We start from the raw sequence: 57,671 nt of genomic DNA, 5'->3' as shown, positions 1-57,671 counted from the left end.
TTCTGGAGATCGGCCTCCATGGTGAGAAGCTTTTTGGATTCAGACTGGGCAACACGGTCCACGGGAATACCCGTCATCATGGAGACAACAGAGGTAATGTCGGTATCGGTGACATCGTACACGGTTTCAGCTGCTTCGTCTTCCCACTCCTGCTTGGCATGGTCGAGCGCTTCAAGAAGGTTTTTCTCTTTGTCGCGAAGCTTTGCGGCCTCTTCGAAGTTCTGCATCTTCACGACCTGGTTTTTCTCGGCCTTGACCTCTTCAACAGATTTCTCGAGCTCAAGAATCGCCTTTGGTACATGAATGTTGCTCAGGTGCACGCGCGCACCAGCCTCGTCCATGACATCAATCGCCTTGTCGGGGAGGAAACGGTCGGTAATGTAGCGCTCGGCAAGCTTGACCGCTTTTTCAATGGAGTCTTCCGAGTATCTTACATGGTGGTGCGACTCGTATTTGGACTTGATGTTGTTGAGAATCTGAATGGTTTCGTCAACAGAGGTCGGTTCAACCATGATTTTCTGGAACCGCCTGTCAAGCGCACCATCTTTTTCAATGTACTGGCGATACTCGTCAAGCGTTGTGGCACCAATGCACTGGAGCTCACCACGAGCGAGCGCAGGCTTGAAGATGTTGCTGGCATCAAGCGATCCGGATGCCCCGCCTGCACCAATGATGGTGTGAAGCTCGTCTATGAAGAGGATGACATCACGGCACTTTTCAAGCTCGTTCATGAGAGCTTTCATACGCTCCTCAAACTGGCCGCGGTATTTGGTGCCGGCAACGAGGGCAGCGAGATCAAGCGCAACCACCCGCTTATCAAAGAGAACCCGCGATACCTTGCGCTGCACGATTTTCAGTGCAAGCCCTTCTGCAATGGCTGTTTTACCCACACCAGGTTCACCGATGAGCACCGGGTTGTTCTTTTTGCGACGGCTGAGCACCTGGGCAACCCGCTCAATTTCCTTTTCGCGGCCAATGATGGGGTCAAGCCGGTCCTCTATGGCAAGGCGCGTGATGTCACGCCCGAAATTGTCAAGCACGGGGGTTTTGGTGCGTTCCGCTTTGCGGCTCTCGCCTTTTCTGGCAGGGCGTTCCATTCCACCCGAAGAGAACGACTCTTCCATACCAGTGTCTTCCGGCTCGCCGGGGCCGGTGGTGCCGCTGATGGCCTGAAGTTCATCGCGTGCGAGGTCGTAGGTGACGCCAAACTGCTCAAGTATCTGAGCAGCTATATTGTCTTCGCCTTTCAGAATGGAGAGGAGCAGATGCTCCGTTCCAATAATGCTTGATTTGCAGATTTTGGCTTCGAGATAGGTGATTTTCAGCACTTTTTCAGCCTGCTTGGTGAGCGGCACATTGCCCATCTGCGTTGCAGGCACTTTCGGCCGTGTGCTCTCCTCTATTTTCTGCTTGAGCTTGAAGAGATCTATCTTGAGGTTCTTGAGGATTTTGGCGGCAATCCCCTCACCCTCGCGGATAAGTCCGAGAAGGAGGTGTTCGGTGCCTATATAGTCATGTCCGAGACGAAGAGCCTCTTCGCGGCTGAGACGGATGACATCCTGAACCCTGTTTGAGAAATTTCCTTCCATTATTGTGTGCTGTGCTATAGGGTTTGTACGCAAGAACTGTTGCGTACAAGAATTATATAAAGATAGCGAGTGAAAAACAATCTCCTTCTCTCGGAAAAACAAACTTGACACAGCTCTTCTCATTTCATAAGTCAAGGCCGTTTGTTCGTCCGCGCCGTTCTCCTTATGTTCATTTGACGCTGCAGTGTCTCATTTCTTTCGTTTCATCATTAAAAACCCTGCAACAGAGTAAAAGGTTCTCAATCTGCCGTTCCAATGAAGGTCACCTATATTCTAATTGACGATGCCGACCCCCGGCACCGGGAGCTCTCCATCTACAGGCAGGGCACCATCAATCGCGTGATGCTGGAAGACAGCGGCTACAGTGTCTACAGCTCCATTGCAATTGACGCACATAACTACGCGGCCCTTTTCCATTACGGGCTGGCGGACGCGCTCGGCAGCCTTCCGTTCATGTCGGAAAGCGGCAACGGGCTCGACAGCTGGGACGAGGCGTTCCTGCACTGCAGCAGCCTGAAAGCGATGCTCAACATCATTGCCGGGGAGAGGAAAAAGATTGATCCCCAAAACCCTGAGACCATTCTTCTTGGATGGCAGGAGGAGCCGCCTGCCGCCTTTCTTCGAGAAATTGACCCGAACCGTTTTCTCTCGTTTCTCAATGAGCTCAGCCTGTTTGTCCGCGCTACCATCAAGGAGGAGGCGGACCTGGAGTTTATTCTCTAAAGAGACTGTAGCGGATCGGGGTGAATAAACCGGTAATTGAGAGCCCCTTCGAGTTTACTGCTGCTGATGATCTTGAAAGGAGACGGCTCACCCCCTTCATTGACAGGAGGCAGTTCGATTCCGCCAATTTCGGCCGCCTTCGAGTAATAGTCGATACGGGATGGATGGCCGGGGCTGCAGGCGTTGAAGACCTCTCCCCACTGACCGAGACGGATTATTTCGGTGATGATATTGATGCAGTCATCCCGATGGATCAGGTTCATCGGCTGGCCGGGATCCGAAATTTCAGCCATCCTGCCAAGATAGTTTGCAGGTGAGCGGTCATAACCAACAAGACCGCAGAACCTTACCACTGTAGTCTGGAAGGAGCGCTCCTGCATCAGCATCTCTTCAACAAGCAGGAGAGCCTCTCCGGCCGCTGAACCGGCACTGCCCGAGTCGGTATCTTCTTCAGTCACCTCACGGTTCAGCATGGGGTATACCGAGGTAGAGCTGACCAAGAGGACGGTGCGCACCGGGGAGAGCTGAAGTGCATCGATCAGCGATGAGAACTGCTGGACATGGTACTCCGCTATATCGCTTCGGCGCTCGGGCGGAAAGTTGACAATAAGAGTTTCACTTTCAAGGAACTCTGCCGGCTCATCTCCTTCGAGCTCAGGGCTGAGGTTGAGAATATAGGGCTCAATTCCCTCCGTACGGAGCTGCTCCAAATGCTCTTCGGCGGTGGTGGAGCCTTTGACGATGAAGCCCTTTTTGATGAGAGCTTTGGCAAGGGGAAGACCGAGCCAGCCGCACCCGAGAATACTGACAGTTTGGTTCTGCATTGAAACACAGGGAAAATTGTTTGGGAAGGAATCTTCATGAGTTGCGATTCTCCACAAATATACACAGCTTTCATTCTACTGAAAACTGCTGACACTCCAACGAACGCAACCATGATGAAACCCGAAGAGATCCGCATCACCGTTATTGTTGACAACACCCCACTTTCAGACTTCAGCTCCGAGCACGGATTTTCCCTCTGGATAGAGGCTGGAGGCTCTACGCTGCTGTTTGACACGGGAAGATCAACAGCATTTTCGGCCAACCTCCACAAGCTGGAAATTGAGCTGTCGCGTGCCGACATGCTGGTGCTCAGCCACGGCCATTACGACCATACAGGAGGGGTGGCTCAGGTGCTCCGGGAGGTTCCGGCAATGAAGGTATGCATGCATCCGGGCGCACTCACACAGCGGTGGAGCATCCGTGAGGGGGTGGCAAAACCGACCGACATGCCCAATGAGGGAAAAGAGGCCATCCGGGCTCTCAACCCATCACAAATTCTCAATGCAACCGGGCCGATGGAAATTCTTCCAGGTATTCGTGTCACTGGCCCTGTGCCGAGAGTAATCGAATTTGAAGACCCCGGCGGCCCGTTTTTCCTCGACACCAAAGGCGCCGTCCCTGACCCGATTGAGGACGATCTGTCGCTCTGGATAGAGACCACGGAAGGGCTGGTCATTATTGCCGGGTGCTGCCATTCTGGGCTTGTGAACACCATCAACCATATCAGAGCCGTAAGCGGAGAGGAACGGATAGCCTCGGTTGTCGGTGGGCTGCACTTATCATCAGCCAATGAGGAGAGGCTGGAAAAAACGGCTCTGGCGCTGGCAAAATTCCCGATTGGAAGAATCCACACCAGCCACTGCACGGGAAACAAAGCGACAGAACTGTTCAGTCACAGGCTTGAATGCCCGGTATCAGCTACGGCGGCAGGGCTTCGGTTCACCCCTTAAGGAAGCTTCCCTGCAGCACCATGAATTTCGCCGGCCATGCCCTCGGCACGCTCTTTCATGGCCAGAAGTATTCCCGGCAGGTCTTTTTTCTGAACCGCCCGCACAAAAAAGTCAGGAGCAAAAAAATCAGGTTTGAGGTGGGCGCGGAATGTCAGTACCCTGCCGGGAACACCCTCAAGCCTGGTAATGGTCCACTCCCCCCTATACAGCTTGAAGTCCCCCTTCGTCTGTCGGAAGGAGAGGCGTTTGGGATAGTCGCCTTTGAGAAGAAGCTGGATGGTGACTGTCTTTTTAAAAAAAAGCACCCCGGTCCGGCCGACTGAAAACATCTCCTGCTCAGTGCCGTTGTCCGAAATCAGCCCGCTCTCCCTTACCTTCGGCACAAAATTCTTCTGGTTGTCGTAATCGGTCAGGGCCCGCCAGATGGAAGCTGCCGGTGCATCAACACGAATCATGCCCCTCACACTGGTGACGCCATCGTCAAGATCCGAGGTAGACACAACAGTTTCGCCATCTGCCAGAGAGCTCCGCTCCGCGGAAGTCGTCGCTGGTGCGGACTCCGGAAAAACCGGCAGCGCAAGCAACGGAACATGCAGGAAGAGCGGGCATGCCGCAATCAGCAGTGTCATGCGCACCATTCCCATCAAGCCATCTGTCTTCATCAGGTCGCTCCTCATGTGTAATCCATGAAAAAAAGGGGAAAGCGTCAGAGTCTGGACGCCGGCAGTACGCTTGTAAAATATAAGGACTTCCTCAGGGGAAACCAATCAGCCGGCCGTATGCTCCGCCCTCAGGCGATCCAGGCATGCAGGGCAAATGCAGGTGGTATAACGACGGGAGAGCTCCTCAAGCAAGGCCGCCGGCACAGTGCGCGATGCACACCAACAGTCAAGAGAACCTTCGCAGGTGAAGGAGTTGCCACAGATCGGGCAGGAAATTATTTTCGGATGGGGTTCCTGTTCGCTGGAATGTGTCATGGCAACTGACCGAATGCGAATATTTTCACTCTGTCGGCGTAGCGGGATTTGAACCCACGACCCCTTCCACCCCAAGGAAGTGCGCTACCAGGCTGCGCTATACGCCGATGTGCCGTTTCGGAGTGTAAGTATAAAAAAATCCGGCAACTTAATGGAATATTTTTTTCATCGGACAAATGTTGTCAACAATCAACCCTCATTCCGTCAGATAAAATCAGAAACCCCGCAACTATTCCACAATGACACACACAAAAAGCGAACAAACAAATAAAACACAATAATAAAACGACTTAAAGAAAACTACCATACTGTATCATCCGTCTCTTCCCCTGTCCCGCCATGAGACACAGCCAAATCCTTCGACAAGTTATCCACATTCCCTCAACATCAGCAGGCAACGGAAACCGAGAGCTACGGCTGGAGCCGGCGGTGCTTGATATACTCAACAATCGGAGGAAGAATGGAGAGGATGATGATGGCAAGAATAAGCAGCTTGAAGTTCTCCTGAACAAAGGGGAGCTGGCCGAAAAAGTACCCGCTGTAGCAGAACAGGCCAACCCAGAGAAGAGCGCCGGAAATATTGAAAAAAATGAAACGATGATATGTCATGGCACCGATACCGGCAACAAATGGGGCAAATGTCCTGACAATGGGAACGAAACGGGCGATGATGATGGTTTTGCCTCCGTATTTCTCGAAAAAATGGTTTGTTTTGATGAGGTGTGACGGGTTGAAAATGAATGATTTCTCGTAGTCAAACACCCGTGGCCCCACTTTGTGGCCTATGGCATAATTGAGGGTATCTCCCAGAACAGCGGCTGAGAAAAACACCAGAAAGAGCAGATTTGCATCGAGGGCTGAACCGGCAAGTGAGGCCAGCGATCCTGCTGCGAAGATGAGAGAGTCACCGGGCAGGAAGGGGGTAACAACCAGACCGGTTTCGGCAAAGACGATGAGAAAGAGAATGAGGTAGAGCCAGACACCATAGTCTGCAGCAAGCACCTGGAGATGGATGTCGATATGCATGATGAAATCGACAAGTGGCGCAACAAAGGCGATGGGCGAAAAGTCCATAGGAAGAGTTGGACGGTGTAAAAAAGTTATGGGAGGGCTTTCTGCCCTTTCGTATTATAAGTTATATATTAAACTTTTCTTTTTGTCAAACGACACCCTCCTCTACGCATGAGCTATTTCGCCACCGACCGATGCAGGATGTATTACGAGGACACTGCGGAAACGGACCCGTCAGCAACAACCAAACCGGCGGTACTGTTCGTCAATGGCTGGGCAATATCGGCCCGCTACTGGAAGCCGGTGGTAGAGCTGCTTTCGCCAAACTACCGCTGCATCACATACGACCAGAGCGGCACAGGAAGAACCCTCATCAAAGGGCACACCCCTTCGCTCACCATTGGCGGATTCGCCGATGAAGCTGGAGCACTCATTGAGCATCTCGGACTTGACCGTTCCCGGAACCTGCATATTGTGGGCCACTCCATGGGAGGAATGGTGGCCACCGAGCTTGCTCTGCGTTATCAGGATGCTCTGCTTTCAGCAACAATCATTGCCTGCGGCATTTTTGAGGAGTCGATGGGCAACGCAGTCGGACTCTTCATCCTGGGAGGACTGATTGACATCTCGCTCCATTTCAGGAACATTTTTCTGGTGGATCCGATGAAAAGCATGTTCATCAAACGGGCAACAGCAAAAGATATAGGAGAGGAGTACAGCAACATCATTGTTGAGGACTTTGCCGGCTCCGACCGCGAAGCCACCAATGCGGTGGGCCGTTTTTCGATAGATCCGGAAGCACTGAGGAAGTACACCAGAAGCGTCGTCAGCATACCCTCGCCCGTGCTCTGCTGCGTTGGCATGGCCGACCAGACCATCCCCCCCGAAGGAACTGTGACGCTCTATCATGAACGCAAAAAGAGAACTCAGGCTCCTACAGAACTGGCGCAGTTCATGGACCTCGGCCACCTCCCGATGCTTGAGGACACCCTCCGGTTTACTGCGGCCCTGAAAAAACATTTTGAATTTGCCGGGCAATTGTATAAAAAGAGCTCTTGATACCCGATTGTTATGAAAACCGCACCGAAACTGATGACTAATTTCAAGACTGACTGCTGAACGATGATACGACCTCGTTATTCTTTCCTGCCGGCGGCCCCTATGAGGGCACTTTTTCTGGCCCTTGTCATCAGCGCCCTGTCCCTCACAGCGGCTCCCTCTGCCGCAGTTGCAAAATCGAACCTGTTCGGCCTTCCGAGCATTGAGGAGCTTGAGAACCCCAACCCCGATCTGGCCTCACTGGTTTATTCGGAGGATGGCGTCATCCTCCATAAATTTTTCCTCAAAAACCGGACCTTTGTGCCTCTGAAATCCATTCCGATGTCAGTCCAGAAGGCACTGATTGCTACTGAAGATGTAGAATTCTACCGCCACTGGGGGGTCGATCTCCGCCGTCTGGTAATTGCCATGGGAGAGAATGTTGTACGGGGCAGAAGCCGGTGGCACGGGGCGAGCACCATTACCCAGCAGCTTGCAAAGAACCTGTTTCTGACGCAGGAGAGGACCGTCACGCGAAAAATGAAGGAGTTCGTGACGGCAGTTGAGCTGGAGAAAACCTATACCAAAGACGAAATTCTGGCCCTCTACCTGAACACCGTCTATTACGGTTCCGGGGCATACGGAATTGAAGCGGCGGCAATCACCTATTTCGGCAAAAAGGCCAGTGAACTGACACTGCCCGAAAGCGCAACCCTGATTGCGACACTGAAGAACCCGACAGCCTACAACCCGGAAAAAAACCCGGAAGGCTCACTGGGCAGGAGAAATCTCGTGCTCTCCCTGATGGAAAAGGAGAAATTCATCACTCCGGCCGTAGCGGCAAAAGCAAAAAAGACTCCGCTCACAATCAACTACACTCCGGTCAGCCACCACGGAGCAGCCCCTTATTTCACCGAGTATATCCGCCAGACAGTCAAGCCCGCAGCCAGACTTGGCGACATCAATCTCCATCGGGACGGCCTGACCATTCAGACCACACTCGACAGCCGTATGCAGAACTACGCCGAAGAGGCGGCATCCGAGCATCTCGCCAGCCTTCAGGCCAAGTTCGACCGTTACTGGACATGGACCGAGCCACTGAAAAACCAGATGATCAGGGAGAGTGCCCGATACCGTGAAATGCGCGACGAAGACGGGCTTTCGGACGCCCGTGCAATGGCGAAACTCAAGGCCGACAAAGTATGGCTGAAAGGGCTTCTTCACGACAAAACACGCATTCAGGTGGCTCTGGTAGCCATAGACCCTTCCAACGGCCATGTAAAGGCATGGGTAGGCGGCAACAAATTCGCACCCGAGGACTACAAGTACCAGTTCGACCATGTGTGGCAGGCACGGCGCCAGCCGGGCTCCACCTTCAAGCCCTTTGTGTACAGCGCTGCCATCGACAAGGGAATCCCCGCCAACTTCCAGGTGCTCGACCAGCCCCTTGAGCTCAAAAGCGGTGACAAGATCTGGTCTCCAAGAAACTCCGACAACTCTTCAGGGGGATGGACCACCCTCCGCTCGGCCATAACCCGTTCACTGAACCAGGTGACGGTACGGCTTGCCTATGAGAACCTCACCACTTCCGAAATAATCAGCTATGCGAGAAGAATGGGGATCTCTTCACCCATACCCTCGAACCTCTCAATTGCACTGGGAACTGCTGAAGTGTCACCGCTTGAACTTGCCGGAGCATTTTCAACCTTTGCCAACAATGGTGTCTGGAACGAACCGGTCTCCATTCTGAAAGTGGAGGACAAGAACCACCACACCCTGTCGGAATATGTCCCCAACAGCCGCTTCGCCATTGACTCAACCAGCAATTTCGTCATGGTCTCAATGATGAAGGATGTCATCAACAAGGGTACCGGCATAGCCGTTCGAGCCCGTTACGGGCTCGACATTGAGGCCGGAGGCAAAACAGGTACCACCCAGAGCCTTCGCGACGCATGGTTTGCGGGGTTCACTCCGCAGCTGGTTGCCGTGGTATGGACCGGCTTCGACGATGAGCGAATCAAATTCACCTCCATGGAATACGGCCAGGGCGCCCGCGCCTCTCTGCCAATATGGGCAGGGTTCATGAAACGCTGTTACGCCGACCCCGCACTCGGCCTTGAAAACAGGTATTTCCATATACCCGACAATGTCATTGCCGTACCAATTTCCTCAACGACCAACAGGCCCTCGAACCTCTATGACCCTGAGGTCTACATTGAATATTTCACCCCGAAAGGGTTCCAGTATTACCAGAATCAGCCAGATCACTCTGAAGAAGCAGTACCCGACCCCTCAATGGATCCGTCGGCAGTCCCCGAAAAAGACTGGAAGAGCGAATGGGGATTCTGATGCCTGCATTTCACTAAACCAACAACCGTCCTCCCATGCAATCTGTCCTGGTACTGGATTTCGGATCACAATACACACAGCTGATAGCCCGCCGCATACGCGAACTCGGCATCTATTCCGAAATCCTCCCCTACAGCACCACACCTGAAACCATTCGCGAGCACAACCCGAGAGCAATCATCCTTTCGGGAGGACCCACAAGCGTCTATGGTGATTCAGCCATTCTACCCCACCCCGGAATCTTCTCTCTCGGCCTCCCTATCCTCGGTATCTGCTACGGCCTGCAGGCCATCGCAAACCATTTCGGCGGTGCAGTTGAAAGCTCCTCCAAGCAGGAGTTCGGCAGGGCTAAAATTCTGGTGGACCGTAGCGCAGATCATGAAAGCCTGCTCTTTGAGGGCTTTCCGGATTCCGATGTATGGATGAGCCACGGCGACAAGGTAACCCGCATGCCCGAAGGATTCCGCGTCACCGCAAGCAGCGGAAACTCTGAAATGTGCGCCATCGAGAGCTATGGAAGCAAAGCCGCCCTTAAAATATACGGACTCCAGTTCCACCCCGAGGTACAGCACTCCCTGTACGGAAAACAGCTGCTCGGGAACTTCCTGTTGAACATTGCCGGAATCACTCCCGACTGGTCGTCAAAAAGCTTTATCGACCACCAGATAGAGGATATTCGCGAACGGGCAGGAAACAATACGGTCATCTGCGGCATCAGCGGCGGGGTCGACTCTACCGTGGCCGCAGTTCTCGTCAGTAAAGCCATCGGCAAACAGCTGCACTGCGTTTTTGTTGATAACGGCCTCCTCCGCAAGAATGAAGCAGAAAAAGTCATGCAGTTCCTCAAGCCGCTGGGCCTGAAAGTGACCCTTGCCGATTCGCGCGACCTTTTCCTCACGCGGCTGAAAGGTGTAGCCTCCCCTGAAAAAAAACGCAAAATCATAGGCCGCACTTTCATCCGTGTCTTTGAAGAGCACATCCACGAAGAGAAGTTTCTCGTGCAGGGCACCCTCTACCCCGATGTGATTGAGAGCGTCAGCGTCAAAGGGCCGTCGGAAACAATCAAATCGCACCACAATGTTGGCGGACTGCCCAAGCGCATGAAGCTGAAGCTCATTGAGCCGCTGCGCGAACTGTTCAAAGACGAGGTCCGCGCTGTAGGCCGCGAACTTGGCATAGCTGAAGATATTCTCATGCGCCACCCTTTCCCCGGCCCCGGCCTTGCGGTCAGGGTGCTCGGATCGGTGAACCCCGAACGGGTTGAAATTCTGCAGAACGCTGACGAAATTTTTATTGAAGAGCTGAAGTCAAGCGGCCTCTACCAGCAGGTATGGCAGGCCTTCTCAGTGCTTCTTCCTGTGCAGTCGGTTGGAGTGATGGGCGACAAACGCACCTATGAGAATGTGCTTGCGCTCCGCGCTGTGGAATCAACAGACGGCATGACTGCCGACTGGGCCCACCTGCCGCACGACTTCCTTGCGAAGGTATCGAACCGCATCATCAACGAAGTCCGCGGCATCAACCGTGTTGCCTACGACATATCATCAAAGCCACCGGCTACTATAGAGTGGGAATAGCTCACATGCAGGGGGAAAAACTCACTTACGCTTTTTTTACCGGTATCCTCATAGGCACATTGGGAGGTCTTATCGGACTGGGCGGAGCTGAGTTCCGACTACCCCTTCTGATCGGCTTCTTCGGTTTTCCGGCACTGGAAGCGGTAATTCTGAACAAGGCGATGAGTCTGGTTGTCGTAGCATCAGCGTTGCCGTTCAGGGCTGGTGCCGTCTCATGGGACCTGCTGGCCGACAACTGGCAGATCGTCATAAATCTGCTGGCCGGAAGCCTGCTGGGAGCATGGATGGGTGCCGGATGGGCAACAAAGCTTCAGTCTAAAGGGTTATACAAAATCATTGCAACCCTGCTTGTCGTCATCGCGGGCTTTATGATCAGCGGCCATCTGGTGGAGGATGCCGGCAGTCCTTTGCTGGAAAACTCCCTTCAGCTGGCACTCAGCGGCGCGGCAGCTGGCTTTGCTATCGGCGTTGTCGCCGCCCTGCTTGGAGTTGCAGGAGGAGAACTGCTTATACCGACCCTGGTAATTCTGTTCGGCGTCGACATCAAGCTGGCCGGCAGCCTTTCCCTTGCTGTCAGCCTGCCAACAATGCTGGTCAGCTTTACTCGTTACAGCCGTGACCGGAGTTTTTCAGTACTGGGAGCTAATAAACCTTTTCTCTTCATCATGGCAGCGGGGTCCCTCGGCGGCACATGGATTGGTGGCCGGTTACTCGGGGTTGTTTCTGAAACTGTACTGATTCCTATGCTTGTCCTGCTTCTGCTTCTGTCTGCATTCAAGGTTTGGAAACACCAGTAAACACCTGCACCAAGAACCGCCATCGCAAGTGAACGCATGAAAGAGCTGCTCCTTTTAAATATCTCAGGCCCGGACCGTCCGGGCCTCACCGCATCCATCACCGGGGTGCTCTCCAGCCACCTGATTCCGGTACTCGACATCGGTCAGGCGGTCATCCACGACCACCTCGCACTCGGTATGCTGGTGGAAATCCCCAGCGGCTCGGACTCGGCCGCCATCATGAAGGACCTCCTCTTTAAAGCGCACACCCTCGGCCTCCAGCTCACCTTCACGCCGGTCACGGAGACCGAGTACGCCAGGTGGGTCGACGAGCAGGGTAAAACCCGCCACCTGCTCTCGCTGCTCGGACGCAGGATCACTGCCGAACACCTCGGACAGGTGACTGCCATAGTCGCAGCACACGGCCTGAACATCGACACCATAAACCGCCTCTCCGGTCGAGTTCCCCTTGAAAACGGGACAGAGAGCGACATAACGAAGGCCTGCGTTGAGTTTTCGGTGCGCGGCACCCTCCAGAATGAAGCGAAGTTCCGCGAAGAACTGCTCATAGTCACCGACACCCTCGGCATCGACATAGCATTCCAGGAAGACAACATCTTCCGCCGCAACCGCCGTCTCGTAGTGTTCGACATGGACTCAACCGTCATCACCTCCGAGGTGATTGACGAACTGGCCCTTGAAGCGGGTGCGGGAGCCGAAGTTGCCGCCGTCACGGAGCGGGCGATGCGCGGTGAGCTTGATTTTTCCGAAAGCCTGCGCCTGCGGGTCTCAAAGCTTGCCGGGCTTGATGAGTCGGTTCTTGAACGGGTGGCAAAGCGTCTGCAGCTTACTGAAGGAGCGGAAACCCTCTTCGGCAGACTGCACAATCTCGGCTTCAAGACAGCAATCCTTTCAGGCGGCTTTACCTACTTCGGCCGGTATCTGCAGAAAAAGCTGAATGTTGACTATGTGTACGCCAACGAACTGGAAATTGAAAATGGAAAGCTCACGGGGAGAGTTATCGGAGAGGTTGTTGATGGAAAGCGAAAAGCTGAACTGCTGGAACATATTGCCACAAAAGAAAACATTCGCCTTGAGCAGACCATTGCTGTGGGTGACGGAGCAAACGACCTTCCCATGCTCGCGAAAGCCGGGCTCGGCATCGCCTTCCGAGCTAAACCCATTGTGCGCGAAAGTGCCCGTCAAGCCATTTCTACCCTCGGCCTTGACGCAATACTCTATCTGATGGGATTTCGCGACCGCGACTCAGTCTAAGTATTCCACGAACCCTTCAAACTCCTCCCGGGGCGGAAGCGTAATGGCTCCTGAAGTGCAGATGGGTACGCAACGCGTGCAGAGCACAAGGCACTTATAGGGATGGGCAACAACCAGCTTCGGACGCTGGACGCCGGTAGGATCAGGCGGACCGAGCTCAAACACTCCGGGTTTGCAGAGCACCTTGCAGTCGCCGCAACCGTTACAGAGGTCGGGGTTGATTGTAGGATACCAGGGGATATCTTCCCTTGGCACAAGCAGCCGCTTCTTCCTTTTCAGCGGAGCCTTTCCCTCTACCTGCCCGGGAGGTGGAGCTTCATTGGTTTTTTCCTGTGCCTTCTGCGGCAAAGGAAGAGGGATCTGTGGCGCTTCAGAGAGAGTTGCCTCAGCCTGCTCGTCATCAAACCCCTCCATTCTGCGCGATTTGAGTAGACGGCGCAGTGAGCGAACAGGTCTGAAAGGGCACCCCTCACATGAGAGCTTTTCACATCGTCCAAAAAAACAGTCAAGAATCAGCATAAGCTTAATCGTGAATTGTGACCGGGAATCCAGGGAGCCCTCTACTTGATGATTTCCACAAAGTGCCGGAAGTCTTCGACAGGAGGAAGGCTTATGGCTCCCGACGGACATTGCGCCACACAACGGGTACAAAGCACAACGCAGCTGTACGGGTTCGTAACCATCATCTTCGGGCGGCCCACACCCTCAACCGGACCCGGCTGAAATACCCCCGGCCGGCAGAGGTCATGGCACTCACCGCATCCGTTACAGAGATCGGCGTTGATTGTGGGATACCAGGCAATCTCCTCCCGGGGAGCAGTAAGACGCTTCTTCTGTTTAGGTGCAGGTGTACTCATAGGTAATGATATCCTCTGTTACAGTGAGAAAGAACGATGCCCTGCGCCGGTCGTGCACTTTGGGCGCACATTATGCCGCAGGATTGCTGGCGGTATTCTCCTGCCCTGCCTTTCTTCAGCCCGCTTTTTCGGGGGCGCCGCAGACGCAGCGGTCAAGATGGCGGAGCTTTATTTCCACAGCTTCTGCTGCCTTAAGGAGCGGATAGCCGGTGGGAGGTCCGGTGAGGAGCGGATGGGTACCAAACTGCATGGTGAGCAGTTCATTGATGGTCATTTTGCTCTCGATGATGACCCCGATAACATTGATAAGTTCACCTGCACTGACACCTCCGGTAACTGCGCCGCCGAGCACAAGGCCGCTTTCGCGGTTGACAATGAGCTTGACGAACTGTGCGGCTGTTCCGGGCATGGTTTTAGGATGTTTGTCAATGCCTTCAAATCCGGCAGAGACCACATCAAATCCGCGCTCACGGGCAAGGTCTTCAGTAACGCCTGCCGCAGCAAAGGTGATCCCGCCGATTGCGGTGGAGAAAATGGCAATAGTGCCGCCAAAGGTGCGAAGCCGTGAAAGGCCAAAGAGGTTCATGCCGGCGATGCGAGCTTCTGAAACAGCGGTTGAGGCAAGCATAAGCCCCTTGACAATACGGGTAATGAAAGAAAACTTCTCAGCACAGTCGCCCACAGCGAACACATCCTTATCGGCAGTACGCATGTATTCGTCAACCTTGATGGCACCGAGTTCATTGAGCTTCATGCCGGCCTTTTCAGCAAGAGCAACATTGGGAGCGTACCCCATTGCAAGAATGACTGCATCGGCCTGAAGAGTATCGCCACCCTCAAGCATGACCCGCCGGACAGCTCCACCCTCGCCTTCCAGTGCAAGAACCTTCTCATTGGTTCTGAGGGTAACGCCGCGTTCTTTGAGAATCCCTTCCGCCTTAAGCGAGAGATCGCTGTCGAAAGCGAGGCTGAGCACATGGGGCAGGACCTCGACAAGGGTAATCTGTTTGCCTTTTTTGATGAGCTCGTCGGCCATTTCAACACCAATGAATCCGCCACCGATGATGACAATCTTTTCGCACGGCTCAATCCTTTCGCGCACATCGGCAAGATAGTTGCGGTCTTTGGGAATGGTGAAAACATTCTGGAGGTCGCGTCCTTTGAGCCATCCGGGAACGCGGGGCTGGGAGCCGGTTGCAATGACAACCTTGTCAAAGGAAATCTCAAGGCCGTTTGCCGTAAGGGCAGTTTTCGTTTCGCGGTCAAGCGAGACCACCTCATCAATGACGAGCTCAACACCTGCTCCCTCAATGTGGGCGTTCGGAATGACATTCTGCTCAACACCTTTCAGTGTGCCGAAAATATAGGGAATGCCGCAGGGCACAACAGCCTCCCGTTCCTTGCGCACAACCATAAAGCTTTTATCGGCATAAAACGCCTTGCCGGTTGTTGCTGCGGCTATACCTGCAGCGCTTCCGCCAATCACCAATACATCAACACTCTTCTTCATTTTTGAACCTTTTTTATCCTATTAATTGAAAACACATATAAGACACTTCGCTATGCCTTTACGATACAGCGTACTGCCTCTCTGAACACTCTGCAGGCATCTTCCATTCCCTCGGGATTTTTACCGCCGGCCGTAGCAAATTCTGCCTTGCCGCCACCCCCGCCCTTCACAGCTGCAGCCGCCTGACGAATAAGTTTTCCGGCATCAATGCCAAGCTCCTTGACCGCCCTGTCGGAGGCGAAAGCTGCAAGGGAGACTTTTCCTTCGGCAGAACTGCAGAGCAGTCCAGCCGAAAGGGGAAACTGCTGGCGAAGCATCTGGGCTGCATAACGGAGCCCTTCAGCATCGGCCCCATCAACCACTCTGGCCACAATGCGGCAGCCACACACATCTTCCAAAGCGGAGGCATCGCCCTGAAGCTTTGCAAGCAGAACATCTGCCTTGAGCTCCGCAAGCTGTTTTTCCAGAGCCCGACGCTCCTCAAGAATTGCCGCCACTTTTTCCGCAGGCGGCTCTTCGGCTTTCATTTTGAGCAGCTGGCGTACATCGTGCAGTTCCCGATACTCGTGCCACATCAGCTCTTCGGCCGCACGGCCGGTCAGAGCCTCTATACGCCTCACACCAGCGGCCACGGAAGATTCGCCCACAATCTTGAAAAGCCCAATCTGCCCCACATTATCAACATGAGTTCCACCACAGAGTTCAACGGAAATCCCGGGAATTTCAACAACCCGTACGAGGTCGGCATATTTGTCTCCAAAAAATGCCAGCGCCCCTTTGGCTATGGCGTCGTCGTAAGGAACATCGGCATGCTTCAGGGTTGCTTCAGCCTGACGGATACAGTCGTTCACTGCCGACTCGACAGCATCTATCTCTTCCGGGGTGAGTTTTGAGAAATGGCTGAAGTCAAACCTGAGACGCTCCGGATTGACAAGGGAGCCTTTCTGCTGGACATGCGCCCCAAGAGTATGACGAAGTACAGCGTGAAGCAGATGAGTCGCTGTATGGTTCCGTTCGGTTGCCTGACGGAGCTTTCTGTCAACAGAGGCATGCACTCTCCCCGGGCCAACAGCAATATCGGCCGGGTCGGCCTCGCTGTCGCGGACATTGTCGAACGCACGGGTAACCACATGAACAAATGAGTCACCATCTTTCTGCGTGTCGGTCACTTCAAGCCTGTATTCTCCAGTTTCAATCCACCCACGGTCACCCGTCTGCCCGCCGCTCTCGGCATAAAAAGGAGTCCGGTCGAGCACGAGCAGAAGGTTCTTTTTACTCCTGGAAATACCAATGATGGATGCATCAGCTTCCAGCCCGTCGTATCCGGTGAACTCTGTGGCGTGTAGATCGGAGAACCACTCCCACGAACCCTCTTCGGCCCCGCCCCGCTGTTTTTCACGGCGGTCCTGACGGGCCCGGGTTTTCTGCTCCTGCATACAGCGTTCAAACCCTTCGCCATCAACCTGCAGGCCGGCAGATGAGGCCATGAGGCGGGTAAGATCAAAAGGAAATCCGTAGGTGTCATAGAGCTTGAATGCGTCTTCTCCCTCAAGAGTTGAGCTGCCCTCGCCCCGGACCTTTCCAACCAATCCGTTGAAAATTTCAATCCCGCGGTCAAGCGTCACAAGAAAACTCTCTTCTTCAGCTTTAACAATACGAGCTACGGCATCCTGGCGGTCGCGAAGCTCAGGGAAAACATCGCCCATCGAGTCGGCAACCGTAGCCACAAGGCGATGAAGAATCGGCTTATTGTATCCAAGATCTTTTGCATAACGAAGGGCACGGCGAAGAATGCGGCGAAGGACATACCCACGCCCTTCGTTTGAGGGCATGGCGCCATCAGAGAGAGCGAACGAGAGGGTTCTTGCGTGATCGGCAATCACCCTCATGGCAATGTCCTGAGGGTCGTGCATTGAGGCGCCATACTCAACTCCGGTCAACTCTGTTATGGTGTCGAAGAGAGGACGGAAAACATCAGTATCATAATTGGAAGACTTTCCCTGCATGACGGCACAAACTCTTTCAAACCCCATACCGGTGTCAACATGTCTTTGGGGAAGGGGCTCCAGACGGCCATCGACTTGACGATCGTACTGTATGAACACTAAATTCCAGAGCTCAATGGCTTGGGGGTCGTCCGCATTCACGAGTGCTCTGCCGGAGCCGTCGGGAGTCAGGTCTATATGAATTTCCGAACAGGGACCACACGGACCGGTCTCACCCATCTCCCAGAAATTATCCTTGTCGCCGAAACGAAGAATATGGTCGGGGCGTATGGAGGTTTTCTCTTCCCATATCCTGAAACTCTCGTCATCATCATGATAGACGGTTGCGTAAAGGCGCTCTTCAGGGAGTTTCCAGACAACGGTCAGAAGCTCCCATGCCCAGGTGATGGCCTCCTCCTTGTAATAATCACCGAACGACCAGTTACCGAGCATCTCGAAAAAGGTGTGGTGATAGGTATCGCGGCCCACATCTTCAAGGTCGTTGTGCTTGCCGGAAGCGCGGATGCATTTCTGTGTATCGGCAGCGCGGCTGTATGGCCTCGTCCCCTTGGCGAGAAACACATCCTTGAACTGGTTCATCCCTGCATTGGTAAAGAGCAGGGTAGGATCATCGGCCGGAATGACCGGCGCGGAACGGACAATGGTATGGGACTTGCCAACAAAAAAGTCCAGAAAGGACTGTCTGATATCACTGGATTTCATAACACAGGTAAAGTCTTGTTGCATGGCCGCGGAAACTCACCAAGGCGGCGGCATTCGCGCGAAAGTTACCCATTTGCGCTCGTGTTGCCAACTATATTCCATTGTTATTTCACTTCTGCAACCGTTCATTGAAACCATGCACGGAACAGTTGGGGGGAGGAACCGGGCTATCTTGAGGGAAAAAGATTTATATTGCAGCAAGCAATAGTACACCGCATGTCAAAAAGAGACACCGAACCTGCAACACAAGACGGAGAGAGCGAATGAGCTGGGGAGTGGAAGATGACGGCCGCCGCAAGGGGGTCAAAAAGCTGATGGAGCTTTCCGAAAAGATCATGCGGGATAACCCGAACCATGTCAATGAGGTCTCCAAAAGCGACAGCGGATGCTGGATGGAGCAGATGTACGGCATGCAGCGCTGCGATTTCTGCGACCTTGCCGCCGACTGCCCCATCCGTGAAGAGCAGGAGTGGCAGGAATACCTGAAAACCAACAACATCGTTGTTGAGAAAAGCAGCGAAGGGGAGAGCAGAGCCGAGAGATGAATTTGGTTTCCCCGCAATAATCCTCTATATTTATTGTTTGCCTGCAGACTAAAATCCGATCATACGGTCTGCACTGTTTTCCCGCCTTAGCGCATCTATTATCATGACAACAACCCAGGTGGCCGCCCGCAAAGAGACGGGTCACTCAGGGTGGGATGTTGTTGTTTATTAACCTTGAAAAGTAATGACAGGGACTATGACCGACATAACAACGACAAACAAAGGGGTCAATGTAACGCCTAAAACCAGTGTAACCGTGCTTTTTGCCGGTGACTCAGGTGACGGCATGCAGCTGACCGGCACGCAGTTCGCCAACACGGTGGCTGTATACGGATCCGACCTTAACACCTTCCCGAACTTTCCCTCCGAGATCCGTGCTCCAGCAGGCACCATTTCAGGAGTATCGGGCTTCCAGATGCAGTTTGGAAGTCAGTCGGTCTATACACCCGGCGCAAAGTTCGATGTGCTCATTGCCATGAATGCAGCGGCGCTTAAAGCAAACCTCAACAAACTTCATCATGGAGGAATCATCATTGCCGACACAGACGGCTTTGACGACAAAAACCTCAGGCTGTCGGGATATGGTGAAGGAAACAATCCGCTTGAAGACGGTACGGTTGCCGACTACACGGTATTCAGCGTACCAGTTGTTTCCCTGACCCGGAAAGCTCTTGCCGACACCGGACTCAGCGTGAAAAATATCGACCGCTGCAAGAACATGTTCATTCTGGGCATTCTCTACTGGCTCTACAGCCTGCCCATCGACACCACAATCAAAACCCTGCAGACCAAATTCAAGAACAAAGCCGACATCGCTGCTGCCAACATCAAAGCGGTCACCGCAGGTTATAATTTTGGCGACGAAACTGACATGTTTGCCCAGTTCGGCCGTTTCTCGGTTGCTCCGGCAGGCAAACAGCCGGGAACATACCGCCGTGTCACCGGCAACGAAGCGGCAGCCATAGGCCTTGCCGCAGCATCAAAAAAAGCGGGCCTGAAACTCTTTCTCGGTTCCTACCCCATTACTCCGGCAACAGAAATTCTCCAGACACTGGCCAACCTGAAACAATGGGGCGTCAAAACCTTTCAGGCTGAAGATGAAATTGCCGGTGTTCTCAGCAGCATCGGCGCCTCATACGGCGGCGCGCTTGCGGCAACCAGCACCTCAGGTCCCGGTCTTGCCCTCAAGAGCGAAGCACTCGGCCTCGCCGTCATCATGGAAATCCCTCTCGTCGTCGTCAATGTACAGCGTGGCGGTCCCTCAACCGGCCTGCCGACAAAGCCGGAACAGTCCGACCTCTTCATCTCCATGTACGGCCGTCATGGCGAAGCACCGATGCCCATCATCTCTGCACATTCGCCTGTTGACTGTTTCTATGCCGCCTATGAAGCAGCGAAGCTCTCCGTTGAGCACATGACGCCCGTCATCTGCCTGACCGACGGCTATCTGGCCTTCAGCTCAGAGCCGATGCTGATTCCCTCACCCGCAGAGCTCAGCGAAATCAAACCGGTGTTTGCCAAACCAAGAGCAGCGGATGACGAGCCCTACCTTCCCTACAAGCGCAACAACATGGGCGTCAGGGATTGGGCTGTTCCCGGAACCAAAGGACTCGAACACCGTATCGGAGGTCTTGAAAAGGCGAACGAAACAGGCAATGTGTCGCACGACCCGGCAAACCACGCCCTGATGACAAAGCTCCGCGCCGAAAAGGTGGAGAAGATTGCGGACTGTATCCCGCTCCAGACGCTCGACAATGGAGCCGAGAAGGGGGATCTCCTGGTTCTTGGATGGGGCTCGACCTACGGCGCAATCAAAATCGCAGTTGACCGCGCAATCAAAGCCGGGCACAGTGTCTCCCACGCACATGTCCGCTACCTGAACCCTTTCCCGAAAAACCTCGGGACAATGCTCGGCAACTACAAAAAGGTCCTCATTCCTGAAAACAACTGCGGCCAGTTGCTGATGATGATCAGGGACCGTTTCCTTATTGAGCCGGTTGCGTTCAACAAGGTTGAGGGTCTGCCGTTCAATGAGATGGAAATTGAAGCAAAAATCACCGATATCGTAAAGGAGCTGTAAACCATGACCGACACACTGACCAAACTGACGGCAAAAGATTTCACTTCGAACCAGGAACCGAAATGGTGTGCTGGCTGCGGTGACCACGCCGTCCTCCAACAGCTGAAAAGCGCCATGGCCGACCTCGCACTCAAAACCGAAGAGGTTGTGGTTGTATCCGGCATCGGATGCTCCTCACGCCTGCCTTACTATGTAGCGACCTATGGCATCCACGGAATTCACGGCAGAGCGCTGCCGGTGGCAAGCGGCCTGAAAGCCGCCCGCCCCGAACTCAGCGTCTGGGTAGCTACGGGTGACGGAGATGCACTCTCCATTGGCGGAAACCATTACATCCACACCATCCGCAGAAACCCCGACCTGAATGTCCTGCTCCTGAACAATGAGATTTATGGTCTCACCAAAGGGCAGTACTCTCCGACATCAAAAATCGGACAGCGCACCGTCACCTCACCAAACGGCGTGGTTGATTACCCGATGAACACCGTTGCACTGACTCTTGGAGCAGGCGGAACATTTGTGGCCCGGGTTATGGACCGCGACGGCAAGTTCATGCGTGAAATTTTCAAGCGTGCCGCTGAGCACAGGGGAACATCACTGGTGGAAATCTACCAGAACTGCCCGATCTTCAATGATGGCGCCTTCACCGCGTTCACAGACCGTGAGCGCAAGGCCGACACCACCATTTATCTGGAGCACGGCAAACCCCTCATCTTCGGCAAAGAGAGCGACAAGGGAATCAAGCTTGACGGGTTCACCCCTGTTGTGGTTGACCTCAATGATCCCAAGGTATCGCGAGATGACCTTTGGATTCATGATGAAAATGATTTCATCAAGGCCAACATGCTCTCCCGCTTCTTTGACGACCCGGATGCAGAGGGCGATTATCTTCCGCGTCCTTTCGGCATCTTTTATGCTGAGGACCGGTTCACCTACGAAGACGCCCTGACCGCTCAGGTGGAAAAAGCTCAGGAAGATGGTGAAGGAACCCTTGAGTCACTGCTTACAGGAAAAAGCACCTGGACCATCAAGTAAGTCCGACTCTCAAATCCAGTGAACAGGAAAAGCCGGCTCAGGGAGCCGGCTTTTCTCTGTAGATCAAAAACAGTTTCAAGTATTCCCCTACCCTCTCTTATCCCTCCTCGTTCCAGACTCCCATGGAGGAAAATTTCTCGATTCGACTGTTGACCAGCTCTTCGGATGAAAGGGGAAGAAGGGCTGAAAGCTCTTCTATAAGAATGCCTTTGAGTGTTCCGGCCATGGCTTCAGGAGCGGTATGAGCACCACCCATGGGCTCGGGCACAATCCTGTCGATAATTCCCTGACTGAGAAGGTCGGGAGCTGTCAGCTGCAGCGCCTCAGCGGCCTGCTCCTTGTAGTTCCAGCTTCTCCAGAGAATGGATGAGCAGCTTTCCGGGGATATGACTGAGTACCAGCTGTTTTCAGCCATGAGAATGCGATCACCCACACCAAGGCCGATGGCGCCACCACTTGCCCCTTCGCCTATGATGACACAGATGACAGGAACAGTCAACTTCGCCATTTCATAAAGGTTGCGGGCAATGGCCTCAGCCTGGCCACGCTCTTCAGCCTCAATGCCGGGAAAAGCGCCAGGTGTGTCAATAAGGGTAATGATGGGCTTACGGAACTTCTCGGCAAGCTTCATGAGACGCAGAGCCTTGCGGTACCCCTCAGGCTGCGCCATACCGAAATTGCGATAGAGATTGGACTTGGTATCGCGCCCTTTCTGGTGGCCAATGACCATGACCGGCTGGGAAAATCCCGATACGCGGTCCTCAATGCGCGCAAAGCCGCCAACAATCGCCTTGTCATCGCTGAAGTGGCGGTCACCGGCGAGCTCTACAAAGTCGCAGGTGATCATATAAATATAATCGAGCGTATATGGGCGCTCCGGATGGCGGGCAAGCTGCACCTTCTGCCACCGGGTCAGGTTTTTATAGATAGACTGACGCAGTGCCTCAACTTTTTTCTCCAGAGTTCCGATCTCGTTCTGCAGAGCCTCGGCTTCATTTGGAGCCTGTTCGCGCGAACTGCTTCTCAGGCAGTGGCGCATCTCGCCAAGCTTCGCTTCAAGCTCAACAAGCGGTTTTTCAAAATCCAGGACGACTTTCGTAGCCATAGGTAATAATCAGATGAATAAGTCTTCCGGGCGGACAGGCAATGCCCGTATACCCAAGATAAAAAAAAGTCCACCAGGCTGAAGCCTGAATGGACTTTTTACATGAAGAGAGAAAGCATTAACGGAAAAAGCTGAAGCTCTTATCCGGCAACTTCGTCTTTCAGGGCTTTTCCCGGCTTGAACTTCACAACTTTCTTGGCGGGAATGGTGATGGTTTTTCCTGTCTGGGGGTTACGGCCCTGGCGTTCGGCTCTGTCGCCCGTGGTAAATGTACCGAAACCAACAAGAGTCACATCGTCGCCGGCTTTCAGCGAAGAGGTCACAACATTGATAAAGGCATTGACGGATTTCTCTGCGTCAACTTTGGTCAGATTTGCCTGGGCGGCAATTTTTTCTACAAGTTCTGCTTTGGACATAGCACATGTTTTTTTATTGGACTGAAACTTATTCTATAGAAAGGTACTAATGGAATGAATTTAAACAGTACTTCTTAAAGATGCAATCCTTTTTTCTCCATAAAACCTCACAGGACGGGGATTTGAATTGGTCAGGAGCTATGTTATATTCAATTTTTACACGATTATACCAAAAATAAGTCCATGACTTCCATAAGCAATGTCTCCAAAGGCGCCATCATCCGCTTCAAGGGAGAGCCCCATATCGTAGAAAGTCTTGTCCACCGTACACCCGGCAACCTCAGAGCCTTCTACCAGGCAAACATGAGAAACCTGAAAAGCGGCCGCAATGTGGAATACCGGTTCAGCGCCACGGAATCAGTTGATGTCATCATAACCGAACGCAAAGAGTACCAGTACCTTTATATGGACGGGGCAGACTATGTCATGATGGACTCAACCACATTTGACCAGATCAATGTATCGGAAGCCGCCATCGGCAGTGGATCGCGTTTCATCAAGGACGGCATCACGCTCACTATTGTCTTTTCTGACGATGGTGCCATTCTCAGTGTTGAACTTCCTACCTTTGTAGAAGTAGAGGTAACTGAAACCAGCCCGGCATCAAAAGATGACAGGGCAACCAGCGGAACCAAACCAGCCATTGTGGAAACCGGAGCCGAGGTCAATGTACCGATGTTCGTCCAGAACGGAAGCGTCATACGGGTCGACACCCGCAGCGGCGACTACATTGAACGAGTAAAAAAGTAACATCCCCGCACAAGCGGAACGCAAACGAATGTAACCCTAAGTCCCATTTATCATGAATCTTAACGAAATCAAGCAGCTTATTGACCTTGTCAATAGTTCTGATCTTCAAGAAACCATCATTGAAGAGGGAGAATTCAAAATCACCCTGCGCCGCTCACTCCCGCATGAAGCAGTTGCTGTTGCCTGTGCCCCCGCATCGCCAGCTCCAGCCGTTCCGCAGGTCGCCGCACCTGCTGCTGCAGCAGAAACAGTTGTAACAGCTCAGGCTTCAGGCCTGACCGATGTCTGCTCGCCGATTGTCGGCACCTTCTATCAGGCATCATCCCCGGATACCGCACCGTTTGTGAGCGTTGGCGACAGTGTCAAAAAAGGTGATATCCTCTGCATCATTGAAGCCATGAAACTCATGAATGAAATTGAGGCAGAAATCAGCGGCACCGTTGCTGAAGTACTGGTAGAGAACGGTCAGCCGATTGAATATGATCAGCCGCTGTTCCGCATCAAACCATAAACAATTTCACATACCACGACCTTGTTCAAGAAAATACTCGTTGCAAACCGGGGTGAAATAGCCCTGCGCATCATGCAGACATGCCGGGAAATGGGCATCAGCACAGTTGCAGTCTATTCAACAGTCGATGCCGAATCCATTCATGTCCGCTACGCAGATGAAGCCGTCTGCATAGGACCGGCCCTCTCACGGGAGAGCTATCTCAATATCCCCCGGCTGATTGCGGCTGCAGAGGTCACCAATGCCGATGCAATTCATCCGGGCTACGGATTTCTTGCTGAAAACGCCGAATTTGCGGATGTCTGCGCGTCCGCCAATATCAAGTTCATCGGACCTACGGCTGAAATGATCAACCGTATGGGCGACAAGAATACCGCCAAGTCCACCATGATAGCGGCCGGCGTACCGGTTGTTCCCGGAAGCCCCGGTCTGGTGACCGATCTGAAAGAGGCAGTCGAGACAGCAAAAAAAACCGGCTACCCCGTCATCATCAAACCAACTGCCGGTGGCGGCGGAAAAGGGATGCGCGTAGTGCATGAAGAGAGCCAGATTGAAAAGGCCCTCAATACCGCCCGAAGTGAGGCTGAACAGGCTTTCGGCAACAGCGGCGTCTATATTGAAAAGTTTCTGGAAAACCCCCGTCATGTTGAAATTCAGATCATGTCTGACCAGCACGGCAACACCATCCATCTGGGTGAACGCGACTGCACGGTGCAGCGTCGCCACCAGAAACTCATAGAAGAGACCCCCTCACCAGCTGTCAATGATGCCTTGAGAAAGAAAATGGGTGACGCTGCTGTTGCTGCAGCATCGGCAATCAACTATGAAGGAGCCGGGACCATAGAGTTTCTCCTTGACCGCCATCAGAACTTCTACTTCATGGAGATGAACACCCGCATACAGGTGGAGCATCCCGTGACCGAGGAGCGCTATGATGTTGACATCGTCAAGGAGCAGATTCTGGCTGCATCAGGAGAATCACTTGAAGGCCGCCAGTTTACCCCGAGAGGCCACTCAATCGAGTGCCGCATCAATGCTGAGGATCCGGAGCACATGTTCCGCCCCTCACCGGGGAAACTGCAGGTATTCCACACACCAGGTGGTCACGGCGTTCGGGTAGACTCGCACTGCTATGCAAGTTATGTAGTACCATCAAACTACGACTCCATGATTGCCAAGCTGATTGTAACCGCACACACCCGGGAGGAAGCAATCGCCCGTATGTCGCGCGCTCTTGACGAATTCATTGTTGTTGGCATCAAAACCACCATCCCCTTCCAGAAACAGGTAATGCACGATACAGTCTTCCAGAGCGGAGAGTTCGACACCAGCTTCCTTGACACATTCCGGTTCGAGAAATAATCGGCAAATCAAAGACTCTGGATCAAAGAGAACCCACAACAGAAAAGGGCTGCCTCAAAAAGGCAGCCTTTTCTGTTTGCCATCATCCCTCGTCATGCGCCGTACAAAGAAAGTAAGAGTTGGGGACACTCATGACTGAGTGTACTAGAGAAGTACACTCAGTCATGAGTGTCCCCAACTCTTCCCAACTCTTACAACTCTAAGGGAAACAAAAAGAGGCCCTTAGGGGGCCTCTTTTGTGGTGTTCGTGTTGCTCGTTGGTGCTGAAATCCTTAGGCGTCTTCTTTTGCCGGGGCCTCTGCTTCAGGCTCTCCTATGAGTCGGAGAGTCTTGTATTTTTTGAGGCCGGTTCCTGCCGGAATCAGCTTGCCGACAATAACATTCTCCTTGAGACCTGCCAGATGGTCGACCTTGCCGGCTACTGCGGCGTCGGTAAGCACCTTGGTTGTCTCCTGGAATGATGCAGCGGAAATAACGCTTTCGGTCTGCAGTGCGGCACTGGTTATGCCGAGCAGCACAGGGTGCGATGTTCCCTGCAGCGCAGGTTCGTATGCGATCATGACTTTACCGTTCTTGCGAAGTTCGCGGTTGAGCTTGGTGATGTCGCGCAGTTTCTGCAACTCCTCGTCCTGCATTCTGGCAGGTGCATCTCCTCTTTCCGTGATGCGGACTTTCTCGGCAACGCTTTCGTTGGCTTCAAGGAATGCACTGCGGTCAATGAGGTCACCGGGAAGCATCTCTGTATCACCAGGCTCTTCAACGCGAACTTTCTGAAGCATCTGACGAACAATGACTTCAAGATGCTTGTCGTTGATTTCAACACCGGCGTTGATCTGGTATACTTTCTGGATTTCGTTGACCAGATACTGCTGCACCGCATTGGGGCCCTGAATACGGAGAATGTCCTGAGGGGAAACGGCGCCATCGGTCAGCGGATCGCCTGCCTTGACTTCGTCACCTTCGTTGGCGAGCACATGCTTTCCAACCTGGACATAGTATACCTTCTCTTCTCCGAAGTCGTTCTTCACCTTGATCTCCTTGCTGCTCCGACGCTGTGAACCGAAGCTGACATAGCCGTCAATTTCAGTGACAATTGCAGGGTCGGAAGGAATACGGGCTTCAAACAGCTCGGTAACCTTCGGCAGACCGGCGGTAATATCGCCACCACTGCGGTCAAGGTTGCGTGGCACCTTTGCCATAATATCACCGGGAACAACTTTCTGACCGTCTTCGACATAGAGGTTCGACTTGATCGGCACGGGATAGGTCTTGCGGACCTCTCCTGTTTCATCCACAATCATCAGACGGGGCTCGCGGGTTTCGGTTGCCCGAAGCTTGGAACGCCAGTTGATGATGGTGTGCTGGGCAAATCCTGTCTGAGGATCAACCTCCTCTTTGTAGGTGACACCTTTTTCAATGTCGGCGAATTTGATGGTACCGTTGATTTCAGCGATAATCTGCGTGCTGTTGGGCTCGCTGCTGAACAATACCTGGTCTTTGCGGACAAGGTCACCGGCCTTGCATGCGAGATGCGCACCGTGAGGAACAACATAGCGCTTGAGAACCTTGCCGCTGTCGGAATCAACAAGGTTGATTTTGCCGTTCTTCTGAATGACAATGACGCTGTCCTCCTCGACACCATCTTCATTGATGGCTGAGTGGTCTACTGTTTTAATATCCTCAAACTGAACGGTTCCATCATTCACAGCCTTTGTTTCAGTTTCGGAGATCCCACCCTGTGCGGTACCGCCCTGATGGAAGGTACGAAGGGTCAGCTGCGTGCCCGGTTCACCGATTGACTGGGCAGCAATAACGCCGACAGCCTCACCGATTTCAACCGGCTTGTGAACCGAGAGGTTGGTACCGTAACATTTCGAGCATATACCCTGTTTGGCTTCACAGGTCAGCACCGAGCGGATTTCAGCCTCTTCAACTCCGGGAGTGTCTTGAATGAGTTCGGCATGAGCGTCCGTAATGGTTTCACCGGCAGGGACAATGACATTTCCGGTTATGGTATCAACAATGTCGCGGGCGGTAACGCGGCCACGAATTTTTTCACGGAACTTGATCTGACCGCTGGTCTCTTCTTCAATGTTGCGATAAATGAGGAGGCCGCGGGTCGTGCCGCAGTCTTCCATGGTCACAATCACATCCTGTGCCACATCGTGCAGTCTTCTGGTAAGGTAACCGGCATCGGCTGTTTTCAGCGATGTATCGGACAGACCTTTTCTGGCACCGTGGGTGGAGATGAAGTACTCAAGAACGGTAAGCCCCTCCTTGAGGTTTGAAATAATCGGGTTCTCAATAATCTCGCCCGGCTGTCCCGACATGGACTTCTGCGGACGGGCGATAAGCCCCCTCATGCCTGTAAGCTGACGAACCTGCTCGCGGGAACCACGGGCACCGGAGTCAAGCATCATGTAGAGTGGATTGAATCCCGCACGATCCTTCTTGAGAATCTGGTATGACTCCTCAGCAACAATGTTGGAGGTTTTCTGCCATACATCAACAATCTGGTTGTAGCGCTCGTTGTCGGTAAGAGTACCACGGTTGTACTCTTTGACAACCCTGGTGCTGTCGCGCTGAGCTCCCTTGATGTGCTTCGCCTTGGTTTCCGGAACAATGGCGTCAGACAGACTGACTGAAAGACCGCCCTTCATTGCGTAGAAGAACCCAACCTGCTTGATGTTATCGAGGAAGCGGGCGGTTTCAACATTACCGACCTCGCTGGAGAGGCGGCCGATAAGCTCTTTGGCGCCCTTTTTATCAATAACGCGGTTGATGAACCCTATCTCGTCAGGCACACTTTCGTTGAATATGACCCTTCCTACTGTTGTAAGAATCAGCTTCTTCTGTTCAAGCTGTGATTTCAGCCATGTGTGCTTTTCGGTGCCGGGCTCTACGACAAGATCAAGTACGCGCAGTGGATCAAACTTCTGGTCTATGCGGCCTGTGTGCTGAATGAAGATCTGCGTATGAAGACCAACGCGCTCTTCATTATGGGCAATCAGTACATCCTCACGGCTGTAGAACACAGAACCTTCACCAACACCGCCTGAGCGGGATTTCGTCAGGTAGTACATGCCGAGTACCATGTCCTGGGAAGGAACGGTAACGGGCTTTCCGGACTGGGGAAGAATCAGGTTGTGTGACGAGAGCATAAGGAGTGATGCCTCAAGCTGCGCCTCCTGCGACAGAGGTACATGCACAGCCATCTGGTCACCGTCAAAGTCAGCGTTGAAGGCTGTACAGACAAGCGGGTGAAGCTGGATTGCCTTTCCTTCTATCAGCGTTGGCTGGAAGGCCTGGATACCGAGACGGTGAAGGGTCGGAGCACGGTTAAGGAGCACCGGACGACCGTCGATTACCTTTTCAAGAACATCCCAAACAACTGGATCCTTCTTATCAATAAGCTTTTTGGCTGATTTCACCGATTTAGCAATACCACGCTCAACAAGCCTCCTGATGACAAAGGGCTGGAAGAGCTCAATGGCCATGCTTTTCGGCAGACCACACTGGTGCAGTTTGAGTTCCGGGCCAACCACAATAACTGAACGGCCGGAGTAATCAACGCGCTTACCCAGGAGGTTCTGGCGGAAGCGTCCCTGTTTTCCCTTGAGGGAGTCAGAAAGCGATTTGAGGGGCCTGTTCGATTCACCGGTCTTGACAGCGTTGGCCTTACGGGAGTTGTCGAACAAAGCATCAACGGCTTCCTGCAGCATCCGCTTTTCGTTGCGGAGAATAACCTCCGGGGCGCGGATGTCTATCAGTTTTTTAAGCCTGTTGTTGCGGATGATCACACGACGGTAAAGGTCGTTGAGATCTGAAGTGGCAAAACGCCCGCCTTCGAGCGGAACAAGGGGACGAAGTTCGGGAGGAATGACCGGTATGGCCTCCATTACCATATACTCAGGCTTGTTGCCTTCGTAGATGTAGGGCTCGGGCATTTCATCCTCAGGGAAAAGCCCTGTTGACTTTTTGCGTACTTTGCGATGCGGCTCGTAGCTCTTACGGAAAGCCTCAACAACTTTAAGGCGTTTAAGCGCATCGGCGCGTTTCTGCTCGGAGCTGCTCTCTTTGAGAATGGTCCGAAGATGTACGGCTGATGCGTCGAGATCCAGGTTGCGGAGGAGCAGGTGAATAGCCTCACCGCCCATTTTAGCAACAAACTTCGCAGGATCAGAATCGTCCAGGTCCTGGTTGTCTTCAAACTCGGTAATGATCTGGAAGTACTGCTCCTCAGTCAGGCGGTCAAGCTTTTTAATCCCCTGCTTTTCGCCCGGCTCACCGGGATTGATGACCACATAGACTTCGTAATAGATGATCCTCTCAAGTTCTTTTGTTGAGAGGTCGAGCAGGGCACCGATTTTACTTGGCACTGAACGGAAGAACCATGTGTGCACAACCGGAACGGCCAGGGCAATATGCCCCATGCGCTCGCGCCGCACGCTCTTGGTTGTCACCTCCACGCCGCAGCGGTCACAGATAATTCCTTTATAGCGGACCCTCTTGTACTTTCCGCAGTAGCACTCCCAGTCCTTCGTGGGACCGAATATTTTTTCGCACATCAGACCGTCCCGTTCAGGCTTGAAGGTACGGTAGTTGATGGTTTCAGGTTTCAATACCTCTCCGCGCGAGTGTGCAAGAATGCTTTCAGGCGAAGCGATGCTGAACTTAATCCTTGAAAAATCACCTTTAAGCGGCGATGCTCCCTGTGAGAAAATCATAGTCAATATCCTGGTTAAACGACTCGTTTCAACTTTCGTTACTGCTGCAAAAGGCCACCGTGGCTCTTAAGGGTCTAAGGGACACGGTCGTCGATACGGACCTCAAGACCAAGGCCCTGCAGCTCTCTGATAAGCACATTGAAGGATTCAGGAATTCCCGGATCGGGTAGATTCTGACCCTTGACAATTGCCTCATATGTTTTGTTGCGGCCAATGACATCATCACTTTTGACTGTCAGCATCTCCCGGAGAATATTGGCTGCACCGTATGCCTCAAGTGCCCAGACCTCCATTTCACCGAACCTCTGACCACCAAACTGAGCCTTTCCGCCCAGTGGCTGCTGGGTTATAAGGGAGTATGGACCGGTTGAACGGGCGTGAATCTTGTCGTCAACAAGGTGGCTCAGTTTGAGCATATAAATGTAGCCTACAGTCACCTCGTCATCGAACCGCTCGCCTGTACGGCCGTCGTAAAGACTGACCTTGCCGTGGGCAGGAAGTCCGGCGCGTTCAAGTTCTGCCTGAACCTCTTCGTAAGTGGCACCGTTGAAAATCGGGGTCTTGAATTTGACACCGAGCGTTTTGGCTGCCCATCCGAGCGAAGTTTCATAGAGCTGACCGATGTTCATACGACTCGGCACACCGAGAGGATTAAGCACAATGTCAACCGGCTTTCCGTCGGCCATGAACGGCATATCCTCAATAGGCAGAATTTTACCGACAACACCTTTGTTTCCGTGACGGCCGGCCATTTTGTCGCCAACCTGAATCTTGCGTTTCTGAGCAATGTAGACTTTTGCCAGCTCCTCGATTCCGGGAGGCAGTTCGTCGCCCACATTGACCTTGTATTTTTCATTCTCTCTCTCGTCTGCAAGGTCCTTCAGCTTGAAGCGGAACTCCTTGACAAGACGGATGACGCTGTCATCAACCTTCTTTGTTCCGGTAATTCCATTGGAGAAATCAACCGTCTCAAGGAATGAGAGGCCTGCAAATTTCGAGATGAGTGCAGCGTCAAACTTTGCACCCGCAGCAGCAAGTGTTTTTCCTTTGTCGCTCTGAAGACCGGTGGTCTCTTTGCCCTGAAGAATCTTGTGAAGCCATTTTTCAAAGCTGATACGCAGATCCTGCTCACGGCGTTCGAAACGGCTGTCTATAAGCTCAAGCTTTTCTTTAACATCCATCCCAACCTTTTTCTTGCGGCTGAAGAGCTTTGTCTTGATGACAATGCCTTTCATACCGGCGGGCACATGCATGGAGGCATCTTTCACATCGCTCGACTTATCGCCGAATATTGCCCGAAGAAGCTTTTCTTCAGGAGTAGGATCGCTCTCGCCTTTCGGGGTGATTTTACCCACAAGGATATCGCGCTCCTTGACTTCAGCTCCAATGCGCACGATACCGTTCTCGTCAAGGTTACGAAGTGCTTCGTCACTGACATTGTAGATGTCACGGGTAAACTGCTCTTCGCCCCGTTTGGTGTCACGGACATTTGCCTCGAACTCATGAACATGGATGGAGGTGAACACATCGTCATACACGAGGCGCTCGCTGAGAATGATTGCATCCTCAAAGTTATATCCACGCCACGGCATGAAAGCAACCAGCACATTCTTTCCAAGGGCAAGTTCGCCATTCTCGGTAGAGGAACTGTCGGCCAGCACGGTTCCTTTTTCGACCTTCTGACCATTGTGCACAAGCGGCTTCTGCGAAATGCAGGTATCCTGGTTGGAACGCTTGAACTTGATCATCCGGTAGGTCTTCAGCCCCTCATCAGGATCGAGCAGCGAAAGCTCTTCATTGCTGTCGGGGTTGATGTCGTAACGGACCTTGATATATTCGGCCGTCACCTCTTCAACCACACCTGAACCCTCACCAAGGCAGACAGAACGGGAATCGCGCGCAACCTTTTCCTCCATACCGGTTCCCACCACAGGGGCCTCTGAGGTCAAAAGAGGCACGGCCTGGCGCTGCATGTTCGCACCCATCAGGGCGCGGTTACCGTCATCATGCTCAAGGAAGGGAATCAGTGCCGCCGCCGCGCTGACAATCTGCACGGGAGAAACATCCATATAATTGACATCCTCTGAAGGCACAAGAGGGTAATCGCCCTTTGTCCTTGCCTGCACGGATTCGTCAACAATGGTGTTTTTATCATCAAGTTTAATGCTGACAGGTACGGTAATCTTGTTCTCTTCATCCTCAGCAGAAAGCATGAGGACCTCATCCGTCACATGGCCCTTGTTGACCACGCGGTAAGGTGTCTGGATGAATCCCTTATCGTTGATTTCTGCATAGACGGAGAGCGAGGAAATCAGACCGATGTTTGGGCCCTCAGGAGTCTCAATCGGGCAGAGCCTGCCATAGTGGGTATAGTGGACATCGCGAACCTCGAAACCTGCACGCTCGCGTGTAAGACCGCCGGGTCCGAGAGCCGATACCCTCCGCTTGTTGGTCATTTCGGCCAGCGGATTGGTCTGGTCCATGAACTGTGAAAGCTGGCTGGTGGCAAAAAAGCTCGACACCACGCTCGACACTGTCCTGGCGTTGATGAGATCACTGGGGGCAATTTTGTCGGAGTCGCGCGAGTTGAGTTTTTCGCGGACATTTTTGCCCATCCGGGCAAGCCCGATAACAAACTGTGCGGCAAGCTGCTCACCAACAGAGCGGACTCGACGGTTTGCCAGATGGTCCACATCATCAACCTCAGCCTGGCCGTTGACCAGCTTGATGAGATAGTTGATGACAGAGATGATGTCATAGTGGGTCAGAACCAGCGTGTCTTCACCGACCGGTTCGTCCGAGAATGACTGAATAGTCTGATTGATTTTTGCACTGATGGCATCAGAGAGTTCCTTAAGCTCTCCCTTTCCGGCAAGATAGCTCTCAAGCTCAGAAAACTCATTGCTGAGCTTTTTGCGGATCCTGTAACGACCGACCTCACCAAGGTCATACTTCTTCTGATTGAAGAATGTGCGCTCAAGGAAGCTGCGCGCCGCATCAATATCGGGAGCCTCATTGGCCCTCAGTTCTTCATAGACAATCTCAAGCGCCTCCTCTTCGGTAGCGGAACTGTCGTTGAGGATGGTATTGCTCACAATGGACTTATCCTGTCCCTTGTCTCCACCATTGAAGGTTTTCATCACCTTCACGCTTTTCTGTCCGGCGGCTATGATCTGCTCCAGCACCTCTTCGGTAATTGCCGTTCTTGCGCTGACAACCTCACCGGTGTTCATGTCAACAATGTCGGCTGCAAGATACTGGCCGATAAGGCGATCTTTTTTGACACCTTTGAGCTGAACCTCTTCAACAAGGTCAAACAGGCCAAGAATGTCTTCATCACGGGCAAACCCGATTGCGCGAAGCAATGCTGTGACCAGAAAGTTTTTCTTCTGATCTATATAGACAAAGATCTGGTTGTTGATGTCGGTCTGGAACTCAATCCACGATCCACGGGTCGGGACGATTTTAGCCGAATACATTTTCTTGCCGTTCGGGTGAACGGCTTCACTGAACACGACGCCGGGAGAACGGTGAAGCTGGGCGACAACAACGCGCTCTGCGCCATTGACGATGAAGGTACCCCGTTCGGTCATATAAGGAATCCGGCCGAGGTATACCTCCTGCTGGAGCGTCCCCTTCCAGTCGGTCTCGTCCGCCTCATCCTTGTAGGAAAGTTTCAGTTTTACCTTCAGGGAAACATCATAGGTAAGTCCTCGTTCAATACAGTCTTCCACCGTATACTTCGGCTTATCAAAGCTGTATGAGATATATTCCAGAAGGTACAGACCGCGAGTATCGGTAATGGGGAAAGCGCTCCGCAGAACCCGCTCAAGACCCTGATCGCGCCTTTTGGCAAGCGGCACACTGTCCTGAATGAAATTATGGAACGAATCAAGCTGGACTTTTAAAAGGTCGGGAGCTTTTATGACGCTTTGTATTTTCGAAAAATCAATACACGGTGTTGGTGTTGCATCAACCACTTTCACATGCACCTCGCTTTTATCAATTGCATGAAATCTATAGAGAGTAAGTCACAACAAAGAGCCGTTCAAACCCAACCGGCCACACTGGCACGGATGAAGCTCAGTCGCATCATCAAAGGACTACATTAAAACCACTACTTACACAAACAGACAAAGCTCCACCTCAATGTGAAGCGGAGCTTGCTGCATGAATTCGGCTAGGCAGAAATCACTTCAGCTCTACTGATGCGCCTGCATCCTTGAGCTCCTTAACGATCTTCTCTGCATCCTCTTTGGAAACAGCTTCCTTTACTGCCTTAGGTGCGCCATCAACAAGATCCTTCGCCTCTTTCAGGCCAAGACCAGTGATTGCGCGAACAACCTTGATGACATTGATTTTGCTGTCGCCGGCGGCGGTCAGCACAACATCAAACTCAGTCTGCTCTTCAGCTGCAGCTGCAGCAGGAGCTGCTGCGGCAACACCTGCAACCATTGCGGGGGCAGCGCTGACACCGAACTTCTCTTCAAGCGCCTTGACAAGTGCCGCTGCATCGGTAAGGGTAAGACCGCCAATTTCTTCTACAAGTGTTTCGATAGACATTATTTCCTCTCTCCTGTTTAATTGACTGATGTAAAAAATTGAGTGCGTAATAGACTTTGTGTGAACCTACTGCTTCTGCTTGCCGACCTGGTCGACCACAGAAACAAGATCCCTCATAACCGCGTTCATGACCATAGGAACGCTGGCAATAACATTGTTGATGATGCCCGCTGCCCGACCGATGTTTTCAGTTTTGGTCAGCATTTCAGACAGTACGCCAAGCTGATCAGCCTCAAAAACGACCCCATCAATGGCGGCCATCTTGAACTTGAGGGATTCATTATCCTTGCTGAACTTTTTAATTACCCGTGCCGGTGCAATCGGATCGTCATAACCGAACGCCACCCCTGTTGTGTTTTTCAGCGCGCCCGCAAGCCTGTCGGCCCCGGCAAGATCGCCGAGAGCTTTTTTGACCAGCGTGTTCTTGACAACACGATACTCTACCCCCGCTTTGCGAAACTCATTGCGCAACTCCGACATTCTGGAAACGCTCAACCCCTGAAATTCGGTAAGATATATCCCCTGTGACCGGCTCACCTTTTCGGTAACGCTCTGGACCACCTGTTCTTTTTTCTCTCGCTTCATCGTAATAAACCCGGTTTTTGTTAGGCGACAACTTTGTCCATTTTAACCCTCACGCTCGGAGACATGGTGCTCGACAGGGCTATTCCCTGTACATACAACCCCTTTGCCGCAGAGGGCTTCAGGCGAACAACCTCGCGGAGGAAGCTGGAAATGTTTGCCACCAGCTGATCGGCATCGAAAGAGACTTTACCAACAGGGGCGTGCACATTGCCTGCCTTGTCAACGCGGAACTCGATTTTGCCCGCCTTGACCTCTTTGACCGCCTTTGCTACATCCATGGTAACCGTTCCCGATTTCGGGTTCGGCATCAGACCGCGTGGTCCGAGGATCTTGGCAACTTTGCCAAGCTGCCCCATAACATCGGGGGTAGCAACGATCACATCAACACCGGTCCATCCGTTCTGGATTTTCTCGACATACTCTTCAAAGCCGACAAAATCAGCGCCAGCCTCTTCTGCCTCAGCCACTTTAGCCTCTTTGCAGACAACAAGCACCGAAACCGTTTTACCTGTGCCATGCGGAAGCATGACTGTCCCGCGGACCACCTGGTCGGCGTGACGAGGGTCAACACCAAGTTTCACCGCCACATCAACCGTAGCGTCAAACTTCGTTTTTGTAATTTCCCTGATTTTCGCAACAGCATCAGCGAGATCATACTCCTGATTCCGGTCGACCTGCGACGCTGCATCCCTGTAATTTTTTCCTGCCATCGATATATTTATGCAAGTGGTTAAAAAAGCGGCCGCGAAGCCTCCCACGATCTGTCAACTAAAAAAGCGTACTACTACCCTAACGAACTCTTCACTCCTCAATAACAATACCCATACTCCGGGCCGTACCCATAATCATCTCTTCAGCGCCGCGAAGATCAAAAGCATTGAGATCAGGCTTTTTCAGTTCGGCAATTTTCTTCACCTGCTCACGGGTAACGGTGCCAACCTTGTTACGGTTCGGCTCACCGGAACCTTTCTGCAAGCCAGCTTCCTTGAGAAGGAGTACAGCGGCAGGCGGAGTCTTGGTGATGAATGTGAACGACTTGTCAGTATAGACGGTGATGACCACAGGAATGATCATACCAGCCTCAGACTGGGTCTTTGCGTTGAACTGCTTGCAGAACTCCATAATATTCACGCCTTTCTGGCCAAGGGCCGGACCGACGGGAGGAGCCGGATTTGCACCACCGGCAGGAATCTGGAGCTTGATGAAACCGATTACTTTTTTTGCCATGTCCTCTTTCTGTTCAGAAGCTTACCAGAGCGGCAAGCCAATTGTTTTTATTGGGAAACTGATTTCACCTGCGAAAAGTCTAGCTCCGTCGGCGTGCTGCGCCCGAAGAAACTGATCATCACCTTCACTTTCATTCTTTCCGGGCAGACCTCATGAACAACGCCCGCCAGTGAACTGAACGGCCCATCAATAACCTTCACGGAATCGCCCACATTATATGGAGCCTCAACAACCGTCCTTTCAGTAACAGCATTCTCCGGCTGAAGAAGCTTTTCCACCTCGTCAGGACGAAGCGGGATCGGATTGTCATCAACGCCAAGGAAGCCCATGATTGAAGGAATATCCAGAATCAGGTTGCGGGTCTGCTTATCGAGCACCGCCTCAATAAGAACATATCCAGGAAACGCATTCTTGGTCATCGCGCGCTTCTTGCCGTTCTTTACCTCGATAAAACGCTCGTAAGGCACATAGACCTGCAGAATCTTGTCACCAAGACCACTGCGCTCCACCTCAGCCTCAATACCCTCCTTAACCTTCCGTTCATGTCCGGAATAGATTCTCAGAGCATACCAGCGCGCCACCGGAGCACCTTCCACTACACTGTCCTTATTTTTTGCGCCCATCAAACGACTTCCCGTTTTCTTACAGTAACTTCCCCATCGCAGAGCCAATCACCCAGTCAACAACAAAGGTGAAAAGCGCCAGAAGCCCCGACACAGTCAGGACAACAACGGTCAAATCTTTTATCTCTTCTTTGCCGGGCCACACAACCTTCCGCATCTCGTTGACGACATCACGGTAGTACTGAGAAGCCTTTGCGATATACTTATTCATGTATTCAGAGCCCGTAATAAACTTTGCGACAGAATCTCCAGCCTGCACGTCAGGAGGGACTCGAACCCCCAACCTGCGGTTTTGGAGACCGCTGCTCTACCAATTAAGCTACTGACGTGTACAAATAACAGTCATCCAGAAACCTGAGCTGATGATCGGACTTGAACCGATGACCTCTTCCTTACCAAGGAAGTGCTCTACCGACTGAGCTACATCAGCCTGACAATACAGGAAATAAAACCGTGGGTAGGGGAGGATTCGAACCTCCGAAGACATATGTCGACAGATTTACAGTCTGTTGCGTTTGACCGCTTCGCTACCTACCCATCAATCGTTCAGAGCTGGTGATGGGACTCGAACCCGCAACCTGCTGATTACAAATCAGCTGCTCTACCAATTGAGCTACACCAGCAGCTCAGTCAAAAAACAGGGCAGGTAATATACAGAGATGATTTACAAATACAAAAAAAAAGAGAGGGTTTTTAATTCGCCCGTGCACCCGACAAAAAACCTGCAAGACGCACGGCTGTATCGCGAGGAACAAGCCGTCCGGAAAAGGCAAGAATGGTGTCGAGCATGGTCGGGTATACCCGCATGCGGTTTTTCATCAGCCCCTTAAGGGCCGCCCTGACCACCACTTCGGGGGAGGATAGAGGGAGAATTTCGTTGGTCCGTTCATGACCGGCGGTCTGAAAAAAACCGGTATCAATAAATCCGGGGCAGACAGCACTGACCTTGACCCCATGCTCTTTAAGCTCTTCGTGCATTGATTCGGTGAGGCTGAGAACAAAAGCCTTTGTGGCGGCATAGAGCCCCAGACCCGGCACACCCTGCAGTCCGGTAATTGAGGCAATGTTGATGATCCCCCCTTTTTTTTCAGCTGCCATGTCGGCAGCAAAGAGGCGCGACAAGCGTGCAAGCGCCAACATGTTGACAGACATCAGCTCCTCTGCCTTTTCAGGGGGGATGGCCGAAAAATCGGAAGCGTGGGAGAGGCCTGCGCAATTGACAAGAATATCAACACTGATGCTGTGAGCAAGGCAGAACTCATGAACGCGGCCGGGCGCATCGGGACAGCAGAGATCCTGACGGCAGACGAGAACCTCGACTTTGCGTGAGCGGAGTTCTTCTGCGAGTGCCGCAAGGCGCTCTCCGGAGCGGGCAACCAGTACAAGGCTATTGCCCCGCCGTGCGAACTCGCGGGCAAATGCCTCGCCGATGCCCATGGAAGCACCGGTTATCAGTGTGGCGCGCATGAGACCTCAGCCCTCCACCTTGTCAACCCATCTGCCTCTCTCCCGAATGAGGCCAATGAGGCGCTCAACCGCTTCGTCCTCAGGCAGATTTTCTTCAACACACTCTCTTCCCACATAGAGGCTGATGCGGTTTTTCCCGGCGCCAACATATCCGAAGTCAGCATCGGCCATCTCTCCCGGACCATTGACAATACAGCCCATAATGCCGATTTTGAGCCCTTTGAGATGAGCCATCCGTCCTTTGATGGAAGCAGCGGCTTTTTCAAGATCAAAATAGGTTCTCCCGCAGCCCGGGCATGAGATGAACTCCGTTTTTGACATTCTTATGCGTGCCCCCTGCAGAATATTCAGGGCAAGATTGATTTCATCTGCCGGCTCGAGCACGCTCTCAAGCGAAATCATGTCGCCGATACCATCCGAAAACAGAGAGCCGGCCTGAACTGCGCTCTGAATGAGCACTGAAAGCCGATCCCGTTCAGTACTGCGGAATCGTACAACAACGGGCAGGGAGATACCAAGGCGAAGGCACTCTGAAACGAGTTTTCTGGTGGCGAAGAGGCCTGTATCGGAGAGGACTGAAAGAAACACCCGATCAACAGACAGCGAGCGGGCTTTTTGGGCAAGCATTCCAAGCACAGCGGCAGGAGCGGCAATGCCTGCGGCGTTGTGGATGAATGAAAACTCAACCGCCGGACGACCTGACAGGGCAAGACTGCTGACAAGCTCTTTAGGAAGCAGTTCCTCTTCTGCAATATCGAGCCGTACTTTGGCAACTTCTCTCTTGAGCAGCTCGGTAAACACACCTGTGTCGGCCGTAGAAGCATTCACCCTGCCGGCGGCATCTCCCAGGCGGGCAAGAAGAGCGTCAAAGGCCTGAAGATCCTCCCTGCTCCCTACAGGAACCGACACAAACTCTGAGCGGATGGCCTGTTCACCAAGATCGGGACGAAGCCGTTGAAGAGCCTCAGCCGTAGCGCCCTCAAGGTCGGAAAGCGGCACATGCAGAGCAGTTTCAACAGCGGGAGGTGCGTCGCCGCCAACCGGAATTCCGGCAAGCTCAACAGGTGAGGAAAGACGACGGGCATAACTGAATGGGCTGAAGGGTGCAAAGAGCGCGTCAGTCCCGCTGTTTTTCCCTTTCCAGTCTGCTTCCAGCAGATGCTTGAGGGGCAAATGTGCCCGCTCGCCTTTTATCAGATAAAAATCGTTGTATTTTTTCACAATGGCGAAGCCGACAGGAACCTCATTGACGGGATCTTCAGTCAGCGAGACCCTGATGGTGTCGCCCAGACCGTCTTCCAGAAGCGCCCCGATTCCCATGGCCGACTTGATGCGCCCTTCATCACCATCTCCCGCCTCGGTCACTCCCAGATGGAGGGGATACGCGTAACGAAGTTCACTGTCGGCCCTCTCCACAAGCAGCCTGTATGCCTGTATCATCACCCGCACATTTGACGACTTCATCGAAAAGAGGATATCATGGTAGCCGGCCTCTTCAGCCATCCGGGCAAATTCGAGCGCAGCCTCCACCATGCCGTCAGGCGAGTTCCCCCTGCGGCTGACAATCCGGTCGGAAAGGGAGCCATGGTTGGTACCGATACGCATGGAAACCCCGAGCCTCCGGGCCTTTTCCACAAGAGGGAGAAACTCACCTCTCACATACTCCAGTTCCGCACGATACTCCTCGTCCGTATAGTCTTCTCCAGGCGAACGCTTTGGGCGTGATGCATAGTTTCCCGGATTGATGCGGATGTTCTCAACAAACTCCACCGCCTTCATGGCAGCGCGGGCTGAAAAATGGATATCAGCAACAAGCGGAGTATCAATGCCTTCCCCGCGGAGCCGGTCACGAATAAGGCGAAGGCTGTCGGCATCTTTTTCGGTCGGAACAGTCAGCCGTATGATTTCGCAACCGGCATCCCGGAGACGGCGGCACTGCGCCACCGTAGCATCAACATCCGCCGTATGGGTGTTTGTCATCGACTCAACCCTGATGGGCTGGTACCCCCCTAACGAAATGGGGCCGAATGAAACTTCGCGGGTCAGGCGACGGCGGTACTGGTACATATCACTTGCTGGTTTTTCCGGAGCTGCCCCGGTTGAGGCAGGTCCGTTATTTTTTGATAATGTAGAGTCTCTCCCCCTCACGCCGGAAATTATAGCGCTCCCGGGCAGCTTTCTCGACACTGTCGGGGTTTCCGGCATTGCGGATGCGAAGTTCATTCTCAACCATCCGCCGCTCTGCATCCGACTGAATCTCAAGGAGGCGGCGATTTTCCGCCTCCATTGACACCCGCTTCCAGAGACCATAATCGTCAAAAAGCATGAAGGCTACCACCATCACGGCAATAGCAATTGCCATCAGCTTTTTTGGATTGGAGCGGACATACTCCCAAACCCATCGGATGAATGCATTCAAAGTGCGTTCTCCCTGAAACCGCTCAGACCCTGAAGGCTTTTGCTGCCGGATAGACGGCCTGCGCACCAAGCTCCTCTTCAATGCGGAGCAGCTCATTGTACTTGGCCATACGGTCGCTGCGCGACATGCTGCCGGTCTTGATCTGGCCTGCATTGGTAGCCACCGCTATCTGGGCAATGGTGCTGTCTTCAGTCTCACCGCTGCGGTGACTGATGACGGCTGTATATCCGTTGCGTTTTGCAAGATCGATGGCCTCAAGCGTTTCGGTGAGAGTGCCGATCTGGTTGACTTTCACAAGAATGGAGTTTCCAACCTTCTTTTCAATTCCCTCGGCAAGGCGCACACTGTTGGTAACGAAAAGATCATCGCCGACAAGCTGAACGCGTGAACCGATCCGGTCAGTCAGCATCTTCCAGCCAGCCCAGTCATCCTCGGCCATGCCGTCCTCAATGGAAATGATGGGATAGTCGTTGGACCATTTCTCCCAGTATGCCGCCATCTCCTCCGAGGAGAGCTCACGCTTGTCGGATTTCTTGAAGACATATTTTTTCTTGTCGGCATCATAAAACTCGGAGCTTGCCGGATCAAGGGCAATCATCACCTGACCCTCACCCAGGCCGCCTTTCGAAGCAGGGTAACCGGCTTTGTAGCCTGCCTTGCCAATAGCCTCCACAACAAGCTCAATCGCCTCTTCGTTGGAGGTGAGATTGGGAGCGAACCCGCCTTCATCACCAACTGCAGTTGAAAGGCCGCGGCTTTTGAGAAGAGCTTTGAGGGCATGGAAAATTTCAGCGCCACAGCGAAGAGCGTCAGAATATGAGGTGAAGCCGATCGGCATGATCATGAATTCCTGGAAGTCGACGGTGTTATCGGCATGCGCACCACCGTTGATCACATTCATCATTGGAACGGGAAGCGTATTGGCCATGGTGCCGCCAATGTAGCGGTAGAGCGACATGCCGGAATATTCGGCGCCAGCCTTGGCGCATGCCAGAGAAACGCCAAGCAGCGCATTTGCGCCAAGCTTCGATTTGTTCGGGGTGCCATCAAGCTCGAGAAGCATGCGGTCAATCTCCTCCTGCTCCGTTACCAGCATCCCTCTCAGTCCTTCATCGACAATGGTATTGACATTTTCCACAGCCTTGAGCACACCCTTGCCAAGATAGACTGAAGCATCACCATCACGAAGCTCCACAGCCTCATGCACGCCGGTAGAGGCTCCACTGGGTACCGCAGCGCGGCCAAAAGAGCTTTCAGTGTAGACATCGACTTCAACGGTCGGATTGCCTCGTGAATCAAGAATCTGGCGGGCATGTATCTTGCGGATAATAGGCATAGCGGCGTGATTTAATGGTTTGGAGGGCCGTTTTTCAAAACAAAAATATATCCTTTTTCCGGAGCAATTCACCCCCGGAGGCGAAGCAAAAAGCTCTTTTTTTCGTTAATTATCAACCAGGACTTTTTTATCTGAGCAAAAATGCGACAACACACCATTCTCTAACAAGGAGTACGCCATGCAGCCAGCACAGCCCACTGAGATACGGAACATCGTCATCACCGGCCACGCCGGATGCGGAAAAACAATCCTTACCGAGTCGCTCGCCCTCACCATGGGGCTCATCACCAGGGCAGGAAACATTGAAGACGGCTCCACACTCTCGGACTACACATCGGACGAAATAGCAAGGAAGCACAGCCTGAACAGCAGCCTGGTCAACGGAAAATGGAATGGCTGCAAAATCAATATCATCGACACTCCCGGCCTTCTCGACTTCCATGGCGATGTCAAAGCCTCCATGCGCGTGGCAGACACTGTTCTTGTTGCAGTCAACGCATCAAACGGAGTTGAGGTCGGAACTGACGCAATCTGGGACTATACGAAAGAGTATTACAAACCAACCGCCTTTGTCATCACCAAACTTGATGCCGACCGGACAGCATTCAGCGACACGATTGGCGAGCTGCAGGAACATTTCGGCCATCTGGTCACCCCGATCCAGTTTCCGGCTGAAGAGGGCCCCGGGCACCACATCCTCATTGATGTGCTGCTCATGAAACAGCTTGAGTTCAACCCTGACAGCCCGGGAAGCATGAGTGTGTCGGCGATTCCCGACCTCTATCTGAAACGCGCCGAATCACTCCACCAGCAACTGGTTGAGGCGGTAGCAGAGACAGATGAAGAACTGATGGAACGCTTTTTTGAAGAGGGGACGCTCACGGAAGACGAACTCCGGACGGGCATCAAAACCGCGCTGGTATCGAGAACCTTTTTCCCTGTTTTCTGCACATCACCGCTCCATCTCATCGGAACGGAACGGCTTCTGAATGCGGTGGTGAACCTCTTCCCCTCCCCGATTGAACGAGGCCCCGAACACTCGCTGTGCCGGTCGGACGACAGCGAACAACTGCTTGAGCCCGACCCGAAAGGGGCGACCGTGGCCTTCATTTTCAAGACAATGAGTGAGCCCAGAGTTGGCGAGATATCCTACCTGCGGGTCTATTCAGGCCACCTTGAATCCGGCCATGAGCTTCAGGATGTTCAGACAGGACAGACAGAAAAACCCGGACAGATTTTCACCATGGTTGGCGAGAAACGGCAGCCTGTCGAGAGCCTCCTTGCCGGCGACATCGGAATGGTGGTAAAACTGAAGGATGCGCATACCAATGATACCCTTTCAGACAAGGGAACGAACTGCAGGATAAGCCCCATCGTCTTTCCCGAACCTGTACTGGCTACGGCAATCGTTCCGGTGGCTCAGGGAGACGAAGAAAAGATTTCTTCAGGACTGCACCACCTGCATGAAGAGGATCCCAGCTTCAGTATCGGTCATTCGGTCGAGTTCAACCAGACAATCCTGAAAACTCAGGGGGAGACCCATCTTGAAATCATCCTGAGCCGCCTGCACGAAAAATTCAATGTTCAAGTTGAAACCGCCCCGCTTCGAGTGCCTTACCGGGAAACCATCCGCGTCTCGGCCTCCGCACAGGGACGCCACAAGAAACAGTCGGGCGGAAGGGGCCAGTATGGCGATGTCTGGCTTCGCCTCGACCCGTTGGCACGCAACAGCGGTTTTGAGTTTTCCAGCGAAGTCGTAGGAGGCGTTGTGCCTACCCGCTATCTTCCGGCAATTGAGAAAGGTCTTCGCGAAGCCATCGTGTCGGGGCCACTGTCAGGCTATCCCGTCGTTGACCTCAAAGCAGCGGTATACGACGGTTCGCACCACCCTGTAGACAGCTCCGAAGTCGCCTTCAAAATTGCCGCAGGTTTGGCCTTCAGGGCTGCAATCGAGAAAGCCAAACCAATGGTGCTTGAACCGGTTGTGAGTGTCGAAGTCCATGCGCCCGATCAGTATACCGGCGAAATTGTAGGGGACATTTCCTCAAGACGGGGGAAAATCATCGGAATGGCAGCCGATGTTCGGATGCAGATTATCAAGGCCCAGATGCCCGAAGCCGCAATGCATGACTTCCATCACTCACTCACACGACTGACACAGAGCCGGGCCCGATATTCCTACAATTTCAGCCATTATGAAGAGGCACCGATGGAGGTGGTTCAGCAGCTTATTGCAGACAAAGAGGGCTGAGGGATTCAAAGCGCTCCCAGAAGGGAGCGCAGCTTCAGCCACCAGACAATCCATACCGCCTCGCGGATGTTCTGGCGCGTCATTTTAGACTCTCCGACGGTCCTGTCAACAAAAACGATGGGGATTTCACGAAGAATCAATCCCTGTTTCCAGGCCCTGAAATTCATCTCAATCTGAAACGAGTAGCCCTGGGAACTGACGCGCCGGAGATCAATCGCTTCAAGGGTCTCCCGACGAAAACACTTGAACCCCCCGGTAGGGTCGGCAACAGGAAGACCGGTAACAAGCTGAGTATATATGCTTGCCATTCGTGAGAGCACCAGCCGCCCAAGAGGCCAGTTGACCACATTGACGGTATTGTTCACATAACGGGAACCGATGACCAGATCGGCCGACTCAGCCTCCCTGAGAAGAGCAGATATCATTGCAGGGTCATGAGAGAAGTCGGCATCCATTTCAAGAATGAACCGATAGTCCCTCTCAAGGGCGTATCGGAAGCCCGCCAGATAGGCAGTGCCAAGACCCATTTTTCCTGAACGCTCAATAAGCGCTATGGAAGCATTGCCCTGCTGTCTCTGGCGCACCACATCAGCGGTTCCATCGGGTGAACTGTCATCAATCACCAGCACATCAAGTTCGTCAGGGTACAGGGCGAGCAGAGCATCAAGCATGCGCCCGATATTCCTCGCTTCACAGTAAGTCGGAATGATGACAAGCGACTGGTTCATGGAGTGTTTTGGTGGATTGTGGTCTGAATGCAAAAAAAAAGCATTGCCCCTTTATGACAATGCTTTTTCATGAACAGTTGAGCCGTTCTGCCTGCTTCAGCGTACCTCGCGGTGAAAACGGTGAAGAAAACGAAGGTCAAAATCAATCCTCTCCGGAGGAGTATAGGTAAAGTCAAGCGTCTCACCATCAGGAAGAATTTCAAGGAGGGCACCCGATGGACACTCATCAGCAGAGAAACACGCCGAACATGAGATACATGCATCCTGATCAATGTAACAGCGGAAGCCACCCTCCTGCACATCACCATAGAACTTGTATCCAATTGCATTGACCTTCGGCGGGCATTTGTCAAGACAGAGGCCGCATCCAACGCAGAGGTTTTCCAGAATAAAATAATGCTTTTTCGGCCTTGGTGCGGCTTTTTTCAGCGGCGGCTTTCCTGATGCAACAGGGGCAGCCTTGGCAACCGGCGGGGCTGCTTTTGCAGCGGCACCGCCTGCAGCGGGTTTCGCTCCAGGTACCGGCTTTGCACCCGCAACGGGCTTCGCTCCAGGTACCGGCTTTGCGCCGGGCGCGGGTTTTGGAGCAACTTTTGCTGCCGGCTTTTTATAGGGAAGGGCCGACTCCTGAGCCACCCCACAACGACCGATATTGACATTCAGCGGCTCAAGCCTGGCTTTTCCCGCCTGCTTCGGCGCTACCGTTTTCGGGGCTGCAGCTTTCGGTGCTGCGGCCTTCGGAGCACCCTCTGCGGGCGCAGGCGCCTTTGGCGCAACAGCCGTCGGATCTGCCGGCGTTGGTGCCGGTTTGACTGCAGGCGGCTTAGGTGTTCCCGTCTGTTTTACAGGATCGGCCATCAGAAAACCCTCCTCTTGATTTGCATAATAATCTTATTGCCTTTCAGTGCATCCGGCCGGAGCGCGATTGTGGCACTCCGGCCGGATGTTCATGCACTTCAGGCTATCAGTTTCATCAGATAGTCGACAACCTGAGTCAACAGGGCCTGTCCACTGACGGCAGCATCGCTCACAGTCGGGGGCAGAGGCGAATCAGTCTGGTAGAATCCGTTGGCAAGAAAGAGGAATACCAGCATGAATGTTCCTCCAAAGTACAGGAATGTACCTGCAAGCTTTGAGTCGGATATGGTCAGAACCGGGAAGCGGAACTGGACATCCCTGCCGAGGAATTTCTTGCCAAGCCAGCGGATGGTACGGGTCTGGATATCTGCACCTTCAAGACGGGAACCGCGATCCTCAAACCATACCGCAAAGCTGATGAACCATACAAGGTGTCCTATCATCAGGATAGTGGAGAGGTGCGAGCTGGAGAAAATCGTCACGGTCTCTGTCCAGAAGTAATAGAAGATACCTGAAGTATAGTGGTGCGCCAGACCTGCCACTGAATCCCATGCTTTGGCATCCGCAGCCGGTACGCCGTACATCATCGATGCAATCCAGGCGCCGTCAATGTACCAGCAGACTGCTGAAAGACCTTTCACTCCCCAGAGCATTGCAAACCAGAGCTGATCCTGAATGGACACGCCGCAGGTTCCGCCGTACACAGGGCCGAGACACGGGAAGGAATAGGAGTTCTTCTTGAGCCCGAGGTCGTCCCAGAGAGGCGAAGTGTGGGCAAAGAATGCTATACGGACAAGCGCGATAAGCGAAAAGAGCGAACCCGCAACGATGACATGCACCATAACCCAGTCATTGATGCTCGGATCGGCAAACATCCACTGGAACATCGGCAACGGCTTCAGCCAGTAGAACGACATCATGATGTTGGTGCCGAAAATGTTCAGCTCGCAGATCGTGTTCCATACGATGACCGCATAGACGGAAAGCATGGTGGCAAAGCAGAGCGCCATGACGGTTCCGAGAATCTTGACCTGAACCTCCTGATCGCGGCCCTTGGTGATCCAGATGGACTTGATCTGGTTGTAGAGACCGTTGAGCTGAATTTTAAGGAGATACTGTCCACCATGGTAGACGCCGGCAAAAACATAGAGCACACCGCAGATGATGTGGTTGAAGGATATCAGATTGATGACAACCCTCGACATCCCGAACGACTGCCCGTTCTTCGGAAGAATTGCGAAAGGAGCGAATTCTGCGAATTCCTTGCTTCCAGAAACAATTCTGCCTCCCTCCTGGACGAAGTCATAGCTGACCCGGTTGAAGGGTTCACCGTAAAGGTAAAAAACAAGGTTGTCAAGCTCCTGGTAGTACGGAGCAAAGGACGGCTGCTGGAAAGCCACAAAAGCTATGACACCAATGGCAATATTGATGTAGCCGATGGCTGTCAGGTGGACGGAGAAAGCCGCTTTCATGTCGTCATTGAGGTGGATGGCCGCATTCGGAGGGTTGTTCCACCAGTAGAGTCCAAGAGCAAAGAAAACCGCAAACCACACAAAAGACATGAAGGTCTCTGAATTGATGGTCTGGAAATCAGGAACAGGAGCATAACCAAGGACAAGCCACATCAACAGGCCCCAGCCGAGGAAGAGCAGCGACATGTAGACCGCGTGTGGTCCAAGTGCGTCCTTGTAGGTTTTTGCGCTTGTGCCATTGAAAACTGCATCACCGAACTTGCCGAGGAAGCGGAAATCGCGGAAGTTCCCCGCACGGCCGGTAAACGGATTGGTCAGATTGTGGGTCCAGTGACGCCATCCGCCAAACAGAAGAATGGAGCCGGAAAGAAAATGGAATGCCGCCCAGCCAAGAAGATTGGTGGCCGCCTGCTGAAGGTCAGCGGTGTTGGTGCTGTAGGTATCAATACCGAGCGACACCATACGGGGCTTGATAGTCAGATAGAACCAGTTGTCATGGAAGCCGGGACCACCACCAAGAAAGGCGGGAAAGACCTGTATGCCGGAGATATAATAAATGGCCATAAGGAAGCCCAGAACGCCGAGAAGGGCCAGATGACCACCAACGACCTGTTCGTCGTCAATCTTGTCGGTATCAAAAATCTGATACCACTTGGTCGTTCTGGTTTCAGTGCGCTGGAAAAGAAAGCGCCTCATTTTGGCGGCATCCTGCTCCTTGATGACGGAGGGAGCTCCGGAAGTCCCGTCACCTTTAGGAGATGGAGCGTTCCCCTTAGGAGGCGGAACCTTCGCTTTTGGCACGGCTCCGGCCGGATTCACTTGTTCAGCCATTGTATTTCTCTCCTTTTTTTGAACATATTTCAGGTTGAAGAAACCAAAAAATAAACCCGTTACCGTCCCGACTGCCCTTCACCTCCGGACTACGCGATAACAATGAAGCAAGTCAGTGATACCTCACTACCAGCCCACGGCAATACCGTGAACCGTACTTCCAGTGCTGTGGCTGCAGAACACCTGACTCGCACTGCCGGGCAGTGCTATTACAACAAACAGGCATGTCTGGCGCATTAGGAAATAAAATAAGAAAAAAAGTTTAATAATAAATATTTTTGCCCCGCCATTGCCGGGCTATTGTTTTATTATAAAGCACGAAAGCTACTGTTTCAGATGTGGCACGAAAATTCAGGGCATCAGGAAGAGGCCCGATGTGAACTAACCTGAGGAGAAACATTTCATGACAGCGGAGATTCCATTCAGCAAGCTTTCAGGAGCAGGCAACGACTTTGTGGTCATTGACAACCGCAACCTCACCATCTCTCTCAGCCAGCAGGAAATTGCCGGAATGTGCCGGAGAAGGACCGGTATCGGGGCGGATGGGCTGATTCTCATTGAGCCATCGGCCTCGGCAGACTTCATGATGAAGTATCACAATGCCGATGGGCATCCGGGAAGCATGTGCGGCAATGGCGGCCGGGCGGCCGTATGGTTTGCCCACAGCATCGGCATTCCTTTTGAACAGGATGGAGGATGCCGGTTTGAGGCGGGAGGCAATCCCTACCGGGCCTGGATTACCGCGTCAGAAACTGTCCGTCTCCAGATGCTTGAGCCCAAAGGGTTCCGTGACAACATAGAAACGGGCGGTGGAGCCTGCCATTTTGTTGATACCGGCTCACCGCACGCCATTTTTTACACAACCGGACTTGACGGTGTTGATGTAGTGGGACGGGGGGGCGAGGTGCGCCACAGGACAGATCTCTTCCCGGGAGGTACCAATGTCAACTTCATTGAGGTCACCGCTCCCGACAGCATCAGCCTCCGGACTTTTGAGCGGGGAGTCGAGGATGAAACCCTGGCCTGCGGGACGGGCGCAGTTGCATCCGCCCTCATGAGCCACCGCCTCGGGATGACTCCCGCCACCACAATACAGGTACGGGTACAGAGCGGCGACACGCTTGAGGTGCGTTTCAGCAGTGACATGAAAGAGATCTTTCTCACAGGGCCGGCGCGGATCGTTTACCGCGGAACGACAACTTCCAGCTGAGGAGCGCACAAACGGAAGAAGGCGAATGAACTGGTTTGTGAACTTTTTACACTCGATTTTTATTTATCTTCTCTGCAGCGACCCAAGGCGGTCAGCTCACTATCTCAATACAACGCTCTAAACGGAGAACATGATTATGGAAAAATGGGTCTGTGTACCATGCGGTTATGTGTATGATCCCGAAGTCGGCGATCCCGACAGCGGCGTTGCACCCGGAACTGCCTTTGAAGATATTCCCGATGACTGGGTATGCCCGGTGTGCGGCGTTGACAAAACTCTCTTCGAGCCCTACAGCGGCGAATAGCGATACCGGCTGAACAGGCACTGCCAGTAAAAGCGAAACGCAATACTCAGTATGGCGTTTCGCTTTTTTCGTACTGAAACAGGGAAGAAAACAAAACTCATGGGGCCTTGCGCTCAGGCCAGAGCGCCTGGTCAATAAGGAACTCAGGAACTCCGCGCTTCAGGGTATCGACACTCACCGCATCAGGCTCCCGGCCCGTCATCTCCCGATACCCCGGCAGCACAATTCCGCGGCGGACCATGACCCTGTATATGATGGCTGATCGGTTTCGGACATAGCGGGTGCCGCCGGTAGGCGACCAGCGGATCGGATTGGGAAGAACGGCGGCAAGACGGGAGGCCTGAACCGCAGTAAGGCCGGCAGCGCTAGTGCCATAGTAATGACGGGCGGCTGCTTCAATACCAAAAATACCGTCCCCCCACTCTGCCACATTGAGATAGATCTCAAGAATCCGCTTCTTGCTCAGCGCTTGCTCGATGCGCCAGGTAAGGATGGCCTCCTTTAGTTTGCGGATCGGGTTTTTCGAGGGGGAAAGCCACAGGTTTTTTGCGAGCTGCTGGCTGATGGTGCTTCCTCCCATCGTGATTTTTCGCTCTTTCAGGTTTTTTTCAAGAGCTCTCTCCATCGCCTCGTAGTCAAATCCATCATGCTGCCAGAACTTGTCGTCTTCGGCAATCAGCACTGCCTTGAGGAGGTTGCCGGAAATTTTTTGGAGCGGCACCCACTCATAACTCACTCGACGGTCAGCCCATCCGGCATTTTTCCATGCTTTCTGGCGGTACTCCATGAAGGCGGTCTTTTCAGGATTGGTACCTTCAAGTGACGAAACATCAGGAAGGATGAAGTATCGCAGAATGTCGAGAAGAAAGAAAAGAACAACAAGAACGGCACTATTTCGGATGAACTTCATTGGTCAATGGGTTTTTTGGACTACATTTTTTATGAAGGGGCTGAATGGAAATGTATGACATAATTCACCAAAACGGAGGAGTCTTCAGTCATGAAACACACACTTCTGCTCGCCATGGCGGGCCTGCTGTCGGCCTCACTTCTGCAGAACGCCGATGCTGCCGAACCCGATGGACGGGCCGTATTCACAAGAAACTGCAGCGTCTGCCACACCATCAATCCCCCTCCTAAAACCGCTCCTCCCATCGGGCCGATAGCGGGAAGGTACCGCCAGAAATTCAGTTCAAAAACCTCGGGAGTTGCATCTATGGTGAATTTTCTCAAAGCACCGTCCAGAGAAAAATCCGTTGTTGACCCAGACGCCATAGAGCGCTTCGGCCTCATGCCGCCAATGCCCGGCCTGAGTGATACAGAGCTGAATGCTGTTGCGGAATGGATATGGGATCAACCCTGGGGAGGGAGAAGTCAGGGCGGAGGCAAAGGGAAAAAGCAGCAGGGAAACGCTGATTGCCAGTAGCCAGTGCTGCGCCAGGCATAAGTTGAATGCAAAAAGCCCGGAGAGCATTCCGGGCTCTTGCTGGCTGGTACCCTTGGGCAGACTCGAACTGCCGACCCACAGTTTAGGAAACTGTTGCTCTATCCACTGAGCTACAAGGGTGTAACCTTCAGGCGTGAATTTAGCACCTTTGCCATAAAGAAACAAGAACGCCCCGGAGCTACTTGCGGCCAAACATGTGGTCAAGCTGGCCAAGAGTCATTTTGATGATGACCGGACGGCCATGCGGACAGCAGTAGGGATCACGGGTTGCAAAAAGACTGTCTATCAGAGAACGCATTTCCTGGAGCGACAGCTTCTGCCCGGTCATGATGGCATTGCGGCAGGAATATGACTTTGCAAGATTGTCGCGCTTTTCCAGCTTGAGCTTTGATGCGTTTTCACTGTATTCGGCAATCATATCCTGCAGTATGCTCACTTCGCTCCCGGGCCGGACATCCTGGGGAACCCCCTCAATCATGACCGTGCGGCTGCCAAACAGGCTGAGGTTGAAACCGAGCCGGTAGAGATCGTCCCTGATCTCCTCGAAAATCTCCCAGTCCCACGGCCGCAACTCCACCTTCTGGGGGAAAAGCAGCTGCTGGGAATTCGGAACACTTGTTTCCATGACATCGACAGCCCGCTCATAGAGCACCCGCTCGTGGGCAACATGCTGGTCGATAATCATCAGTCCGGTCTTGATCTGGCAGATCAGGTATTTGTTGTGGAGCTGCCAGATTTTCACCTCGGCAACCGCATCCCCAAGTGGGACCTCATCTTCATTACCGCCTGAGCCTGCAAGTGAAGCGGTTCCCACAAAACCGGCCGGAGGCTCGGGCGGCGAAAAAAGCTGCTCCTGAAACCCTTCAGGAAGATTGGCTGGAGGACGCGAAGTACTGAAAGCCCCTTCACGATAATTGCGATACAGCTCACCCTTGGTCACCGCCGGCTCCGCCACATCCTGAAATGCAATGGGGCTGGGGGAAGGGTACCGGGTCGACAGAGGCGGCAATTCACCCGATGCAAGGTCCGGAGAAAAGTCATAGGAGCGTACCGCTCGTTTGATGACGGGATAGAACATGTTGCGGACACTTCGTTCATCCTCAAAGCGCACCTCAAGCTTTGCCGGATGTACATTCACATCAATACGGGAGGGGTCCATCTCAAAAAACAGCAGAGCAAACGGGGCCTGCCGTTCAACAAGCAGTTCACCGTAGGCCTGCTGCAATGCCTGCGAAAGCATCCTGTTCTGCACCAATCGGCGGTTGATAAAGAAATACTGGTCGAGACGACGGCGTTTCTGCAGTGCCGGCCGGCCGATAAATCCCCGAATGGAGATGTAGTCATTCTCTTCGGTAACCGGAACAAGGCTCTCGGCAAAGCCGCTTCCATAAAAGAAATCCAACCTTTCATTGAGGTCAGGAGTCCTGAAATTGAAGAGTTCTTCGCCATCATTGACCATCTGCCATGAAATCTCGGGGCAGGCAAGAACAAACGAGCGGACCAGTTCATAGATATGACCGTACTCGGTGGCGTTCGATTTCAGAAACTTGCGCCGTGCGGGCACATTGTAAAATAAGTTACGGACGCTGATAGAGGTTCCCCGCTCCCCCTGTACCCGGGCTTCCTCAACAAGCACGCCCCCCTCATACCGGAAACTGAGGGCGAGAGGGCTCCCCTCGACAGCAGTTCTGAGTTCAAAATGCGATACCGAGGAAATGCTGGCAAGCGCCTCTCCCCTGAAACCGAGGGAGGAGAGATCTTCAAGGTCTTCAACGCCCCGGATTTTGCTTGTCGCAAACCGCTCCACACTCAGCAATGCGTCGTCACGCTCCATACCGCAGCCATTGTCAACAATCCGGACAAGCTCTTTGCCCGCATCGCTGATGATGACGCTTATTCTATCGGCACCGGCGTCAATAGCGTTCTCCAACAGCTCCTTGACAACAGAAACCGGCCTCTGTACCACCTCACCGGCGGAAATCTTGTTGGCTACACTCTCGGGCAACCGGGCAATACCTGCCATTCTCCTTTCTCCTGAATGAATCAAATGTACTCCAACTTATCAATAACCTGCTCTTTTCCCCCGAAGAAATCCACCATATTTTCTCATTCCGACGAAGAGCCGGATCGCCGGAGCGCTTCCCAGAGCATCCGGAGCGCTGCCTGACTGAAACGGAGCTTGTTCTGATGCCTGTCGCCATGCATGTAGAGAACGGATGACTCAACATGCGGCCCTTGACTGCCGGCAGTCCGGCGGGCAAGCCCGAGAGCAAGCATACCAACAGGCTTATCGGGGGTTGCGCCTCCGGGACCAGCAATGCCAGTAGTAGCAATGGCAATGGTGGCCCCGCTCCGTCTCAGGCAGCCCAACGCCATGGCCCTGGCAACCTCCTGGCTGACCGCGCCAAACGCATCAAGCAGGCCCGGGCTGACGCCAAGCTGCACCTCCTTGGCTATGTTGCTGTACACAACAAAACCTCCAGTAAAGACCCCGGAGGAACCTGCCACATCGGTTATCCGGCTGGCCACCAGCCCGCCGGTGCACGACTCGGCAATGGCAAGGGTTTCCTGCTGCCCGCGGAGCATATCAAGAATGGTCTCTTCAAGACTCCGGTTACCGACGGCATAGACAAACTCTGCTGCAAGCCGGCTTATGGCTCCTGCAACGGCAGCGTTGTCCTCTTCAGCCCTCTCTCTGGCCTCCGCAATGGTGCTGACCATCACATCCACTCCTGCGCCATGGGGAAGGTAGGCAACGGTGGTTCCTTCAGGGAGGGCATCCTCCACAGACACTATCATTTCCGCAAGCGTTGCTTCACCCACACCTATCGTCTTGACGGGGGTATGAATGATAGTAGTGCCGGAGCGCTCCCTTACCCATGGCAGTACAGTACCCTCCATCATCGCCTGCATCTCCACAGGAACACCGGGCATAAGCACCAGATGGCGCTCACTGAAGCGGGGGCCACAGTTGAGGATCATGCCTGCCGCAGTCCCCTTTGTATTCGGTATAGCAAGAGACCCCTCAACCACCATCGCCTGACTGCGCATCAGCTCCGTCATCTCCCGCCCACGGGCGAAGACTCTCGACTCAACTTCGCGAAGGGATCCCGGGTCCAGAGTGAGCCCCCGGTTGAGCAGCTTCAAAACGGCATTGCGGGTCCGGTCGTCTCGCGTCGGACCCAGCCCACCGGTCACAAGCACCAGCTCACTGCGACCGAGTGCCTCGGAAAACACCTCCTGCATCTCCTCCTCACGGTCGGAACAGGCCGTAATTCTTCGGACGGGAACGCCCTCAAGCGAAAGCATCGCGGCAATTGACGCCGCATTGGTGTTAACCCGCTGCCCCTTGAGCAGCTCGTCGCCTATCGAAACAATTTCCGCATGCATCATGTGGGCCCGCATCCCGCTAAACAAGATAGCCGGCAAGGCGAAGGATGTCGGCAAACACGCCACCCGCAGTCACCTCTCCCCCGGCACCGGGTCCTTTCACGACAAGCGGAGTCTCGAGATACCGATCGGTAGTAAAGACTACCATATTTTCGGAGCCATTGAGGCCGGCAATCGGGCTTGTGAGAGGAACCTGCCTGACGCCGATAGTGGCTTTTCCGTCCCGGATTTCCCCGGTATAGGAAATGGTCATACCCTCCAGGGAGGCCTTTTCCATTGCCTCAGCATATCCTCCATCAACCTCCCCGAGACGCTGAAGGAACTCGTCGGTCGACATCTCTCCCCGAAGCCCCTCCGGAACAAGGCTTTCGCAAACCACATCACTGTATTCAAGCTCAAAGCCGAGCTCCCGGCCAAGAATCAGAAACTTGCGGGCAAAATCCGCTCCGGAAAGATCATCGCGCGGATCGGGCTCAGTGTAACCCGCCTCTTTCGCCTTCCGTACAATGTCACTAAAGCGTCCGCCTCTGCGCAATTCATTGAAAATGAAGCTCAAGGTTCCCGACAGGACCCCCTCGATGCTTCGTATCCGGTCTCCACTGTTTTTCAGGTCATTCAGGGTATTGATGATCGGCAGCCCTGCGCCCACATTGGTCTCATAAAGGAAGCGCGCCGTGCTTTCCCGCTCAGCCTCCCTGATGGAGGAGTAAAGCGGCCACGAGCCGGCCATGCCGAGCTTGTTGGCCGTGGCAACTGAGATGCTTGAATTGAGCAGCTCGGGATAGAGGGCAGCAACATCAGCCGAAGCGGTACAGTCAACAAAAATTGTGTTGTGAAGGTTCTTCTCCCTTATAAAGTCAAGGTACCCCCCGATACCCTCAAAGCCTTCCCGGGGACGCATCGCATCCTGCCAATGCTCAAGATCTATTCCCTCTTCGGCGTATGCGATACTTCGGGTATTGGCCATGCCGGCCACAACCACATCCAGATTCTGCGCATCACGGAGCGTCATCCGGTGGGCACCTATCTGGCCGATCAGGCTCTTGGCAATGGTACCGGTCCCGGCAAGAAAGAGATGAACCTTTCGGCGGGAAAGAAAGAACGACTCATGAATGCAGTTGAGTGCCTTGTCTTCATTGTGGCTTTCAACAACCGTGGAGATGTTCATCTCGTTGGCTCCCTGGGCAACGGCGATGACATTGATGCCGTTTTTACCGAGTGTCTCGAACAGTTTTGCTGAAACACCGGGGTGCCCCGACATATTGTTGCCAACAACGGCAATCATACAGAGATTTCTGCGGACCGAAATGGAATCTATCTGGCGTGCGGTGATTTCCGAACGAAACTCCTCTTGAAGAACCGACCGTGCACCTGCAGCCTGCGACGGGCTGATGGCAAGGCTGATGGACTGCTCACTGGAAGCCTGCGAAATGAAAATAATGTTGATCCGGTGGCGTGCAAGACAGGTAAAGAGGCGCGAAGCTATGCCGGGCACGCCAACCATGCCGCTGCCCGACAGGTTCAGCAGTGCCACCTTGTTGATTGAGGTCAGCCCCGTTACCTGCCGACGGCGCGCCTGATCGTCCTTCACCTCCCCCTCAACCCGTGTGCCGGGTGCGGCGGGATTGAAGGCGTTTTTGATGACAAGAGGTATGCCCGCCTTCATGGCAGGCTGGACTGCAAGCGGATGAAGAATTCTGGCGCCGGCATGGGAGAGCTCCATTGCCTCCGTATAGCTGATATAGGGGAGAGGGCATGCATCAGGAACCCTCTTGGGATCAGCACTGAAAAATCCGTCAACATCAGTCCAGATCCAGACCTCGTCAGCACCCAGCGATGCGGCAAGAAGAGTTGCCGTATAGTCGGAGCCGCCACGGCCAAGAGTGGTGAGCAGGCCATCCGGGGAAGCGGCAATAAAGCCGGTCACAACAGCAAGGGGACCGCCATGCGGAAGGCGGGCATTGATTTTCTCCTTTGTCATGGCCGTATCAACTCTGGCATCAAGAGATGCTCCGTCGGTCACAATCAGTTCACGGCCGTCAACCCTCTGGGCGGCAATGCCGCAGAAATTGAGCCAGGAGGAGACAATCAGCGCAGAGAAGCGCTCTCCGAAGCTCTGCACCATTGCCGAACTCCTGTCGGAAAGTTCACGGAGCAGAAAAATCCCATGAAGAATGTCGTGAAGCTCGTCAAGCTCACGCCTCATGGCCTCCGAAAGTTCTCGGGATGGTGCCGCCGAAAACAACTCATCAACAATACCGAGATGA

Annotated in this window: 47 protein-coding genes and 6 tRNA genes (2 of these 53 running past the window's edge); 17 read left to right on the top strand and 36 right to left on the bottom strand. The window is 53.3% G+C overall.

The features are described from left to right. Positions 1-1,589, bottom strand: the 5' portion of a protein-coding gene (locus tag EKD02_RS02440; RefSeq protein ID WP_126341550.1) for an ATP-dependent Clp protease ATP-binding subunit. It extends 967 nt beyond the left edge of the window; only the first 1,589 of its 2,556 coding nucleotides appear in the window; it begins with the start codon at positions 1,587-1,589; its stop codon lies off the left edge, out of view. Between the two features lie 255 nt (positions 1,590-1,844). On the opposite strand from EKD02_RS02440, the gene EKD02_RS02435 reads away from it, so the two are divergent. Further along, a complete protein-coding gene (locus tag EKD02_RS02435) occupies positions 1,845-2,312 on the top strand; it encodes a hypothetical protein (RefSeq protein ID WP_126341551.1) in 468 nt (155 codons plus the stop codon). Here EKD02_RS02435 and EKD02_RS02430 read toward each other — a convergent pair. Then, complete coding sequence (locus tag EKD02_RS02430; RefSeq protein ID WP_126341552.1) at positions 2,309-3,136, bottom strand: Rossmann-fold NAD(P)-binding domain-containing protein; 828 nt, start codon at positions 3,134-3,136, stop codon at positions 2,309-2,311. The genes EKD02_RS02435 and EKD02_RS02430 overlap by 4 nt on opposite strands. Positions 3,137-3,247: 111 nt before the next feature. Here EKD02_RS02430 and EKD02_RS02425 point away from each other — a divergent pair, with 111 nt between their 5' ends. Next, the gene (locus EKD02_RS02425) at positions 3,248-4,087 is read left to right on the top strand and encodes an MBL fold metallo-hydrolase (RefSeq protein WP_244924384.1); all 840 of its coding nucleotides are present in this window, start codon (positions 3,248-3,250) and stop codon (positions 4,085-4,087) included. Here the strand turns inward: EKD02_RS02425 and EKD02_RS02420 are convergent. From EKD02_RS02420 to EKD02_RS02405, 4 genes are all read right to left on the bottom strand, one after another. Continuing rightward, positions 4,084-4,749 carry an SRPBCC family protein gene (locus EKD02_RS02420; protein ID WP_126383627.1) on the bottom strand — a complete coding sequence of 222 codons (666 nt, stop codon included), beginning with the start codon at positions 4,747-4,749 and terminating at the stop codon, positions 4,084-4,086. The two genes, EKD02_RS02425 and EKD02_RS02420, sit on opposite strands and share 4 nt — an antisense overlap. A gap of 105 nt (positions 4,750-4,854) precedes the next feature. Next, positions 4,855-5,064 (bottom strand): cysteine-rich CWC family protein, encoded by a 210-nt coding sequence (locus tag EKD02_RS02415; protein WP_126341555.1) that lies wholly within the window; start codon positions 5,062-5,064, stop codon positions 4,855-4,857. Positions 5,065-5,097: 33 nt separating this feature from the next. Further along, positions 5,098-5,171, bottom strand: a tRNA-Pro gene (locus EKD02_RS02410). Between the two features lie 304 nt (positions 5,172-5,475). Next, the gene (locus EKD02_RS02405) at positions 5,476-6,138 is read right to left on the bottom strand and encodes a DedA family protein (RefSeq protein WP_126341556.1); all 663 of its coding nucleotides are present in this window, start codon (positions 6,136-6,138) and stop codon (positions 5,476-5,478) included. 108 nt (positions 6,139-6,246) lie between these two features. Between EKD02_RS02405 and EKD02_RS02400 the strand changes: the two genes are divergently transcribed. The 5 genes from EKD02_RS02400 to serB all read left to right on the top strand — a co-directional run bounded on the left by EKD02_RS02400 (position 6,247) and on the right by serB (position 13,090). Then, complete coding sequence (locus tag EKD02_RS02400; protein WP_126341557.1) at positions 6,247-7,134, top strand: alpha/beta fold hydrolase; 888 nt, start codon at positions 6,247-6,249, stop codon at positions 7,132-7,134. A gap of 102 nt (positions 7,135-7,236) precedes the next feature. Next, positions 7,237-9,462 carry a penicillin-binding protein 1A gene (locus EKD02_RS02395; RefSeq protein WP_237409519.1) on the top strand — a complete coding sequence of 742 codons (2,226 nt, stop codon included), beginning with the start codon at positions 7,237-7,239 and terminating at the stop codon, positions 9,460-9,462. 35 nt (positions 9,463-9,497) lie between these two features. Beyond that, a complete protein-coding gene (gene guaA, locus EKD02_RS02390) occupies positions 9,498-11,039 on the top strand; it encodes a glutamine-hydrolyzing GMP synthase (protein WP_011890822.1) in 1,542 nt (513 codons plus the stop codon). Between the two features lie 5 nt (positions 11,040-11,044). Beyond that, complete coding sequence (locus EKD02_RS02385; RefSeq protein ID WP_126341559.1) at positions 11,045-11,836, top strand: sulfite exporter TauE/SafE family protein; 792 nt, start codon at positions 11,045-11,047, stop codon at positions 11,834-11,836. A gap of 36 nt (positions 11,837-11,872) precedes the next feature. After that, positions 11,873-13,090, top strand: coding sequence for a phosphoserine phosphatase SerB (gene serB, locus EKD02_RS02380; RefSeq protein WP_126383623.1), 1,218 nt, complete (start codon positions 11,873-11,875; stop codon positions 13,088-13,090). Here the strand turns inward: serB and EKD02_RS09980 are convergent. The 4 genes from EKD02_RS09980 to alaS form a co-directional block, all read right to left on the bottom strand. Next, positions 13,082-13,609, bottom strand: coding sequence for a 4Fe-4S dicluster domain-containing protein (locus tag EKD02_RS09980; RefSeq protein ID WP_185805678.1), 528 nt, complete (start codon positions 13,607-13,609; stop codon positions 13,082-13,084). The two genes, serB and EKD02_RS09980, sit on opposite strands and share 9 nt — an antisense overlap. A gap of 41 nt (positions 13,610-13,650) precedes the next feature. Then, entirely contained in the window at positions 13,651-13,947 is a 297-nt protein-coding gene (locus tag EKD02_RS02370) for a 4Fe-4S dicluster domain-containing protein (protein WP_011890826.1), read from the bottom strand. Between the two features lie 115 nt (positions 13,948-14,062). After that, entirely contained in the window at positions 14,063-15,457 is a 1,395-nt protein-coding gene (locus EKD02_RS02365) for an FAD-dependent oxidoreductase (protein ID WP_126383621.1), read from the bottom strand. Positions 15,458-15,507: 50 nt separating this feature from the next. Then, complete coding sequence (gene alaS, locus EKD02_RS02360) at positions 15,508-18,165, bottom strand: alanine--tRNA ligase (RefSeq protein ID WP_126383619.1); 2,658 nt, start codon at positions 18,163-18,165, stop codon at positions 15,508-15,510. A gap of 263 nt (positions 18,166-18,428) precedes the next feature. Here alaS and EKD02_RS02355 point away from each other — a divergent pair, with 263 nt between their 5' ends. From EKD02_RS02355 to EKD02_RS02345, 3 genes are all read left to right on the top strand, one after another. Beyond that, complete coding sequence (locus EKD02_RS02355) at positions 18,429-18,710, top strand: hypothetical protein (protein ID WP_126341561.1); 282 nt, start codon at positions 18,429-18,431, stop codon at positions 18,708-18,710. 196 nt (positions 18,711-18,906) lie between these two features. Beyond that, positions 18,907-20,790, top strand: a complete 1,884-nt coding sequence (locus EKD02_RS02350; protein WP_126341562.1) for a 2-oxoacid:acceptor oxidoreductase subunit alpha — start codon at positions 18,907-18,909, stop codon at positions 20,788-20,790. A 3-nt stretch (positions 20,791-20,793) separates the two neighbouring features. After that, positions 20,794-21,822, top strand: coding sequence for a 2-oxoacid:ferredoxin oxidoreductase subunit beta (locus EKD02_RS02345; RefSeq protein WP_126341563.1), 1,029 nt, complete (start codon positions 20,794-20,796; stop codon positions 21,820-21,822). A gap of 97 nt (positions 21,823-21,919) precedes the next feature. Here the strand turns inward: EKD02_RS02345 and EKD02_RS02340 are convergent, their stop codons facing one another. After that, entirely contained in the window at positions 21,920-22,927 is a 1,008-nt protein-coding gene (locus tag EKD02_RS02340; protein ID WP_011890832.1) for an acetyl-CoA carboxylase carboxyltransferase subunit alpha, read from the bottom strand. Positions 22,928-23,067: 140 nt separating this feature from the next. Next, complete coding sequence (locus tag EKD02_RS02335) at positions 23,068-23,343, bottom strand: HU family DNA-binding protein (RefSeq protein WP_126341564.1); 276 nt, start codon at positions 23,341-23,343, stop codon at positions 23,068-23,070. Positions 23,344-23,526: 183 nt separating this feature from the next. Between EKD02_RS02335 and efp the strand changes: the two genes are divergently transcribed. From efp to accC, 3 genes are read left to right on the top strand one after another with little or no spacing between them, the layout of a single operon-like run. Further along, on the top strand, positions 23,527-24,093 hold the full coding sequence (efp, locus tag EKD02_RS02330; RefSeq protein WP_011890834.1) for an elongation factor P: 567 nt from the start codon (positions 23,527-23,529) through the stop codon (positions 24,091-24,093). A gap of 52 nt (positions 24,094-24,145) precedes the next feature. Continuing rightward, entirely contained in the window at positions 24,146-24,604 is a 459-nt protein-coding gene (accB, locus tag EKD02_RS02325) for an acetyl-CoA carboxylase biotin carboxyl carrier protein (RefSeq protein WP_126341565.1), read from the top strand. 21 nt (positions 24,605-24,625) lie between these two features. Further along, positions 24,626-25,966, top strand: coding sequence for an acetyl-CoA carboxylase biotin carboxylase subunit (gene accC, locus EKD02_RS02320; RefSeq protein WP_011890836.1), 1,341 nt, complete (start codon positions 24,626-24,628; stop codon positions 25,964-25,966). A 272-nt stretch (positions 25,967-26,238) separates the two neighbouring features. Here the strand turns inward: accC and rpoC are convergent, their stop codons facing one another. The 16 genes from rpoC to eno all read right to left on the bottom strand — a co-directional run bounded on the left by rpoC (position 26,239) and on the right by eno (position 42,913). Next, entirely contained in the window at positions 26,239-30,693 is a 4,455-nt protein-coding gene (rpoC, locus tag EKD02_RS02315) for a DNA-directed RNA polymerase subunit beta' (protein WP_126341566.1), read from the bottom strand. Between the two features lie 74 nt (positions 30,694-30,767). Next, complete coding sequence (gene rpoB / locus EKD02_RS02310; protein ID WP_185805686.1) at positions 30,768-34,673, bottom strand: DNA-directed RNA polymerase subunit beta; 3,906 nt, start codon at positions 34,671-34,673, stop codon at positions 30,768-30,770. Between the two features lie 211 nt (positions 34,674-34,884). Then, positions 34,885-35,256 carry a 50S ribosomal protein L7/L12 gene (rplL, locus tag EKD02_RS02305; RefSeq protein WP_011890839.1) on the bottom strand — a complete coding sequence of 124 codons (372 nt, stop codon included), beginning with the start codon at positions 35,254-35,256 and terminating at the stop codon, positions 34,885-34,887. A gap of 66 nt (positions 35,257-35,322) precedes the next feature. Beyond that, positions 35,323-35,841: a 50S ribosomal protein L10 gene (gene rplJ / locus EKD02_RS02300; RefSeq protein WP_126341568.1), complete on the bottom strand. Its 519-nt coding sequence runs from the start codon at positions 35,839-35,841 to the stop codon at positions 35,323-35,325. A 20-nt stretch (positions 35,842-35,861) separates the two neighbouring features. After that, the gene (gene rplA, locus EKD02_RS02295; protein WP_126383617.1) at positions 35,862-36,551 is read right to left on the bottom strand and encodes a 50S ribosomal protein L1; all 690 of its coding nucleotides are present in this window, start codon (positions 36,549-36,551) and stop codon (positions 35,862-35,864) included. A 91-nt stretch (positions 36,552-36,642) separates the two neighbouring features. Further along, positions 36,643-37,068 (bottom strand): 50S ribosomal protein L11, encoded by a 426-nt coding sequence (rplK, locus tag EKD02_RS02290; RefSeq protein WP_011890842.1) that lies wholly within the window; start codon positions 37,066-37,068, stop codon positions 36,643-36,645. 47 nt (positions 37,069-37,115) lie between these two features. Beyond that, positions 37,116-37,691, bottom strand: a complete 576-nt coding sequence (gene nusG, locus EKD02_RS02285) for a transcription termination/antitermination protein NusG (RefSeq protein WP_126341570.1) — start codon at positions 37,689-37,691, stop codon at positions 37,116-37,118. Positions 37,692-37,710: 19 nt separating this feature from the next. After that, complete coding sequence (gene secE / locus EKD02_RS02280) at positions 37,711-37,902, bottom strand: preprotein translocase subunit SecE (RefSeq protein ID WP_011890844.1); 192 nt, start codon at positions 37,900-37,902, stop codon at positions 37,711-37,713. Between the two features lie 45 nt (positions 37,903-37,947). Then, a tRNA-Trp gene (locus tag EKD02_RS02275) sits at positions 37,948-38,020 on the bottom strand. 28 nt (positions 38,021-38,048) lie between these two features. Beyond that, positions 38,049-38,121 (bottom strand) — tRNA-Thr (locus EKD02_RS02270). Between the two features lie 24 nt (positions 38,122-38,145). Further along, positions 38,146-38,228, bottom strand: a tRNA-Tyr gene (locus EKD02_RS02265). A 13-nt stretch (positions 38,229-38,241) separates the two neighbouring features. After that, positions 38,242-38,314 (bottom strand) — tRNA-Thr (locus tag EKD02_RS02260). 70 nt (positions 38,315-38,384) lie between these two features. Continuing rightward, positions 38,385-39,158: an SDR family NAD(P)-dependent oxidoreductase gene (locus tag EKD02_RS02255; RefSeq protein ID WP_126383615.1), complete on the bottom strand. Its 774-nt coding sequence runs from the start codon at positions 39,156-39,158 to the stop codon at positions 38,385-38,387. Positions 39,159-39,164: 6 nt separating this feature from the next. Beyond that, positions 39,165-41,225, bottom strand: a complete 2,061-nt coding sequence (gene ispG / locus EKD02_RS02250; protein ID WP_126383613.1) for a (E)-4-hydroxy-3-methylbut-2-enyl-diphosphate synthase — start codon at positions 41,223-41,225, stop codon at positions 39,165-39,167. A 46-nt stretch (positions 41,226-41,271) separates the two neighbouring features. Further along, complete coding sequence (locus EKD02_RS02245; protein ID WP_011890847.1) at positions 41,272-41,577, bottom strand: FtsB family cell division protein; 306 nt, start codon at positions 41,575-41,577, stop codon at positions 41,272-41,274. Between the two features lie 22 nt (positions 41,578-41,599). Then, a complete protein-coding gene (gene eno / locus EKD02_RS02240; protein ID WP_126383611.1) occupies positions 41,600-42,913 on the bottom strand; it encodes a phosphopyruvate hydratase in 1,314 nt (437 codons plus the stop codon). Between the two features lie 178 nt (positions 42,914-43,091). Between eno and fusA the strand changes: the two genes are divergently transcribed. Continuing rightward, positions 43,092-45,164 carry an elongation factor G gene (fusA, locus tag EKD02_RS02235; protein ID WP_126383609.1) on the top strand — a complete coding sequence of 691 codons (2,073 nt, stop codon included), beginning with the start codon at positions 43,092-43,094 and terminating at the stop codon, positions 45,162-45,164. Between the two features lie 5 nt (positions 45,165-45,169). Here fusA and EKD02_RS02230 read toward each other — a convergent pair whose 3' ends face one another. The 3 genes from EKD02_RS02230 to EKD02_RS10435 form a co-directional block, all read right to left on the bottom strand. Next, positions 45,170-45,892 carry a polyprenol monophosphomannose synthase gene (locus EKD02_RS02230; RefSeq protein ID WP_011890850.1) on the bottom strand — a complete coding sequence of 241 codons (723 nt, stop codon included), beginning with the start codon at positions 45,890-45,892 and terminating at the stop codon, positions 45,170-45,172. Between the two features lie 96 nt (positions 45,893-45,988). Next, complete coding sequence (locus EKD02_RS02225; protein ID WP_126383607.1) at positions 45,989-46,750, bottom strand: ferredoxin family protein; 762 nt, start codon at positions 46,748-46,750, stop codon at positions 45,989-45,991. 98 nt (positions 46,751-46,848) lie between these two features. Then, on the bottom strand, positions 46,849-47,592 hold the full coding sequence (locus EKD02_RS10435) for a hypothetical protein (RefSeq protein WP_407923879.1): 744 nt from the start codon (positions 47,590-47,592) through the stop codon (positions 46,849-46,851). Positions 47,593-49,456: 1,864 nt separating this feature from the next. On the opposite strand from EKD02_RS10435, the gene dapF reads away from it, so the two are divergent. Next, positions 49,457-50,263 carry a diaminopimelate epimerase gene (gene dapF, locus EKD02_RS02215; RefSeq protein WP_126383605.1) on the top strand — a complete coding sequence of 269 codons (807 nt, stop codon included), beginning with the start codon at positions 49,457-49,459 and terminating at the stop codon, positions 50,261-50,263. Between the two features lie 136 nt (positions 50,264-50,399). Beyond that, positions 50,400-50,567, top strand: coding sequence for a rubredoxin (gene rd, locus EKD02_RS02210; RefSeq protein ID WP_011890854.1), 168 nt, complete (start codon positions 50,400-50,402; stop codon positions 50,565-50,567). Positions 50,568-50,664: 97 nt separating this feature from the next. Here the strand turns inward: rd and mtgA are convergent, their stop codons facing one another. Then, the gene (mtgA, locus tag EKD02_RS02205) at positions 50,665-51,477 is read right to left on the bottom strand and encodes a monofunctional biosynthetic peptidoglycan transglycosylase (RefSeq protein ID WP_126383602.1); all 813 of its coding nucleotides are present in this window, start codon (positions 51,475-51,477) and stop codon (positions 50,665-50,667) included. Positions 51,478-51,567: 90 nt separating this feature from the next. Between mtgA and EKD02_RS02200 the strand changes: the two genes are divergently transcribed. After that, a complete protein-coding gene (locus EKD02_RS02200) occupies positions 51,568-51,993 on the top strand; it encodes a c-type cytochrome (protein ID WP_126383600.1) in 426 nt (141 codons plus the stop codon). A gap of 65 nt (positions 51,994-52,058) precedes the next feature. Here the strand turns inward: EKD02_RS02200 and EKD02_RS02195 are convergent. The 4 genes from EKD02_RS02195 to thrA form a co-directional block, all read right to left on the bottom strand. Further along, a tRNA-Arg gene (locus EKD02_RS02195) sits at positions 52,059-52,134 on the bottom strand. Positions 52,135-52,192: 58 nt separating this feature from the next. After that, on the bottom strand, positions 52,193-54,037 hold the full coding sequence (gene mutL / locus EKD02_RS02190) for a DNA mismatch repair endonuclease MutL (RefSeq protein WP_126383598.1): 1,845 nt from the start codon (positions 54,035-54,037) through the stop codon (positions 52,193-52,195). An 83-nt stretch (positions 54,038-54,120) separates the two neighbouring features. Continuing rightward, positions 54,121-55,407 carry a CinA family nicotinamide mononucleotide deamidase-related protein gene (locus tag EKD02_RS02185; RefSeq protein WP_126383596.1) on the bottom strand — a complete coding sequence of 429 codons (1,287 nt, stop codon included), beginning with the start codon at positions 55,405-55,407 and terminating at the stop codon, positions 54,121-54,123. Positions 55,408-55,423: 16 nt separating this feature from the next. Beyond that, on the bottom strand, positions 55,424-57,671 hold the 3' portion of the coding sequence (thrA, locus tag EKD02_RS02180; protein WP_126383594.1) for a bifunctional aspartate kinase/homoserine dehydrogenase I. The gene runs 212 nt beyond the window's last position; the window shows 2,248 of its 2,460 coding nt (coding positions 213-2,460); the start codon falls outside the window, past its right edge; its stop codon occupies positions 55,424-55,426.

Origin of the sequence: Chlorobium phaeovibrioides, from assembly GCF_003968655.1 — a bacterium.
GTDB classification, from domain to species: Bacteria; Bacteroidota; Chlorobiia; order Chlorobiales; family Chlorobiaceae; genus Chlorobium; species Chlorobium phaeovibrioides.
This window is presented reverse-complemented; position numbering and strand designations above follow the sequence as displayed.

What these genes read in the sequence shown, in the direction of transcription:
- rd (WP_011890854.1), top strand. Translation starts at nt 50,400, where the DNA reads ATGGAAAAATGGGTCTGTGTACCATGCGGTTATGTGTATGATCCCGAA.
- alaS (WP_126383619.1), bottom strand. Translation starts at nt 18,165, where the DNA reads ATGAAATCCAGTGATATCAGACAGTCCTTTCTGGACTTTTTTGTTGGC.
- EKD02_RS02335 (WP_126341564.1), bottom strand. Translation starts at nt 23,343, where the DNA reads ATGTCCAAAGCAGAACTTGTAGAAAAAATTGCCGCCCAGGCAAATCTG.
- EKD02_RS02350 (WP_126341562.1), top strand. Translation starts at nt 18,907, where the DNA reads ATGACCGACATAACAACGACAAACAAAGGGGTCAATGTAACGCCTAAA.
- EKD02_RS02385 (WP_126341559.1), top strand. Translation starts at nt 11,045, where the DNA reads ATGCAGGGGGAAAAACTCACTTACGCTTTTTTTACCGGTATCCTCATA.
- EKD02_RS02395 (WP_237409519.1), top strand. Translation starts at nt 7,237, where the DNA reads ATGAGGGCACTTTTTCTGGCCCTTGTCATCAGCGCCCTGTCCCTCACA.
- EKD02_RS09980 (WP_185805678.1), bottom strand. Translation starts at nt 13,609, where the DNA reads ATGCTGATTCTTGACTGTTTTTTTGGACGATGTGAAAAGCTCTCATGT.
- EKD02_RS02255 (WP_126383615.1), bottom strand. Translation starts at nt 39,158, where the DNA reads ATGCGCGCCACACTGATAACCGGTGCTTCCATGGGCATCGGCGAGGCA.
- EKD02_RS02405 (WP_126341556.1), bottom strand. Translation starts at nt 6,138, where the DNA reads ATGGACTTTTCGCCCATCGCCTTTGTTGCGCCACTTGTCGATTTCATC.
- accB (WP_126341565.1), top strand. Translation starts at nt 24,146, where the DNA reads ATGAATCTTAACGAAATCAAGCAGCTTATTGACCTTGTCAATAGTTCT.
- EKD02_RS02355 (WP_126341561.1), top strand. Translation starts at nt 18,429, where the DNA reads ATGAGCTGGGGAGTGGAAGATGACGGCCGCCGCAAGGGGGTCAAAAAG.
- EKD02_RS02430 (WP_126341552.1), bottom strand. Translation starts at nt 3,136, where the DNA reads ATGCAGAACCAAACTGTCAGTATTCTCGGGTGCGGCTGGCTCGGTCTT.
- EKD02_RS10435 (WP_407923879.1), bottom strand. Translation starts at nt 47,592, where the DNA reads ATGGTGCATGTCATCGTTGCGGGTTCGCTCTTTTCGCTTATCGCGCTT.
- serB (WP_126383623.1), top strand. Translation starts at nt 11,873, where the DNA reads ATGAAAGAGCTGCTCCTTTTAAATATCTCAGGCCCGGACCGTCCGGGC.
- rplJ (WP_126341568.1), bottom strand. Translation starts at nt 35,841, where the DNA reads ATGAAGCGAGAGAAAAAAGAACAGGTGGTCCAGAGCGTTACCGAAAAG.
- EKD02_RS02340 (WP_011890832.1), bottom strand. Translation starts at nt 22,927, where the DNA reads ATGGCTACGAAAGTCGTCCTGGATTTTGAAAAACCGCTTGTTGAGCTT.
- EKD02_RS02365 (WP_126383621.1), bottom strand. Translation starts at nt 15,457, where the DNA reads ATGAAGAAGAGTGTTGATGTATTGGTGATTGGCGGAAGCGCTGCAGGT.
- EKD02_RS02415 (WP_126341555.1), bottom strand. Translation starts at nt 5,064, where the DNA reads ATGACACATTCCAGCGAACAGGAACCCCATCCGAAAATAATTTCCTGC.
- EKD02_RS02425 (WP_244924384.1), top strand. Translation starts at nt 3,248, where the DNA reads ATGATGAAACCCGAAGAGATCCGCATCACCGTTATTGTTGACAACACC.
- eno (WP_126383611.1), bottom strand. Translation starts at nt 42,913, where the DNA reads ATGCCTATTATCCGCAAGATACATGCCCGCCAGATTCTTGATTCACGA.
- rplK (WP_011890842.1), bottom strand. Translation starts at nt 37,068, where the DNA reads ATGGCAAAAAAAGTAATCGGTTTCATCAAGCTCCAGATTCCTGCCGGT.
- rplL (WP_011890839.1), bottom strand. Translation starts at nt 35,256, where the DNA reads ATGTCTATCGAAACACTTGTAGAAGAAATTGGCGGTCTTACCCTTACC.
- EKD02_RS02225 (WP_126383607.1), bottom strand. Translation starts at nt 46,750, where the DNA reads ATGGCCGATCCTGTAAAACAGACGGGAACACCTAAGCCGCCTGCAGTC.
- mutL (WP_126383598.1), bottom strand. Translation starts at nt 54,037, where the DNA reads ATGGCAGGTATTGCCCGGTTGCCCGAGAGTGTAGCCAACAAGATTTCC.
- EKD02_RS02230 (WP_011890850.1), bottom strand. Translation starts at nt 45,892, where the DNA reads ATGAACCAGTCGCTTGTCATCATTCCGACTTACTGTGAAGCGAGGAAT.
- nusG (WP_126341570.1), bottom strand. Translation starts at nt 37,691, where the DNA reads ATGGGCGCAAAAAATAAGGACAGTGTAGTGGAAGGTGCTCCGGTGGCG.
- ispG (WP_126383613.1), bottom strand. Translation starts at nt 41,225, where the DNA reads ATGTACCAGTACCGCCGTCGCCTGACCCGCGAAGTTTCATTCGGCCCC.
- efp (WP_011890834.1), top strand. Translation starts at nt 23,527, where the DNA reads ATGACTTCCATAAGCAATGTCTCCAAAGGCGCCATCATCCGCTTCAAG.
- fusA (WP_126383609.1), top strand. Translation starts at nt 43,092, where the DNA reads ATGCAGCCAGCACAGCCCACTGAGATACGGAACATCGTCATCACCGGC.
- rpoC (WP_126341566.1), bottom strand. Translation starts at nt 30,693, where the DNA reads ATGATTTTCTCACAGGGAGCATCGCCGCTTAAAGGTGATTTTTCAAGG.
- mtgA (WP_126383602.1), bottom strand. Translation starts at nt 51,477, where the DNA reads ATGAAGTTCATCCGAAATAGTGCCGTTCTTGTTGTTCTTTTCTTTCTT.
- EKD02_RS02185 (WP_126383596.1), bottom strand. Translation starts at nt 55,407, where the DNA reads ATGATGCATGCGGAAATTGTTTCGATAGGCGACGAGCTGCTCAAGGGG.
- EKD02_RS02370 (WP_011890826.1), bottom strand. Translation starts at nt 13,947, where the DNA reads ATGAGTACACCTGCACCTAAACAGAAGAAGCGTCTTACTGCTCCCCGG.
- EKD02_RS02435 (WP_126341551.1), top strand. Translation starts at nt 1,845, where the DNA reads ATGAAGGTCACCTATATTCTAATTGACGATGCCGACCCCCGGCACCGG.
- EKD02_RS02400 (WP_126341557.1), top strand. Translation starts at nt 6,247, where the DNA reads ATGAGCTATTTCGCCACCGACCGATGCAGGATGTATTACGAGGACACT.
- guaA (WP_011890822.1), top strand. Translation starts at nt 9,498, where the DNA reads ATGCAATCTGTCCTGGTACTGGATTTCGGATCACAATACACACAGCTG.
- EKD02_RS02420 (WP_126383627.1), bottom strand. Translation starts at nt 4,749, where the DNA reads ATGAAGACAGATGGCTTGATGGGAATGGTGCGCATGACACTGCTGATT.
- dapF (WP_126383605.1), top strand. Translation starts at nt 49,457, where the DNA reads ATGACAGCGGAGATTCCATTCAGCAAGCTTTCAGGAGCAGGCAACGAC.
- rplA (WP_126383617.1), bottom strand. Translation starts at nt 36,551, where the DNA reads ATGGCAGGAAAAAATTACAGGGATGCAGCGTCGCAGGTCGACCGGAAT.
- EKD02_RS02345 (WP_126341563.1), top strand. Translation starts at nt 20,794, where the DNA reads ATGACCGACACACTGACCAAACTGACGGCAAAAGATTTCACTTCGAAC.
- EKD02_RS02200 (WP_126383600.1), top strand. Translation starts at nt 51,568, where the DNA reads ATGAAACACACACTTCTGCTCGCCATGGCGGGCCTGCTGTCGGCCTCA.
- secE (WP_011890844.1), bottom strand. Translation starts at nt 37,902, where the DNA reads ATGAATAAGTATATCGCAAAGGCTTCTCAGTACTACCGTGATGTCGTC.